This window comes from Clostridioides sp. ZZV15-6597, from assembly GCF_020657815.1.
GTDB lineage: Bacteria > Bacillota > Clostridia > Peptostreptococcales > Peptostreptococcaceae > Clostridioides.
This window is the reverse complement of the sequence record NZ_JAGWCT010000006.1, coordinates 1-57,671: the sequence shown is the minus strand read 5'-3', so window position 1 is coordinate 57,671 and position 57,671 is coordinate 1. Positions and strand designations below refer to the sequence as shown.

Below are 57,671 nucleotides of genomic sequence, written 5' to 3'. Positions count from 1 at the left end.
AGAAAACTTTGTAAGAGGGGCTGAAGAAACTCTAAAAATAGCAAAATTATATGTATGTAGCGAAGCAATACTAAAAGAGGGTAGCCCCTCTTGTGGATGTAATCTAGTGTATGATGGTAGTTTTTCAGGTAAAAAAATACCAGGGAAAGGTATTACAGCAAAGTTACTAGAAGAAGAAGGAATAAAAGTTAAGAGTGAAAAAGACTTATAGAAAGTCAATAATGGTATGGATAAAAACTGTAATTATAGTATTTTTAATATATACAGAAAACATAATTATTAAAGTGTTTTGCCCTGTAATGAAATACTTGAAAAAACACGGAATTTGATTTAACATAAAGAGATAAGCACAATATAAACCAGGAACAATGTAGAGAGGAGCAACAAGATGCAAGATTTCAAGGTAGCAATATCAAATTGCCTTAAAGAGAAAATAGAAGAATTGTCGATAGAAGAGATAGAGGCACTTATAGAAGTTCCACCAAATAAGGACATGGGTGACTATGCTTTTCCATGCTTTAAACTAGCTAAAGTATTTAGAAAAGCTCCAAACATGATAGCAAGTGAATTAGCAGAAAGTATAGAAGCTAGTGGAGAGATAACAAAAGTAATACAACTAGGCGGATATGTGAATTTTTTTGTAAACAAATCTCAATTAGCAGAAACTGTAATCAAAAAAGTATTAGATGAAAAAGAAAATTATGGTTGTAGCGATTTTGGAAAAGATAAAACTGTAATAGTTGAATACTCTTCTCCAAATATAGCAAAACCTTTCCATATAGGGCATATAAGAACTACAGTAATAGGTAATGCTCTATATAAGATATATGAATCACAAGGATACAAAACTATAAGAATAAATCATTTAGGTGACTATGGAACTCAATTTGGTAAGTTAATAGTGGCCTTTAAAAAGTGGGGAGAAAAGGAAGTAGTAGAATCTAATCCAATCCCAGAATTATTGAAATTATATGTAAGATTCCACGAGGAAGCTGAACAACATCCAGAAATGGAAGATGAAGCAAGAGCATGGTTTACTAAATTAGAAAATGGTGATGAAGAAGCAAAAGAATTATGGCAGTGGTTTAGAGATGAAAGTCTAAAAGAATTTAGTAGAGTATATAAACTTTTAGATATAGAATTTGATTCTTTAGCAGGTGAAAGTTTCTATTCTGATAAGATGGATAGAGTGATAGAATTATTAGAAGAAAAAAATCTTTTACAAGAGTCTAAAGGTGCAAGAATCGTTGATTTAGAAGAATATAAGATGCCACCAGCACTTATTACTAAGAATGATGGTTCAACATTATATATGACAAGAGATTTAGCTGCTGCAATATATAGAAAAGAAACTTATGATTTTGATAAGTGTATATATGTAGTTGGTTCTCAACAAAACCTACACTTCCAACAATGGTTTAAAGTAATTGAGCTTATGGGATATGAATGGGCAAAAGACTTGGTGCATGTTGGATTTGGTATGGTAGCTCTTGAAGAAGGGACTATGTCAACTAGAAAAGGAAGAGTTGTATTTTTAGAAGATGCATTAAATCAAGCTATAGATAAAACTAAGGATATTATACTAGCTAAAAATCCAGATGCTAAAAATGTAGATGAAATATCTAAACAAGTAGGTGTTGGGGCTGTAGTATTCCAAGAACTATCTAATAGTAGAATAAAAGACTATACTTTCTCATGGGAAAGAACATTGAGCTTTGATGGAGAGACTGGACCATATGTTCAATATACACATGCTAGATGCTGTGCAGTTTTAAGAAAAGCAGAAGAAAAAATCACTTCTGATATAGATTATAGTCTATTGGCTGACGAAGATAGTGCAGAAGTTCTTAGAGTTATAGAATCATTTAATAAAAATATTTTACTTGCTCTAAAGAAGAATGAGCCACACATAGTTACAAGATTTATGCTAGATTTAGCTCAAGCGTTCAATAAATTTTATCATGACAATCCAATTTTAGTGGAAAATTTAGAGATTAGAAAATCGAGACTTGCCTTGGTGCTAGCTACAAAGCAAACTTTAGAAAATTCTCTGAAACTGTTGGGAATGCACGCTCCAGAAAGAATGTAACACAATAAAATGTTGAAATAAAAAGAATAAAATTGAACTTAGTACGCAATTTGTATAACTGTAGAATATAGGGATGTCGAAAACTGATGCTTTACATATAAAAAAGTAGTATCGTATAATAATATATAGATAGTAGATTACAATGATTTTTGTACACTACTATCCCCCTATATATGACAGCTTCTTAACGGGCTGTCTCTTTTTTTTTAATAGCAGGATATTTAAATTAAGTTTTTGAGAAAGGATATATTTATGAATGACGTATTAATAAAAAAAGTCTACACATCTTCTTTTAATAATGGAAGTAAGGCTCTTAAAGATTTAATTATAATAAATACAAAATCCTTAATAGATGATAAAACTCAAAGATGTGTATATATAGACGAAAAGAGATTGAAAGATGAACTTATTTACTTTAGATTTTATGGAGAAAAAATAGGTAATGTCAATTTTTTAAATATTTTATTACCATTAATTTTATCAAATACTAATATTCAAAAAAGTGAAGATGAGGTTGTTAAACTAATAAAAAAATATGTGAGTTACTTTAAAAAAGAAGAATCCTTATTTGATTATTTATTAAGTTCTGTAGCGTATAATTCTATCATGCACAATCTTATAAATAACAGTAAAATTGAATATGTCGAATTACTACAAAATATTAAAGACAAGATAATAGGTTTTTCTATAGAATTAGACAAGTCTGATATTGTAAAGTTTCAGATGGCAAGGATAAGCACAATACAATTAATTGATAAATATATTGATTTAAAATATGAAGATTATGATGAAGAAAGTATTCTACCAAGTGTTTTAAATATTTTATATGATATTTATATAGAAGACAGAAATGTAGAAAATGAAGGAATTAAAAGCATAAAAAAATCTATATTATCTATTTTAGGTGAAGAGACTGAATTAAACGAAGATAATATAGATTTTATTTTTTCTATGTCAGAATATGTTGTTAAGTTGAGAAAATATAAAATTGGGGTTAAAATGTATAATAAAAAAATAGACCCAAGAGGTCTTATAAGCCTTGAAGAAGGCGATACTACAATAGACCCCATATTTAATCAAATAACAGTTATGTCGAAAACCTTTAGTGATAATATATTAAGCATAAAGATAAATTCTAAATCAGGTATTTATATATTAAAGTTTAAAAAGGTTTAGGTTACTAGAGATTACTGTTTTTTTCTAAGTAATCCAAAAAATCTTTTTCTTTAGTGTCAGTTAAGAAACATAATTCTTTTACTATATTATTTCTAAGGTCGATAAAATCACTAATTTGGGTATTTTCATTAGTGTATTCAAGAGACTTTATAATAAGCAGTAAATCTCTTTTTGATAAAGAGTTGATAGATACTTTTTCAATTAATTCCATAAAAAACTTCCTTTCCTCATATTACTTGAAATTAATAATCTAATTATATAAATGTTATATAGACTTTACATATACTATTTTAACCTATAAGGGGTACAAAAAGCAGTATAATATTAAAAAGAGGTGAGAAATATTTGAAAATTTTATTAACAACGTTGAATTCTAAGTTTATTCATACAAATTTAGCTATAAGATACCTAAAAGAATTTGTAAGGGATTTAATAGAAGTTGACATGAAAGAATATACGATAAACAATGACTTAGATTATATTTTAAAAGATATATACAAAAATGAATATGATATAATTTTGTTCTCAACATATATCTGGAATATAGGAGATATAGTTAAACTTTGTGATAATCTAAAAAAAATTAGACCAAATACTAAAATAGCTTTGGGCGGTCCAGAAGTGAGTTATGATAGCTATGAGGCAATGAAAAAATACGATTTTGTAGATTATATACTTTATGGAGAAGGAGAATTAATCTTTAGAGATTTAGTGCTTCATCTTAAAGGAAAGAAAGAAATAAAAAATGTAGACGGATTGGTATATAGACAAGGAAGTGAGATAATAGCAAATAAACCTATGGAACTTCTTCAAAATTTGGACGAGATTCCTAGTCCTTATGAAAATTTAAATCCAAAGGAATATGAAAATAGAATAGTATATTATGAGTCGTCAAGAGGTTGCCCGTTTAATTGTCAATACTGCTTATCTTCTACCATTCCTGGTCTGAGATATTTCAGCTTAGATAGAATAAAAAGAGATTTAAAAGCTTTAATAGATGCAAGAGTCTCACAAATTAAATTTATTGATAGAACTTTTAATGCAAATAAAAAAGTGGCTATGGAAATTATGGATTTTCTTATGAAAAATGATAATGGATATACAACCTATCATTTTGAAGTTACAGCATATTTGATAGATGACAAGATGCTTGAGTTTTTGGCTGATTGTAAAGAAGGGCTTTTCCAGTTTGAAATAGGAGTGCAGTCAACAAATGAAAAAACACTTGATGCAGTAGGAAGAAGAGATGATTTTAAAAAGTTATCTCATGTTGTGCAGACAGTAGCATCTTATAGAAATATACATCAGCACTTAGACTTAATTGCAGGACTTCCTTATGAGGATTATGAAAGCTTTGAGAACTCATTTAATGATGTATTTAATCTAGGGATAGAACACTTACAATTAGGCTTCTTAAAGATGATTAAGGGTACAGGTATGAGAAAGGTAGCAGATGAGCATGGATTTAAATATAAGGATTATGCTCCATATGAGTTTTTATACAATAATTATATAAGCTATGAAGAAACATTGAAATTAAAGGATATAGAAGATATACTTGAGAGATACTACAATTCTAAAAACTTTGTGTTGTCTATGAGATATGTTATAGGCAGATTTTACAAACAAAGTCCTTTTAAATTTTTTGAAACTTTTGCTAAGTACTTTGATGAAAATGGGTATTTTGACTTGGCACAGGGGAAAAATCAATTATACAAAATATTACTGGACTTCTATAATGAAAAAATAAATATAGACAATGATGTATTTAATGATATATTAAAATATGACTATATTTCGCTAGGTAAGACATCAAATATACCACAGTTTTTTAATAAGTTAGATGTGGATGACTTTAAGAATAGATGTCATGTATTTTTACAAGATAATGATAACTTATCAACATATCTACCTAATTTTGTTGATAAACCAGCAAAACATATAATAAAATATGTTCATTTTGAATCGTTTAAATTTAATATTGTGGATTTAAAAAATAATATAAATACAGAAATAAGAGAAGAAGAAAACATAGTCTTATTTGAATACGATGATAAAAAAATATTTGAGAAATCTAAAACTCATAAAGTAGAAATTTAAGTATTTAGGAGGAAAAAATGGATTTTAAAATAGAAAAATATTTGCTAAAGAAGGCAGAAGAACTAGCTTTTATAACTATAAAGCATGGTGGAGAATTTAAATTAAAGAGTTATGATGTGCCAAAAGGTGGACTAGATGTACCTATAAAAAATGAGGTACTAGTAAAAGGAATAAAAGAAAAAACTGCTCAAGATAAGTTAAACTCAATGTCTATAGCAGATGCAATGATATATATAATTGGTATAGATAGTAAATTTAAAAACAATGGAGAATATGAAAAGTTTTTAGATGCTTTGGCTAAGGATATTAACTTAGATTTAAAAGCATATATGGGATACATGTCTAGAAAGTACTTTGAGATTGGTGAACATACAGATTCTTTAATATATATAAAAGCATTTATAACTATGTATCCAGATGATTTAGATGCAATGTATAATTATGCAATTGTGTGCCAAGAGATAGCAAAACAATATCAAAAAGACCTAGATGATAAAGCTATGAATGCATTTTTACTTGAAGCGATGGCCAAACTTGAAAAGATAATAGATATTGATAGTGATTTTGCATTAGGTTATTATCATTTAGGTTATCATTATTATAATCAAGGTCAATATTTGAAGACTAAACTGACATGGGAAGATGCATTAAGATTAGGTCTAGATGCTGACTTAGTGGCTGAAATACAAGAAAATTTAGGAAAGATGGATTTTAAAGTACAGTATGAAGAAGGATATACACTTATATTCCATGGTAAGTTCAAAGAAGGATTAGAAAAACTACTGCCATTAGAAGAAGAACATATGGATTGGTGGAATTTACTGTTTATGATAGGACTAGGATATAAGGGTATGGGCGAAATAGAGCAGGCTAAAATGTATTTTGAGAAGATATTAGTAATAAAACCTAAGCAAGTAGATGCTATAGTTGAATTAGGGCTTTGTGAAGCTTCTAAAAATAATTTAGATAAAGCCATAGAGTATTTTGAGCAAGCTGCCAAGATAAAAGAAGACCCAGAAATTCTTTGTAATTTAGGTATGGCTTACTTAAACAATGGTGATATTGATGATGCAACTTACTATATAGAAAGAGCTTATGAATTAAATCCACAGGATGAGATTACGATTGCTTGTTTAAGAGAGCTTGGTATAAACAAGTAAGAATGTTGTTAAACTGTATTAGATTCTATTAGGTTTTATTTTATTAGGTTGGATTTGATGTTAGTGAGTTTTATTTGATGTTATTAAATTTTTATTAATTAAGAGTGGTAGAACATTTATTATGTTGTACCACTTTTTTATTTACTTCGTTTGGGAGCTTTTTACCTTTATTTACTCTTTGTAATATTATATTTCATAAATATCTTGAACTTGTAATAATTAAATATTAAAGCAGATTTTAGTTATACAAATTTTTTAGAACATAAAAAATAAATTGAGAAAAGATATATCAAATATGGTATTATTTAGTTAAATATATATAAGGGAGGGGTTACTTTTGATAAAGAAATTAGATGATATTTTAGAGCAGCTTAAAGGAGGAGAAAAAATAGTACTTTCTGTAGCAGCAGCTCACGACAAAGAAGTTTTAATGGCGATAAAGGATGCTGTAGAAAGAAATATAATTACTCCTATATTAGTTGGAAATGAAGGAAAGATAAGAGAAATATCAAAAGAAATAGAATTTGATTTGGGTGGAATTAAAATTATTGACAAGGATGATATTAAAGACTGTGCTGAAATAGCAGTTAAATTAGTATCAAGTAAAGAAGCTGATTTTGTAATGAAAGGATTATTAGATACATCTGTTATATTAAAAGAAGTGTTAAATAAAGATTATGGTCTTAGAACTGATAGTTTATTAAGCCATGTTATGGTATATGAGTTAGAAAAATACCATAAGCTGTTGATAACTACAGATGGAGGAATGAATATAGCTCCTGACTATGAACAAAAGGCAAAAATATTAAAAAATTCTATAAAAGCAGCAAAATCTTTAGGTATGGAAACTGTAAAAGTTGCATGCTTAGCAGCTAAGGAAAAAGTAAATCCTAAAATGCAAGCTACTGTAGATGCAGATATGTTAGCAAAAGCTTGTCAAGCAGGAGAATTTGGAGATAATGTAATTGTAGAAGGTCCTTTAGCTTTTGACTTAGCAGTTTCAAAAGAAGCTAGTGAGATAAAAGGATTTAAGAGTGAAGTATCTGGAGATGTAGATATTATACTGGTTCCAACAATAGAAGTTGGTAATGGAATAGGAAAAGCCTTTACATATATGGCAGATTCTAAATCAGCAGGTATAATTATGGGTGCAAAAGCTCCTATAGTTTTAGTATCAAGAGCTGATTCACATGAATCTAAATTATACTCTATTGCATATGGAGCTATTGTAGCGAAAAGTATGAAATAAAAACATTAAGTGTGTAAAATAGATGCGTTAAAAGATAAAAAGTAGTCATAATATCTGAATTAATGCAATATTAAAAAAATTTTATATAAAAAATAATTATAGCTTCAAATGAATATATACAAATGTTCAATTTGAAGCTATAATTAATATTAAAGTAGGAAAAATAAAAAAATTCAAAAAATTAGTCCAAAAAATGCTATTCTAAGAAGTTTTTACTAATTATGGTATAGGGAGTAAAAATCTGTAACAAGTCCAAAAAAGTAGTGAGAAATAACAAACACACAAATAAGATGTAATATCAAAAAATTGACTAGAAATAATTCAAAATTGATTTTAAAAAATCAAAACATAATTTAATTAAACTAAAGTATCAAAAAAGTAGGCTTAAGTATTAAAAAATAGCCAAAAATAAGCAGTTAAATTAACTTAAATTAGGCATTAAAAATAAAATTTTTATGTATTATCTAATTTTGTTAAAAAAATATTTAAATCTAAAGCAAAGTGCTGAAAATTAGTATATAATCAACTTAGAAAGCATTTATTTTATTATTTTATGACATGAAGTCAGTCACCTGGGGGATTTTAAAAATCAAAAAAAGGGGATAGGAATATGGATGAAAAAATGTTAACAATTGATTTAAACAGCCAGAAGATGATAGCAAAAGCTAGAGAAGAAGGCGTAGAAACAATGTATGATAGAAAAGCAGGCTTTAAAGCACAATGTGGTTTTGGTCTTCAAGGGGTTTGCTGTAGAATATGTGGAATGGGACCATGTAGAATAAGTCCTAAAACTCCAAGAGGGTTATGTGGAGCAGATGAGCATACTATAGTAGGTAGAAACTTTGCAAGAATGGTTGCTGGTGGGACAGCTGCCCATTCAGACCATGCTAGAGATATAGCACATACATTAGCATTAGCTGATCCAAATGGAAACTATAAAATAAGAGACGAAGCTAAGTTAATTACTTTAGCTAAAGAATGGGATGTAGAAACAGAAGGTAGAGATATCTATGATGTAGCACATGAAGTGGCAGAAATTGCATTAATGGAATTTGGTAAACCTTTTGGGACATTAAGATTTATAAAAAATGCACCAGAACCAAGACAAAAAATATGGAAAGAATATGCTATAGAACCAAGAGCTATAGATAGAGAAATTGCAACAATAATGCACTCTACTCATATAGGATGTACTGGTGATATAGATAGTTTAATACACATGAGTCTAAGAACTTCTATGGCTGATGGTTGGGGTGGTTCTATGATAGGTACTCGTCTAAGCGATATCTTATTTGGAACTCCAGTACCAAGAAGAACAGAAGCTAACTTAGCAGTATTAGAAGAAAATAAAGTTAATATAATATTACATGGACATGAGCCAGCATTATCAGAAATGATAGTTTTAGCTTCAGAAGAACCAGATTTAGTAGCTTTAGCTAAAGAAGTTGGAGCAGATGGAATAAACTTAGCTGGTATGTGTTGTACAGGTAATGAAATCACAATGAGACATGGTGTAAGAATAGCAGGAGACTTCCACCAACAAGAACTTGCAATAGTAACTGGAGCAGTTGAAGCTGTAATAGTTGACGTTCAATGTATATTCCCTGCACTAGCTAGAGTAGCAGATTGTTACCATACTAAATTTGTAACAACTTCTCCAAAAGCTAAAATAACAGGTTCAACTTATATTGAATTCAGAGAAGAACAAGCTCTTGATGATGCTAAATCAATAGTTAAAGAAGCAATCTTAAACTTTAAAAATAGAGATAAATCAAAAGTACTTATACCTGAATTAAAATCAGGGGCAACAGTTGGGTATAGTGTAGAAGCAGTAGTAAATCAATTAGACAGAGTTGTAAACTCTCATATAGACCCAGCAGGAACAGTTAAGCCATTAACAGACTGTTTAAAATCTGGAGTATTAAGAGGAGCAGCTGGTGTAGTTGGATGTAACAACGCTAAAGGAGTTTCAAATGAAGCTCATGTAACAATAATGAAAGAGTTAATTAAAAACGACATAATAGTAGTTACTACAGGATGTGGTGCTTCAGCAGCAGCAAAATTTGGTTTAATGGAAACTGATGCAGCAGAAAAATATGCAGGTAAAGGTCTTGCAACTGTCTGTAAATTAGTAGGAATCCCACCAGTACTACATATGGGTTCTTGCGTTGATATAAGCCGTATATTAGATTTAGTTGGAGCAGCAGCTAAATACTTAGATATGGATATGTGTGACCTTCCAGTTGTAGGTATAGCTCCAGAGTGGATGTCAGAAAAAGCAGTTGCTATAGGATGTTATGTTGTAGCTTCTGGTATAGACACTTATCTAGGAATAATGCCTCCAATAGCTGGTTCTTCAAGAGCAGTAGATATATTAACTAGCGAATTAAAAGATAAAGTTGGTGCAACATTTACTGTAAATACAAATCCAAAAGAGTTAGCAGCTACAATAATAGAAGATATAGAAAAGAAACGTGTTCACTTCGAAGCATTAGTTGAAGAAAAAATGGGCGTTGAAGCAGAAGCTTAGAAAATGGCTAGAGGCTTAGAAAAAACGATTTTATATCTAAATGAAGATTTTATGGTTGAATAAAGTCAAATATTAAAGAAAATAATATCGAAATACAATGAATATACTGAATAAATAAAATATAAACAATATAATGAAGAATACTAAAACTATACATGCTGCTTTGAAAAGCTAGTAGGGTAAATGTAATTGGTTCCTGTAAGGACTAGCTGTAGTTTATTTTTAGTGTTTAAAAAATAGATAACTACACTAAAAAATAAATAAATAAAATAAAAAGCAAATAGTAATAAAGGTGGTAGGGATTATGAAGATAGCAATAACAGGTAAAGGTGGAGTAGGTAAAACGACTTTTTCTTCAATGCTCTCTAGAATGTTTGCTGAAGACGGATACAGAGTTGTTGCTGTTGATGCCGACCCTGATGCTAATTTAGCTTTAGCACTAGGTTTTCCAAAAGAAGTATATGAATCAATAGTACCTATATCAGAAATGAAAAAGTTAGTTTCAGATAGAACAGCAGCTTCTGTAGGTTCATTTGGAAAAATGTTTAAGATGAATCCTAAAGTAGACGATATACCTGAAAATTTCTGTAAAGAATACAATGGAGTGAGATTACTTACATTAGGAACAGTAGATTCTGGTGGTACTGGATGTGTATGCCCAGAGCATGTTCTTTTAAAAAGACTCTGTTCTCATTTAATACTACAAAATAAAGATGTAGTTGTTATGGATATGGAAGCTGGAATTGAACACTTAGGAAGAGGAACAGCTCAAGGTGTAGATGCTTTTATAGTAGTTGTAGAGCCAGGTGAAAGAAGTCTACAAACCTATAGAAAAGTTAAAAAACTTGGTCATGATATAGGCGTAAATAAGGTATTTGTTGTAGGTAACAAAATCAGAAATAAAGAAGATGAAGAATTTATAATACAAAACTTAGAAGATGGCGAATCTTTAGGATTTATCTATTACAATCAAGATGTTATAGATTCTGATAGAGCTAATCAATCTCCATATGATTCTAGTGAAACAACAAAAGCACAAATTAAAGAAATAAAAGAGAAATTAATGTCACTTAAAGATAAATAGAAATTTTGATTTATAATTGGTTTGTTGGTTAAAGGTAATAAATAGGTATTAGATAGGTAATGAATGATTAATTAGATAAATGACTAGCTATTAAGTAAAGATATTTTAATAGCTTAGTAGCTAGTTTTTAAGCAATTTTACATGTATAATTATCTTATAAAATATAATTTTTACATATTAATACAATTTATACAAAAATTATATTTTAAATCTATTTAGGTTGTGGGAGGAGATTCAGTTATGGGATTTAAATCTGACATTGAAATAGCTCAAGAAGCTAAGCCTCAAGATATTAGAGAGGTTGCAAAAAAATTAGGACTAGGTGAAGAAGATGTAGAACTATATGGTAAATACAAAGCTAAAGTTGACTACAATCTTCTAAAAAGAGAAACTGGGAAAAAAGCTAAGTTAATATTAACTACAGCTATAAACCCAACTCCAGCAGGTGAAGGAAAAACTACTACTACTATCGGTGTTGCTGATGCATTTGCAAAATTAGATAAAAATGTATTAGTTGCTTTAAGAGAACCATCTCTAGGACCAGTATTTGGTGTTAAAGGAGGGGCAGCTGGTGGAGGATATGCACAAGTTGTTCCTATGGAAGATATAAACTTACACTTCACTGGAGATTTTCATGCTATAGGAGCTGCTAATAACCTTTTAGCTGCTATGCTTGACAATCATATTCACCAAGGAAATGAACTTAGAATAGACCCTAAGAAAATAACTTGGAGAAGATGTGTAGACATGAACGATAGACAACTTAGAAATATCGTTGATGGTATGGGTAAAAAAGGTGATGGAGCAGTTAGACAAGATGGATTTGATATAACTGTTGCTTCTGAAATAATGGCAGCTTTCTGTTTGGCAAGTGATATAGCTGACTTAAAAGAAAGATTAGGAAACATAATCGTTGGATATAGCTACGAAGGTGCACCTGTAACAGCGAGACAATTAAAAGCTAACGGTGCTATGGCTGCATTATTAAAAGATGCTTTAAAACCAAACCTAGTTCAAACTCTTGAAGGAACACCATCATTTGTACATGGTGGACCATTTGCAAATATAGCTCATGGATGTAACTCTGTTATAGCTACAAGAATGGCTATGCACTTTGCAGATTATGTAATAACTGAGGCTGGTTTCGGTGCTGACCTTGGAGCAGAAAAATTCTTAGATATAAAATGTAGAATGGCAAACTTAAAACCAGATGCTGTTATAATAGTTGCTACTGTAAGAGCATTAAAATACAATGGCGGAGTTGCTAAAACAGATTTAAATGAAGAAAATCTAGAAGCTCTTGAAAAAGGACTTCCAAACTTATTAAAACATGTTGAAAACATAACTCAAGTATATGGATTACCAGCAGTTGTTGCAATAAACAGATTCCCACTTGATACTGAAGCTGAACTTAAACTTGTTGAAGACAAGTGTAAAGAATTAGGCGTTAATGTTGCTCTTTCTGAAGTATGGGCAAAAGGTGGAGAAGGTGGAATTGCAGTAGCTAAAGAAGTTTTAAGATTATTAGATGAAGAAGAAAATAATTTTAGATTCTGCTATGAAGATGATTTATCTATAAAAGATAAGATAAATGCTATAGCTACTAAGATTTATGGAGCAGATGGTGTAGATTATACTCCAGAAGCTGATAAAGAAATAGCTAACTTAGAAAAACTTGGATTTACTAAAGTTCCAGTATGTATGGCTAAAACTCAATATTCTTTAACTGATGACCAAACTAAATTAGGTAGACCAACAGGATTTAGAATAACTGTAAGACAAGCATCAATTTCAGCAGGGGCTGGATTTATAGTTGCACTTACTGGAGAAATAATGAAAATGCCAGGATTACCAAAAGTTCCAGCAGCAGAAAAAATAGATGTTGATGAAAACGGAGTAATAGCTGGATTATTCTAAGTGTATTAATTTATAAATAAAGAGTAGGAAATATCTCTAAGATAATTTGAGATATTTTCCTACATCCTTTTAAGGAGGATTATCATGAAAATAGCAGATAAAACTTGTGTTGATTTTGTAGAAGTACTATCTTCTAAAGAAGCAGTACCAGGTGGCGGGGGAGCTGCCGCACTAGTTGGTGCAATTGGTATGGCTTTAGGGAGTATGGTATGTAATCTTACAATAGGAAAGAAAAAGTATGCTGAGTATGAAGAAAGTGTAAAAGATATATTAAGTAAAGCAGGAAAATTAGAAAAAGATTTATTAAAAATGATAGATGATGATGCAGAATGTTTCTTACCATTATCAAAAGCTTATGGGCTTCCTAAAGAAACAGAAGAAGAAAAAAGAATAAAAGCAGAAACAATGGAAAAAGCACTAAAAGTTGCTTGTGAAGTGCCATTAAATATAGTAAGAGTTTGTTATGAAGCTATTAAGTTACATGAAGATTTAGTTGATAAAGGTTCAAGACTTGCTATAAGCGATGTTGGTGTAGGGGTTCAATGTTTAAGAGCTGCTATACTTGGTGGACAATTAAATGTAGTTATAAATATAAATTCTATACAAGATCAAGAATATGTTAGTAAAGTAAAAACAGAAGTAGATAAATTAGTTGAAGATGGCGTTAAAACTTGTGATGAAGTTTATGCTAAAGTTGAAAAAGCTCTTGGAAAATAATTTTTAAATGACGAAAGTAAATACTATGTTATTAATATGTGGTATATAGAATAAATTAATTTAAGTTTGCTTGTAGGGGAGTTGTGAATATATGGAAGTAATGTCAACTAAAGGACAGATTATAAAAGGAAAACCTGTAGCTGATAAGATTAGTGAAGACTTAATAAAAGAAGTCGAGTTACTAGTTAAAGAAGGTATAAATCCTAAGCTAACAATAGTTAGAGTTGGAGCAAGAAGCGATGATTTATCATATGAAAGAGGAGCACTAAAAAGATGTCAAAACATTGGTATAACAACTGAAGTGTTGGAATTAGCTGAAGATATAACTCAAGAAGAATATATTGATGTTTTAAAGAAAGCTAATGATGATAAGGATGTTAATGGTATATTATGTTTTAGACCACTTCCAAAACACTTAAATGAAGAAGTTATAAAATATGTCATTGCGCCAGAAAAAGATGTAGATTGTTTTAGTCCAATAAACTCTGCTAAAGTCATGGAAGGTGATAAGAGTGGATTCCCACCATGTACTCCTACAGCAGTAGTAGAAATATTAAAACATTATAATGTTGATTTAAAAGGAAGTAAGGTAACAGTTCTTGGAAGATCAATGGTAGTTGGGAAGCCAGTATCAATGCTTTTATTAAGTGAACATGCAACTGTTACAATATGCCATTCAAAGACTAAAAACTTATCAGATGTAGCTGCGGAAGCAGACGTATTGATAGCAGCTATTGGTAGAGCTAAGATGGTAGATGAAAGTTTTGTGAAAGATGGAGCAGTAGTTATAGACGTTGGTATAAATGTTGATGAAGAAGGAAATTTATGTGGAGATGTTGATACAAATGCAGTTTTAAATAAAGTATCGATGATAACTCCAGTTCCAGCGGGGGTTGGTTCAGTTACAACATCTATACTTGCAAAACACGTAGTTAAAGCTTGTAAGTTGCAAAACAATAAATAGATAGATATTGTGGAAGGTTTAGGGGGGAAGTAGATATGATAATTTCTGAAAATAAACCATTGGAAGAAGTGCTAGGGTACTTAAAGAATTTTGACAAGCTAGTTTTAGTTGGTTGTAATCAATGTGCAGCGACTTGTAAGAGTGGTGGAGAAGAAGAAGTTCTAAAAATGAAGGAAACTCTTGAAGGTGAAGGCAAAAAAATCTTAGGATATGTAATGCTTGATCCTGCTTGTAACCTTTTAAAGTCTAAAAAGGACTTAAAGGCTCTAAAAGAAGAAACTAAAGAAGCTGATGCAGTTTTATCTTTAGCATGTGGAGATGGAACACAAACAATAGTTAAAAACCTAAAAAATAAACCAGTTTATCCAGCTAACAACACTTTGTTTATAGGGGAAGTACAAAGGGTTGGAGAATATGAAGAAGCTTGTAAAGCTTGTGGAGACTGTGAACTTGGTTGGACAGGTGGAATATGTCCAGTAACTATGTGTGCTAAAGGTCTTATGAATGGGGCTTGTGGTGGAGCTAAAAATGGTAAATGTGAAGTAAATCCAGAAAATGATTGTGCTTGGATAAAAATATATGAAAGATTGGAATCTATAGGGCAATTAGAGAATTTAGCAGAAATAAGACCACCAAAAGACTATTCTAAGCAAAATAATCCAAGAAGCTTAAGTGCAAAGAAAAAGAAAGAAGCAACAGCGAATTCATAAAAGTTTTTTTTAGAAGGTTAAAAGGGGGATTAGAGATGAGCTTATTAAGAGAAACACTAGAGAGTGGAAAATTTGCAGTTACTACTGAGATGGCTCCTCCAAAAGGGACTGACCTTTCACATTTAATTGAGTGTGCGAAGCCGTTAGTTGGAAGAGTTCACGCAGCAAATGTAACAGACTTTCAATCAGCAGTTATGAGAGCAACTTCTCTTGCTACATGTAAATTACTAAAAGATGCTGGATTAGAGCCAGTGATTCAAATAACGGGGAGAGATAGAAATAGGATAGCTATACAAGGAGAAATGTTGTCAGCAGGTGTATTTGGAATAAACAGTTTGTTGGCATTAACAGGAGACCATACTAGCGTAGGAGACCATCCACAGGCTAAAGGAGTATTTGATTTAGACTCTGTAGGGATACTTCAAACTGCTGAAACTCTAATGGCAGGTACGGATATGGCTGGTAATAAATTAAAAGGTTCTCCAGATTTTTATCTAGGAGCATCAGTAACTCCAGAATATTCTCCAATAGAAGTTCAATTATTAAAAATGCAAAAGAAAATAAAAGCTGGAGCTAAATTTTTCCAAACTCAAGCACTTTATGACATAAATACAATGAGAAAGTTTAGAGAACTAACAAGGGATATGGATTGTAAGGTATTAGCAGGAATAGTACCTTTAAAATCTCCAGGAATGGCTAAATTTATGACTGCAAATGTACCAGGAATATTTGTGCCAGATGAACAAATCGAAAGATTAAGAGCAGCTGGAAAAGAAAACTGGGTAAGTGAGGGAATAAAAATGGCAGGAGAACTTATCAAACAATTAAAAGAAGAAGATTTATGTGATGGTGTTCATATAATGGCAATTGGGGCAGAAGAAAATATACCTGCTATACTAGATGCCGCAGGTTTATAGTATTACAAGATTGTAGATTATAAGGTTTGGGGGAATTAAGGATGAAAATAGTAGTAGTAGGTGGTGGACCAGGAGGATATGTAGCAGCTATAAAAGCTTCTATGCTTGGTGCAGAGGTAACAGTTATTGAAAAAAGAAGAGTTGGAGGAACTTGCTTAAATGCAGGATGTATACCAACTAAAGCACTTCTTGCTTCTTCAGGGGTATTAAATACTGTGAGGGAAGCAAAGGATTTTGGTATAGAGATAGATGGTACAGTTACACCAAATTTCACTGCTATAATGGAAAGAAAAAATAAAGTTGTAAATCAATTAATAAGTGGTATAGAATTCCTATTTGAAAAAAGAGGCGTAAAACTAGTTAATGGTTTTGGAAAATTGATTGATAAAAATACTATAGAAGTAACAAAAGATGATGGAACAGTAGAATCTATAAAAGCGGATAAGATAATACTAGCTAATGGTTCTGTTCCAGTTGTACCAAGAATGTTCCCATATGATGGAAAAATTGTAATAACTAGTGATGAAGTTCTTGGACTTGAAGATATACCTGAGTCTATGTTAATAGTAGGTGGTGGAGTTATAGGATGTGAAATAGGGCAATTCTTTAGAGCCTTAGGAACAGAAGTAACTATAGTTGAAATGGTTGACCAGATACTATTAAATGAAGATAAAGATGTAGCTAAACAACTACTTAGACAATTTAAGAAAGATAAGATTAAAGTTATTACAGGTATTGGAGTACAAACTTGTGAAGTAGTTGATGGTAAAGCTGTTGCAACTCTTTCTAATGGAAAGGTTATAGAAGCACAATATGCATTAGTATGTGTTGGTAGAAGACCTAACCTTGATAATTCTGGAGTAGAAGATATAGGAATTGAAATGGAAAGAGGAAAAGTAGTAGTTAATGAGCATCTTGAAACTAATGTAGAAGGTATATATGCAATAGGTGATATAATAGATACTCCTTTCTTAGCACATGTTGCTTCTAAAGAAGGTATTGTTGCAGTTGAAAATGCTTTAGGAAAAACTAAAGTAGTAGATTATAGAGCAATTCCAAGATGTGTTTATACTGAACCTGAAGTTGCTGGTGTTGGTAAAACTGAAAAACAACTTGAAGCTGAAGGTGTAGAATACAATGTAGGTCAATTTGATTTTAGAGGACTTGGAAAAGCACAGGCTATAGGACATTTCCAAGGATTTGTAAAAATAATAGCTGATAAAGAAACAGATAAAATAATAGGTGCAGCAGTAGTAGGTCCTCATGCTACAGATTTATTAACAGAGTTATCACTTGCTGTTCATCTAGGATTAACTGTAGAACAAGTAGGGGATGCAATACATCCACATCCAAGTTTATCTGAAGGACTAATGGAAGCACTTCATGATGTACATGGAGAATGTGTTCATTCTGTACCTAAATTATAATAAGTAAACAGAGTACATAAGGCTCTGTGGCTAGATTTAAGGGGGAAGTCTTAAAATGGGATACAATATAGCTGTTGCAGGAAAAGGTGGAACTGGTAAAACAAGTCTCACAGGGCTTTTGATTGATTATTTGGTTAAGGACAATAAGGGACCAGTATTGGTTGTAGATGCTGATGCTAATGCTAACATAAATGAAGTATTAGGTATTGAAGTTGAAGCAACAATAGGAGAAATAAGAGAAGAAGTAAATCAAAGAGAAAAGTTAGGCAATGCATTCCCAGGCGGTATGACAAAAGCACAATATCTACAATTTAGATTAAATTCTATAATTGAAGAAGGCGAAGGATATGACTTATTAGTAATGGGGAGATCAGAAGGGGAAGGATGTTACTGTTTTGTAAATGGGATACTTAGAGAACAAGTAAACAAAATATCTGGTCACTACAAATACTTAGTCATGGACAACGAAGCTGGTATGGAACATCTAAGCAGAAAAGTTACTAGACATGTTGATACGCTTTTATTGGTTAGTGATTGCTCAAGACGTAGTATACAAGCTGTTGCTAGAATAAGAGATTTAGCTGAGGAACTAAAATTAAATGTTGGAAGAATACTTCTAATTGTAAATAAGGTTCCAAATGGGGTTATGAATGATGGTGTCAAAGAGGAAATAGAAAAACATAACCTAGAGCTAATCGGTGTTGTACCTATGGATGAATTGATATATGAATATGATTCTACAGGTATTCCTTTAGTTGATTTACCTGAAGATTCAAAATCTAAAGTGGCTATGAAAGAAATTTTTGCTAAATTAGAATTAAAATAGGCTTAAGGGGGAAAAAAATATGGCATTTAAAATGTCTACTCAAAAATATTCTGGAAAAATATCAGAAGTTGAAGTAGGAATAGGGGAAAAAGCAATTAAATTAGGTGGGGAAAATGTATTACCTTTTTATAGTTTTGATGGAGAAGTAGGGAATACTCCAAAAATAGGTATACAAATATCAGACGTTTATCCTGAAAGCTGGACTGATTCATATAAAGAGTTATACAAAGATGTAGCTAATTGTCCAGTAGAATGGGCTAAATATGTTGAAGCTAATACACAAGCAGATTTTATTTGTTTAAAATTTGATGGTTCTGACCCAAATGGATTAGATAAATCAGTTGATGACTGTGCTGAAGTGGCTAAAGCAGTAGTTGAAGCAATAACATTGCCTTTAGTAGTAGCTGGTTCAGGAAATCATGAAAAAGATGGTAAACTGTTTGAAAAATTAGCTCAAACATTGGATGGTCATAACTGTCTATTTATGTCAGCAGTAGAAGATAACTACAAAGGAGTAGGAGCATCAGCTGGAATGGCTTATTCACACAAAGTTGGAGCAGAATCTTCTGTTGATATAAACCTAGCAAAACAATTAAACGTACTGTTAACTCAATTAGGCGTTAAAGGTGAAAATATAGTTATGAATGTTGGATGTTCAGCAGTTGGTTATGGATATGAATATGTTGCATCTACTATGGATAGAATTAGACTTGCAGCATTTGGTCAAAATGATAAGACATTACAAATGCCTATCATAACACCAGTAGCTTTCGAAGTAGGTCATGTTAAAGAAGCTATAGCTCCAGTGGAAGATGAGCCAGATTGGGGTTGTCCAGAAGAAAGAACTATAGCAATGGAAGTTTCAACTGCAGCAAGTGTTTTAGTAGGTGGTTCAAACGCAGTTATACTTCGTCATCCAAAATCAATAGAAACTATAAAAGAATTGGTTAACGCATTAGCTTAATTAAATTGTTAAGGTTAGGGGGAGAAAATAATGGCATTAAAAGCTTTAGATATATTTAAATTAACACCAAAGAAAAACTGTAAGGATTGTGGATTCCCAACTTGTATGGCTTTCTCTATGAAGGTTGCTTCAGGAGCTGTAGAAGTAGGTAAATGCCCACATATGTCTGATGACGCTATAGCGAAACTATCAGAAGCTACTGCACCTTTAATGAAAGCATTAAAAGTTGGTGCTGGAGCATCTGAATATGAACTAGGTGGGGAAACAGTATTATTTAGACATGAAAAAACATTAGTAAGTAGAAATAGATATGCAGTTTCATTCTGTACTTGTATGAGTGATGAAGCAGTAGACGCTAAAATAGCTAACATGAAAAAAGTTGACTATATAAGAATTGGTGAACAAATGAAAGTTGAAATGGTTGTTTTAGAATACTGTGGAGACAAAGATGCATATTTAAAACTAATAGACAAAATAAAAGGTAGTGGATTAGAAGTAGCTTATATTTTAGCTTGTGATGATGCACAAGCAATAAAAGAAGCTGTTGAAGTATTAAAAGATGCTAGACCAATGGTATATGGAGCAACTAAAGATAACTACAAAGATATGATAGAAGTAGTTAAAGGAGCAAACTTACCATTAGGAGTAAAAGCCGCTAGCTTAGAAGAATTATATGAAACAGTTGAATTAGTTCAATCTGCTGGATATAAAGAATTAGTATTAGATGTAACTGGAGAAAATATAAAAGATACTTACACTAATGCTGTGCAAGTTAGAAGAATAGCTTTAAAAGAACAAGATAGAACATTTGGATATCCTTCAATAGTGTTTGCAAATAGATTATCTAACTCAAATCCTATGATGGAAATTGCTTTATCATCAATATTTACTATAAAATATGGTTCTATAATAGTAATAGATGATATTAGTTATGCTAAAGCATTACCATTATTTGCATTAAGACAAAATATATACACTGACCCACAAAGACCAATGAGAGTTGAACCAAAGATTTACCCAATTAATAACCCAGATGAAAATTCTCCAGTACTAGTTACTGTTGACTTTGCATTAACTTATTTCATAGTTGCTGGAGATATAGAAAGATCAAAAGTTCCAGTATGGTTAGTAATACCAGATGCAGGTGGATATTCAGTTCTTACATCTTGGGCTGCTGGTAAATTTGGTGGAAATTCAATATCTGCTTTCATTAAAGAAAGTAAAGTAGAAGAAGTAACTAATTGTAAAGACATTATCATTCCAGGAAAAGTTGCAGTACTTAAAGGTGATATAGAAGATAACTTACCAGGATGGAATGTAGTTATAGGACCAGAAGAATCTATGGAATTACCTAAGTTCTTAAAAGGATACCAAGAAAAAGCATGCCAAACAAACTAATAAAATATTAACTAACTATTAATATTAAATTTAAAGGGGGACATTATAAATGGAAAAATTTATGATTATAGGTGAAAGAATACACTGTATCTCACCTTCAATAAGAAAGGCATTAGCAGAAAGAGATCCAGCTCCAATATTAAAAAGAGCAAAAGAACAATTAGAAGCAGGAGCACACTATATAGATTTCAATATAGGACCTGCTGAAAGAGATGGCGAAGAGATAATGACATGGGGAGTTAAGCTACTTCAATCTGAATTTAACAATGTTCCTATAGCATTAGATACAGCTAATAAAAAGGCTATCGAAGCTGGACTTAAAGTTTATGATAGAACTAATGCAAAACCAATAATAAACTCTGCTGATGCTGGTTCAAGATTTGATTTAATAGATATAGCAGCTGAATATGAATCAATGGTTATAGGTTTATGTGCAAAAGAAGGTATCCCAAGAGATAACGATGAACGTATGGCTTACTGCCAAGAAATACTAGAAAAAGGCTTAATGCTAGGAATGGAGCCAACTGATATATTATTTGACCCATTATGCTTAGTTATAAAGGGTATGCAAGAAAAACAAGTAGAAGTTTTAGAAGCTATAAAAATGATGACTGAAATGGGACTTTTAACTACAGGAGGATTATCTAATGTATCTAATGGATGTCCTAAACATGTTAGACCTGTTTTAGATAGTGCATTCTTAGCAATGGCAATGGCTAATGGATTTAGTTCAGCTATAATGAATCCATGTGACCCAGAATTAATGAAAACTGTAAAATCTTGTGACATAATCAACGGGGCATCTTTATATGCAGACTCTTTCTTAGAGTTAAATGAAGGTGGATTTGCTTTCTAGGGTTTTTAGGGTATAGTTAATAAAAAATAGGTGTAAATATTAAAGGGGGAAATAGAATGAATCTATATAATATAATCTTTACAGGGTCAGAACAAGCTTTGGGTGCAGCTCAAGCTATGCTAGCTGAAGCTATAGAAAAAAACGGAAAAGAACATAAAGTAGCTTTCCCTGATACAGCATATTCATTACCTTGTATATATGCTGCAACAGGACAAAAAATGAACACTTTAGGGGACTTAGAAGGTGCTTTAGAAGTAGTAAAATCTTTAATCAATAGAACGCATTTATTAGAACATGCTTTTAATGCTGGTTTAGCTACTGCTTTAGCGGCAGAAGTAATTGAAGCATTAAAATACTCAACTATAGATGCTCCATATAGTGAGCCATGTGCAGGTCATATAACTGACCCTATAATCAGATCACTTGGTGTACCACTAGTTACAGGAGATATACCTGGTGTTGCAGTTGTTCTTGGTGAATGTCCTGATGCTGAATCAGCAGCAAAAGTTATAAAAGATTACCAATCTAAAGGTTTATTAACTTTCTTAGTTGGTAAGGTTATAGACCAAGCTATAGAAGCTGGAGTAAAAATGGGTCTTGAGCTAAGAGTTATACCTCTAGGATATGATGTAACTTCTGTTATCCACGTTGTATCTGTTGCAGTAAGAGCAGCATTAATATTCGGTGGATTAACTCCTGGTGATTTAAACGGATTATTAGAATACACAGCTAATAGAGTTCCTGCATTTGTAAATGCATTTGGACCATTAAGTGAATTAGTTGTATCTGCAGGTGCTGGAGCAATAGCTTTAGGATTCCCAGTTATAACTGACCAAACTGTTCTTGAAGTTCCAATGAACTTATTAACTCAAAAAGATTATGATAAGATAGTGGCTACTTCATTAGAAGCTAGAGGAATAAAAATAAAAGTTACTGAAATACCTATACCAGTTTCATTTGCAGCAGCATTTGAAGGTGAAAGAATTAGAAAGAGCGACATGTTTGCTGAATTTGGTGGAAATAAAACTGAAGCTTGGGAGCTTGTTGTTAAGAAAGAAGCAACTGAAGTTGAAGACCATAAGATAGAAATAATAGGACCAAACATAGATGAAGTTGAAGCAGATGGTGTATTAAGATTACCACTTGCTGTAATAGTTAAGATAGCTGGTAAAAACATGCAAGAAGATTTCGAACCAGTTCTTGAAAGACGTTTCCACTACTTCTTAAACTATATAGAAGGTGTAATGCACGTTGGACAAAGAGATATGGCTTGGGTAAGAATCTCTAAAGATGCATTTGATAAAGGCTTTAGACTTGAGCATATAGGAGAAGTTTTATATGCTAAGATGTTAGATGAATTTGAATCAGTTGTTGATAAGTGTGAAATAACTATAATTACAGATGCTGAAAAAGTTTCTGAATTAAAAGGTGAGGCAATAGCTAAATACAATGCTAGAGATGAGAGATTAGCTTCATTGGTTGATGAAAGTGTAGAGACTTTCTATTCTTGTAACTTATGTCAATCATTTGCACCAGCTCACGTTTGTGTTGTTACTCCTGAAAGACTTGGTCTTTGTGGAGCAGTTAGCTGGTTAGATGCTAAAGCTACTAAAGAATTAGACCCTACAGGTCCTTGTCAACCAATAGAAAAAGGTGAATGTTTAGACGATAGAACAGGTGTATGGAACTCTGTAAATGAAACTGTAAACCAAATATCTCAAGGTGCAGTTGAAGCTGTTACATTATACTCTATATTAGAAGACCCTATGACTTCTTGTGGATGTTTCGAGTGTATCTGTGGTATAATGCCAGAAGCAAATGGATTTGTTGTAGTTAACAGAGAATTCCCAAGCGTTACTCCAGTTGGTATGACTTTCGGAGAACTTGCTTCTATGACAGGTGGAGGAGTTCAAACTCCAGGATTCATGGGACACGGAAGACACTTCATATCTTCTAAAAAATTCGCTTATGCAGAAGGTGGACCAGAAAGAATAGTTTGGATGCCAAAAGAATTAAAAGATTATGTAGCTGATAAATTAAATGCTACAGTTAAAGAAATGACTGGAATAGAAAACTTCTGTGATATGATTTGTGACGAAACTATAGCTGACGATTCTGAAGGTGTATTAGCTTTCTTAGAAGAAAAAGGTCATCCAGCATTAGCTATGGAAAGTGTAATGTAATTGATGGAAAATTTAAAATAATGTGATATAATATTAATATGATTTAAATAAATTAATCAATAATATAATATTGGGGGTCTATCGAAATGAAATTATTACCAGAATTAAAATACTCTAAAGATCATGAATGGGTAAAAGTAATTGATGGAGATGTTGTATATATAGGTATAACAGATTATGCTCAAGATCAATTAGGAGAAATATTATTTGTTGAAACACCAGAAGTAGAAGATACTGTAACTAAGGGAGTAGATTTTGGAGTAGTTGAATCTTCTAAAGTAGCTTCTGATTTAATATCTCCTGTTAATGGTGAAGTATTAGAAGTTAATGAAAAATTAGAAGATGAGCCAGAATGTATAAATGAAGACCCATACGAAAACTGGATATTAAAAGTAAAACTAGCTGATGTTGCTGAGCTTGATACGTTATTAAGTGATAAAGAATACGAGGCTGGATTAGAATAATTAAAGACTAGGGATATTATTATAATTGGGGAAAGTATAGTAAAATTTGAGTGCACGCAAATTTAGCTATACTTTCCTTTTATAATATATAGAACAAATTGGGAGGGATATCATGATAAAGGTAAATTTTATGCCAAACAATAAAGAAGTTTATTGTAACGAGGGAGATATATTACTAGAAGTAGCAAGAAATGCAGATATATTCATAGATGCTCCTTGTAATGGAAATGTATCTTGTGGTAAATGTAAGGTGAAGTTGTTAAAAGGTAAGGTTGATACAGAAAAAACAAGACATATAACAGATAACGAATGGGAGCAAGGTTATATATTAGCTTGTTGTACAAAAGTAATCTCAGATATAGAAATTGAAGTTCCTTCTAAAGTATCATCTTCTATGCATGGTATGAAGATAGAAGGTAGTAACAAACAAAAAGATAGAGAAATTTTTGAGAGAGCTAAAAAAATAATAGAAAAGCATAACTTACAGTTTAAGACAAATATAAAGAAGAAATACATAGAAATGGAAGAACCAAACTTAGATGATAATATAAGTGATGTAGATAGATTAGAAAGACATGTTAGAAATCATCTGGGGTACAATGAAATAGATTTTAGATTAGATATACTTAGAAAGATGCCAACGATATTTAGAAAGAGCGATTTTAAAGTTACAATAACATATGTTCAAAAACAAAAGAAACTTACAATCATAAATATAGAAGAAGGAAATAAGGAAAATTCTCTGTATGGAGTTGCAATAGATATTGGTACAACTTCAGTAGTTGTATGTTTAGTAGACTTATATTCAAAAGAAGTAGTAGATAAAGCATCATCTGGAAATGCTCAGATAAAATATGGAGCAGATGTTATAAATAGAATTATATATTCGACTAAGAAAAACGGATTAGAAACTTTACACAAAGCTATAGTTGATGAAACTATAAATCCTCTATTAAAAACATTATATGAAAGAAATGGCATAAATAAGGAGGATGTAGTCACTTTAGTAGCTGCTGGAAACACAACTATGACAAGTTTATTCTTAGGGGTGTATACAGACTTTTTAAGACAAGAACCTTATATACCTCCATTTTTAAAATCTCCAAAACTTATGGGTGAAAATGTAGGCCTTTTTGTAAATGACAGTGCATATGTGTACTTAGCTCCATCTGTAGCAAGTTATGTAGGAGGAGACATAACAGCAGGGGTATTATCAGCAGGGATATGGTCAAGTGAAGAAAATGTTTTATTTATAGATTTAGGTACCAATGGAGAGATAGTATTTGGAAATCAAGACTATATGATGAGCTGTGCATGTTCAGCAGGTCCTGCATTTGAAGGTGGAGGCATAAGCTGTGGGATGAGAGCATCAGCAGGAGCAATAGAAAAGGTGGCTATTGATAAAGAAACTTTAGAGCCTACATTAAAAATAATAGATGAATGTGCGCCAGTTGGTATATGTGGTTCTGGTATAATTGATTTAATTTGCCAAATGATTACTAAGGGTGTAATAGATAGAAGAGGTAAGATATACAGAGATTTAAACAATAAGAGAGTTAGATTTAATGAACATGAAATAGGAGAGTATGTATTAGCATTTAAAGAAGAATTCGATTTGGAAAATGATATAGTAGTAAATGAAGTGGACATAGATAATTTCATTAGAGCTAAAGGAGCTATATATTCAGGAGCATATACTCTTGTAGATAGCTTGGGTATGGATTTTAGTATATTAGATAGAGTTTATATAGCAGGTGGTATAGGAAATAACTTAGATATAGAAAATTCAATAATTATAGGATTACTTCCTGATATCGATAGAGAGAAATTTACTTATATAGGAAATAGTTCACTTGTTGGTTCTTACTTGGCTCTTATAAGTAAAGATGCCAAAAATAAACTTGAAGAAATAGGTAGACAAATAACTTATGTTGAACTTAGTGTTTATCCAAGTTACATGGACGAATTTATTTCTGCATGCTTCTTACCACATACAAATATAGAGCAGTTCCCAACTGCAAAACAACTACTAGAAGAGTAAAATATCAAAATATAAATGCATAGATAGAGAAGTAAAACATAAAAACATAACTGTAGAGGATTAAATTATGTATAAGGATTTGTCTGAAAAAATGAGAACTGCGTTTGACATTAAATTAAGTAATTTCGAAAATGAGATAGAGTTTGCTTATCCTAATCAGACACTAGCTCTTAGTACGACAAGTAATAAGTGTAGTCTTAAATGTGCTCATTGTAATGGTCACTATTTAGAAAATATGATACCAATTGAGGATTATGAAGAAAAAGTTAAATCAAGAAATATAACTAGTTTTTTATTAAGTGGTGGTTGTAGTTATGAAGGTGATGTCCCAATAAATACCCATATACAGACCATTAAAGAATTAAAGGAACAAGGCTACAGATTAAATGCTCATTTAGGGCTTATGGATAAAGAGAGTATTATAGAATTATGTAAGTATTTAGATATAGTTTCTTTCGACTTGGTATTTGATAAAGAAACTATAAAAGAAGTTTATAAAATGGATAAAAGCAAAGAAGATTATATTAAAACTTACAATACAATAAGAGAAAATACAGAAGTAGCACCACATATATGTATTGGTTTAAAAGGAGGAAAAGTAAAAGGTGAGTATGAGATTATAGAATACTTACAAAAAAATCCTCCTAATAAACTGACATTTATAGTTCTTATTCCCACGAAAGGTACTGAATATGAAAATGTAGAACCTCCTAAGTTGGAAGAAGTAGCAGATGTTTTATGTGAAGCGAGAATTAGTTTACCAAATACAGAGATTAACTTAGGTTGTATGAGACCTAGAGGCGTATATAGAAAAGAGTTAGACCAATTAGCTATAATGTGTGGAGTTAATAAAATAGTTCTGCCATCAAAATCTGCTAAGAACAAGGCTATAGATATGAATATGACAATAACTGAATGTAAGGAGTGTTGCGTTTTATGATTAGATTATCATCAGGGACAGCAATAGAACTTGGAATATTAAATAAAAAAAGCGATATACCTCCTACTACAGCATATATAATGATTGGGGAAAAATGTATAAACAAATGTAGTTTTTGTTCTCAATCAATAGAAAGCAGTACTAGAAAAGATAAATTATCAAGAGTAGTTTGGCCAGAGTATTCTAAAGAGGAAATACTGGATGCTTTGAGAGCATATAAGGGAAAGAATATAAAGAGAATATGTATACAATCAATGGCAAGTGAAGAGGCACATAAATCCGTCTTAGATTTTATAAATTATATAAATGGTAAAATAGATATGCCTATTTCATTGTCTGCAAAGTTAGAAAGTAATGAAGAAATAAATAAGTTTTTTTCTGCTGGAGTAGATAAAATAGGAATAGCGATAGATGTAGCAAATAAGGAATTATATGAAAAAATAAAAGGATATAATTATGATGAAAAATTGAATTTTATAACAAAAATGTCAAAGTTATATCCTAATAAAATCAGCACACATATAATTGTTGGTATGGGAGAAAGTCATGAAGACATATACAACCTATATACTTATTTAAAGAAGAACAATATAACTATTAGTTTATTTGCATTTACTCCAGTTAGAGGAACTAAAATGGAAAAAATAAGTCAACCAAATATAGAAAGTTACAGAAGGGTACAGCTAATGTCCTATATGGTAAATAAAGGTTATTCACAAGAATGCTTTGAATTTAAAAATGGATACTTAGAGAATATAAAACTCGATGATGATATTGTATCAGATATAAACAGGGGTTACCCTTTTGAAATAAGAGGCTGTAAGGATTGTAATAGACCGTATTATAATGAAAGACCAGGAAGTACTATATATAATTATTCAAGACCTTTAAATCAAGATGAGATAGATTTGTCTATAAGAGAACTAAATCTGTAAATGATTTCTTGAATATATTTATACTAAAGATTGGGGCGTAATAATCATGAATCAGTGGAGAGTTATACATAATAAATCATATGATGGTGCAATGAATATGGCAATTGATGAAGCTATATTCACTGCATATAAAAAAGGCTGTGTGAAGCCAACACTTAGATTTTACACTTGGAAGCCAGCTTGCTTGAGTGTAGGATATTTTCAAAAACTTGAAGATGAGGTAGCTTTGGATAAGTGTAAGTGCATGAATATAGACTATGTCAGAAGAATCACAGGAGGAAGAGCTGTATTACATGATAATGAGCTAACTTATAGTATAATTATAGGAGAAGATAATCCTTTAATTGATAAAAGTATAAATCTATCTTATAGATATATAAGTGAAGGTTTAGTTAGAGGATTGAATTTAAGTGGTATAGAAACAGATAACTTAAATAGTGGAGAGAGAATAGGTAGAGAAAATTTATCAGCTGCATGCTTTAATGCACATGCATCATATGAAGTTACTATTAATAATAAAAAGGTTATTGGAAGTGCTCAAAGTAGAAAAGATGGTGTTTTGTTACAGCATGGTTCAATAATAATGGATTTTGATGTAGAAAAATTGTTTAAATTAATAAAGACTAAAACACCAGAACTAAAGGAAAGAGCAATGAAATTTACAGCTAAAAAGGCCAGTGGAATAGAGAATGAAATTGGTAAAAAAATAGACATAGATACTCTACAAGCTAATCTAATAAAAGGACTGGCTAGTCAATTTAATGTTGAGTTTGTAGAAGAAGAATTGACTGATTATGAAAAGCAATTAGCTGAAGAATTATATAAAAAATACAAGGATGAAGAGTATAATAAAAAGCGTTAACTTTAATTGACTTTAGGCAAATTAAAGTGATATACTTAAGGTATAATAATATACGAAAATTGAAATCATGAAGGTTTCTTTGGTGTATTGAAATACCTGAGGAAGTCTTTTTTTGATTTTTAATAAAAATCATATTAGGAGGAGATTTATATGTGTGAATCATCAGCTTTCATTTGTAAAAATAACAATGAATTAGAAAAGGTTATGGAAAATGTGGTTAATATAGACCCTTGTGATGGAAAGATTTATTTAACTGATTTATTAGGAGAACAAAAAATAATAGATGGAATAATCAAAGAAATAAGATTGATGGACCATAAGATAATAATACAAGAAAATTAATTAATAGGGGAATTTCATATGATAATAGCAGTGATAGATGGAATGGGTGGAGGTATAGGAGCCCAGATAGTTTCTTCTTTGAGAGAAGAATTACCTACATATGTAGAAATTTATGCACTAGGAACTAATTCTATAGCAACTAGTTCTATGATGAAGGCTCACGCTAATAAAGGAGCTACAGGGGAAAATGCTATAGTAGTATCAGCTAGAAAAGCCAATATAATAGTTGCACCTATTTCTGTAATAATACCTAATTCTATGATGGGGGAAGTCACTTGTAATATAAGTGAAGCTATTGCAGATAGTGAGGCACTTAAGATACTTTTACCTATTATGCCAGAAAATATAGAGTTAGTTGGATTAGAAGGTAAACCATTAGCACTACTTGTAAAAGATTCTGTTAATGTTATAAAAAAAGAATTTAATATAAAATAACAGGGGGAATAACTAATGATGTTTGATAAAGAGATTGTAAGATACCACCATGGGCACCATGACCATGACGACCATTGCCATGAACATACTCATGGAGATATATGTCACGAACATCCACACGACCATGCTCATGACCACGACCACGAACATAATCATGAAGAATCATCAGAGTCTAAAGATGAGAAAACTTTAAAAATACTTTTAGTACATTGGATAAATCACAATGAGACTCATGAAGAAGGATTTAGAGAGTGGGTAGAAAAGGCAAGAGCTATTGGAAAAGAAGAAACTGCAAAGAGTATTGAAAAAGCTATAGAGTGTATGGAAGAAGCAAATAAAATGTTATTAGAGGCTAAAAAACATATGTAAATATGATTGTTAAAATCGCTTATATATTTTGATATAGGCGATTTTTTATGTTTTATTGATATTTAATTATTGAAATTTCTAATGAGTATGTACTATACTTTAATGAGGAAATTTATTATAGACTAAGTTATTTAATATATCTTCGCCTTTAAAAGTTACTGAAGGCAGTTAAGGAGGAGTAGTTCAATTTAATAAAAGGAGAGCATTAGTTATGAAAGATGGTCATATACATTCACCTTATTGTCCTCATGGAAGTAAGGATGATTTTGAAAAATATATACAAAGGGCAATTGATGTTGGTCTAACAGAAATGACATTTACAGAGCATTTTCCATATCCAGAGGGATTTAAAGACCCTGCACCCGAAAATGATAGTTGCATGAATCTTGAAAATTTATCAAATTACCTTAATGATGTTAAAAATTTTAAGCAAAAATATGAGGGGAAAATTAAGATAAATGTAGGAGCGGAAGTAGATTTTCTTGAAGGTTATGAAGAAGGCATAAAAAACAATTTAGATAAATATGGTGATGAATTAGAGGATTCTCTATTATCAGTACATATAATTAAAATTGATGGTGATTATTGTTGTGTAGACTATAGTGTAGAAGCGTTTCAAAATCTGATTGATAAGCTTGGAAGCATTGAAGCTGTTTATAATAAATATTATGAAGCATTAATAAAAGCTGTAAATGCAGACTTAGGTACATATAAACCAAAGAGAATAGGTCATTTAAATTTAGTTAGAAAGTTTAATCAAGTATTTCCATATGATTATGAAGGAAATAAAGTTCTTGAAGAATTAATAAAGTTAGTTAAAGAAAAAGGATATGAACTTGACTACAATGTTTCTGGAAACAGAAAAAAATACTGTAAAGAGCCTTATGTAGATGGATACTTATTAGAATTAGCAAAAAAATATGATATTCCATTGGTTTTGGGCTCAGATTCTCACTGTGCAGAAGAAATAAATAATTATGATATAGGCTAAAGATGTATATATTATAATCTTAAAGTTATGATAATTTATATTTTCAAAGTATTTATTTAAAAGACTGTAAGTAGATTTATGTAAAATAAATCTACTTACAGTCTTTTTGTTAAATTAGAAAATATCTATAGATTTGTTCAGTATTAGAGTTTCACAATTAATATTTTTTCGTTGATATTAGCCTACTTTTACTTATCTTAACAATCATAAAGATAATTTTAATGTTTAGAAATATTACTGCATAAGTTTATCATTTTCCATTATTATTGGGTCTAGTAATTCTACATCTCCTTCTGACATCTTTAATCTATTGAACATATAATTTTTCACATCTTTTTTACTTTTGAACTTAGTAACTTGGTAAGGGGATGTAGAACCATATTTTTCCATAAATAAAATATCTTTATCAGTCTTGATACATATACCTGTATGACCTATAAATACATTTTTAGTTTCTGGATAACGAAGAAATCCACTTATAATAGACATATTTTTATTATCTTTAAAAGATATTTTTCTTTTTTTCCATTCTTTTTTTATTTGTTCTGCATTTTTATTTATATCATCTGTGTCTTGAGTTGGTATTGCAGAAAAAAAGTTAATAAATTTTTCTACATCCTTTGAGCTAAATTTTGCATCTCTATTATTCATTATAGTATCTAAATCAATACTTAAATCGATAGAATCTCCAGTAAACTTCTCTTTTGAGTTTATGAAATCTTTAAAAAGTCTAAAAGCTGTTATTCTGCAATTTACATCCATATAGTTAGGAAACTTTTCCATCCAGTTATCTTGTAATTTATCTAAATTATATGGAACCTGCTTTGTGTTAATTGAACTATATCCAGATTTAGATATATTTACATTGTCTTGAAGTATTTTAATTTGAAGTTTGTTGTAGCTCCTAACTGATTTAATAAAAATATCAATATCTTTCTTATCTACTCTATTTTCTTCTAATACATTTTTTACTTGATTTTGTGTCTTTTTATCTATCATGTTTGAGTATACTAATCTGTTATTATCTTTAATAGTTGAATATGCAAAGATTGTAAGCATGCTTGATAACACTAAAACAATTGACAATATTGCTATTAGTAAATTTTTTCTCACCTGTTTTTCTCCTTTATAAATTTATTTTGTCGACATATTTATAGTATATAGTACATTTAATTTTAGCTTCAACATGTTTTTAATTACAAAACTGTTGTAAAAAATATAACTTTATTTAAAACTTTTTTTTAATATATAAAAATATACACTAAATAGGGGTATGTATTTTTTGAATTTTCAACTAATTTATTTGGATATTGATTATATGATTTTATAAGTCAAAAATAAGTAAACTATCAATGAAATACATAGTGAGATTAGTTTTTTGAATGTAGTATTTTTAGTAAATAAGTAGGTTTGAGATATATGATAAATTTTATTTTATTAAAAACAAAGTTTATTAAGTTCAATAAATACAATATTAGAGTAATTAAAAATTTTATTTTTTTAATTCAACTATTCCCTAAAAAGGCAGGTTTTAAGGAAGAGTTAAATTAAAAAGTTTGGTTACATAATAGTAATTTTAGTTACAAGAATGAAACTGTAAAAATTAGATTTTTATTTATATAATTTCACTAAGAACATTTAATTTAGGAGGTAAAATATGAAGTTAAAAAAATTAAAAACTGGTATGGTCATGGCATTGACAATAATAGCTATTGGGACGTCATTGATAAATGTATCAGCTATGGAATTAAACAGGAGTGAAGAATTTGAGATTAAGTACAGTGAAATGAAAAAAGAATTTCAAGAAGAGTATGGAAAGGAAGATGAATTCAAAGTCGTATTAGATGATGAATTTACAAAAGAAGAAGTAAATGGAGCTAAAGGGATTATAAAGACAACTAATAAAATGAATAATGAAGTTGTAGTTTTAAATTATTTTGATGAAATGAAATCAGGAATTGAATTCGAATTAAAACCAAAAGCTGAAAAAAATGTAGTTTTAAGGGCTGAGTTTCAACAGGGATATGGAAAGGAAGATAAATTTAAAGTTGTACTAGATGATGAATTCACAAAAGAAGAGGTAAATGGAGCTAAAGGGATTATAAAGACAACAGATAAAGAAACAGGTGAAGTCATTGTATATAATTACTTTGATGAGCTTGAAAAGTAATATTTAAAGTATTTAATAAAAAAGAACTAAATTTAAAAGTATATAGTGTTATGTATAGATTTTAAACTTATAATAATCTGTGCATTTAAATAGCCGAATTGTATCAAAAATATAAAAGAATCAAGTATAAAAAGAGTTAAATATAAAAAGAATTGTATCAAAATAAATTTTTAATATAGGGGTGAACTTTACATATTAGAGTTCACCCTTATAAAAAAATATAAAACAACATTTGCCTATATTTAATGTTCAAGTATATTTTTGAATATGTTTATATAGAGTGACTATTTATAGATAGCTGTTATTTACAGGCTATAATCTAGTTTAACTTTAGATATTTATATAGTTTTTTTGTTTATGGTCTTTAGATATTTATATAGCCTTTTTAATTTCTAGTTTTGATTTTAAAATATCAAGGAATTTATAACAATCGTCTGGATAAATTTCTCCCATATTTGCAACTTGGAACATATTATCATCTAGAAATTTACCTTTTCCTGGATATACCACATAACCATTTTCTTCTTCTAGTTCTAATATAAATCTATTCATATCGATTTCTTTAGGAAGAAATACAGACGTAACAGTATTAGACATATACTTATCTGGAAGTAAAAATGTTAGACCTAGTTCTTCCATACCATTTCTTAAAATAGCAGAACATTCTTTATATCTTTCTATCTTACTGTCATCTTCTAAAAATTCAGTTAAAGCTTCATTAAGGGCAAATATTAAAGTGACATTAGGTGTATTTGGTGTTTGAGAAGATGATTTTGCAAGCTTATAATGTTTGTAAAGGCTAAGATACACATTTTTACATTGACTTTTTTTAATATTTTGTAAAACGCTTTCTTTAGCACAAAGGTATGCAGAGCCTGGAAATGCTCCAAGGGCTTTACCACCAACACCTGTTATTATATCTATATTAAACTCATCAACATCAATGTATTCACCAGCAGATGCACTTATTGCATCAACAAAAAATATTTTGTTATATTTTTTTGCAAGTTTTCCTAATTCAGGCACAGGATTTATCATTCCTGAACTAGTCTCATGAAATACCATAGCAATTACTTTTATGTCAGGATTTTCAAGTAAGTACTTTTCTAAAATATCTAAGTCTGGATATTCAGCCCATTTAAAGTCTGGCTTGTAGGTTTTAACACTATAAGCAGATAATATTTCTTCTAGCCTTTCTCCAAATACACCATTACTAACTAATAAAGCAGCATCTTCTTTGTCAAATATAGAAGATAATACACATTCATTTACAGATGTTCCAGAGCCAGATACAACTAGAGAATAATAATCATAAGTTGCATTATATAATTTACTGATTTTTTGCTGTGTATCTTTAAATAAATTCATGAATTCATTTCCTCTATGACATATATCATAGTGAAGAAGTGAATTTCTAACCCTATCTGTAACCATTACTGGCCCAGGACTAAATAGATATGTTTTTTTCATTGCAAATCCCCCTTAAAGTTTAATTTAAATTTTAGAATGACTGTTTATGTGCGGATATTAAAAGTTTATGTGTTAATTTAACTAGATTATAGAATATAATTAATAATATTGCAATAATATTTTAATTAAAATACTTTAACAATCAAAAAAAGTAAAAAATACAAAAAATATTGTAATAAATATTGTATAAATCCCCAAAATGATATAGAATATAAATAAGTTAAATAGATTTTATATTCAAAAAATAATAAAAAGTCTATTAATTCTGAAAATAAAGGGGGACGTTTAAAGTGAAATATGTATTAGCAATTGATCAAGGAACAACAGGAACAAGAGCAGTATTAATAAATGAAAAATCAGAGTTTGTTTTTAGTGATTATATGGAACATACTCAAATCTATCCACAATCTGGATACGTCGAACATGACCCTATAGAAATTTGGAATAACACAAAAACTGTAAGTAATAATGTACTACAACAAGCTTTTAAAAGTGGAATAGACGAAAGTGATATAAAGGGAATAGGTATAGATAATCAAGGTGAAACAGTAATGCTATGGGATAAAAATACAGGTATGCCACTATACAATGCAATAGTATGGCAGTGCAGAAGAACCTATGATTATGTTGAAAATTTAAAGAACATACCAGGATTGGAAAATAAGATAATAGATAAAACAGGACTAATCATAGACCCTTATTTTTCAGGGACAAAAATTAAGTGGATAATACATAATGTAAAAGGTGTAAAAGAAAAAATCAAAAATGGAGAAGTTCTCGCAGGAACATTAGATAGCTGGTTAATTTGGAAAATGACAGGAGGAAAGTCTTTTTTAACTGATGTTTCTACAGCAGCAAGAACCATGCTTTTTAATATAAGAGATATGGATTGGGATAGAGAATTACTTGATATTATAGGAGTTCCTAGAAGTATTTTAGCAGATATAATGCCTACAAGCGGTGATTTTGGGACTACAGATAAAGAGGCATTTTGTGGTGTATCAATAAAAATTACTGCTTCAATGGTTGACCAGCCAGCAGCTCTATTTGGAAATGGATGCTTTGAGCCAGGTATGGTTAAAAATACTTATGGAACAGGATGTTTCTTATATATGAATATAGGTGAAGAGCTGAATATAGCGGGGAATGGTATATTAACAACTGTTGCCTGGAAAATAGGAGACAAAATTACATATGCTTATGATGGTGGAGTCTATATAGCAGGTGCTGCAATACAGTGGCTTAGAGATGGAATTGGAGTTATAAAAAATTACTCAGAAACTGATGATATGGCTAACTCAATACCAAGTACTGGTGGTGTATATTTTGTTCCAGCATTTGCAGGGATTGCAGCGCCTTATTGGGACCAATATGCAAGAGGTACAATGGTTGGTATAACAGGAAGTACTAAAAAAGAACATATAGTAAGAGCTACTCTTGAATCTGTTGCACTTCAGGTTAAAGATGTCGTTGACTCTATGAATTTAGCTTCAGGAAAAGATATAAAAATGCTAAGAGTGGATGGCGGAATTACAAAAAATAATTTTACAATGCAGTTTCAATCCGATATATTAGATATACCAATTGAAATTGCAGAAAATCCTGAGACAACAGTGCTTGGAGTAGGATATATGGCAGGTCTTTCCTGTGGTGTTTGGAATAGTATTGATGAAATTAGAAATGAGTTTACAATAAGCAAAAAATACACTCCAAATATGACCAAACAAAAAAGAGAAGAAATTTTGCTTGGATGGAATCAAGCAGTAAAAAGAGCTATGAATTGGGAAAACGATACCAGAAAGATGTGTGCTAATTAAAGTACAACATAGTATTTACATGTATAGGAGGAATTAAATATGCCCTTTGATAAAGTTATATTATATATAATGGCTGTAGGGGTGCTTTTAGGAGCATTAGATAGGATAATTGGAAATAAATTTGGGCTTGGTGAACAATTTGAAGAAGGCTTTAATTCAATGGGCCCACTAGCTTTAGGGATGGTTGGTATAGTATGTCTAGCTCCAGTTATCTCAAATGTATTAGGCCCTGTAATAATACCGATATTCAATTTATGTGGAGCAGACCCATCTATGTTTGCAACTATATTAGCAAATGATATGGGAGGGTATCCATTAGCGATGGAACTTGCACACAATAAAGAAGCAGGGATGCTTGCAGGATTAGTTGTATCGTCAATGCTTGGATGTACACTTGTATTTTCAATCCCAGTAGGACTAGGTCTTATAGAATATGAAGACAGACCATTTTTTGCAAAAGGGTTATTAATAGGATTAATAACAATACCTTTTGGAGGGATTGTAGGAGGAGTGATAGCAGGATTTAATTTATCAATGGTGATTATAAATATGGTGCCAGTAATAATATTAGCAGTACTATTAGCAATAGGTTTGAAAGTAAATTCAACACTTATGATAAAGGGGTCTTTAGTTTTTGGAAAAATTATATCTATATTGATAACGATAGGATTAGGTGCAGCAGCATTTCAAGAAATAACAGGTATAGTACTTATAAAAGGAATGACACCTATAAGAGAAGGTATTCAAGTAATTGGAAGTATTGCAATAGTATTGTTGGGTACTTTTCCTATACTACATTTATTAGTTAAAGTTTTAAATAAGCCACTTACAGCAGTAGGTGGAAAATTAGGTATGGATGCAACAAGTGCAGCAGGATTAGTTTTCACTTTAGCTAATAGTATTCCAGTGTATAAAATGATGAAAGACATGAGCCCAAAAGGAAAAGTAGTAAATACCGCATGGTTAGTCTGTGCAACAGCAGCACTAGGTGATCATCTAGGATTTACAGCAGGAGTAGTTCCAGAGATGATTACACCTGTTGTAATTGGAAAGTTAGTTGGTGGAGTATTGGCGATTGCACTTGCTATGGTAATGACAAAAGATTTAACAGCAGAAGAAGAGCAAAGTAGTAAAATGAAAAAAGACATAGTGACATAGCAAAGGCACAGTATAGTTTAGGTATAAATGGAGCTAAATAAATAATTATTTGGCTCCTTAACTTTAATCAATGATATTTTATAAGGAATTAAAAATCAATAATACAAACTAATTATCAGCGATGACTAAAGGTATTCCTTTTTGAGAAAATTCTATAATTATATCGTGGTCTATACTAGCAGATGTAATAATAGTATCTATATGTTCTATAGGAGCAACTGAAGCAAATGAATTTATTCCAAACTTAGGTGGCTCAACAACTACTATCGACTTTCTAGACCTTTCAATCATTTTTTTTCGAACAAGTGATTCTTCTAAATGATAGTCAGAAATACCATTTTCAAGTGTAATACCTCCAGCACCTAAAATTGCCTTATCAACATTAAATTGTTCAATTGCTGCTAATGTAAGTGGTCCAGAAAAAGAACCTTCAGTTTCTCTAAGATATCCACCAAGTACATATACTTTTATATTAGTATTCATAAGTTCATTTGCAACCAAAATTGAGTTAGTTATTACAGTTAAGTTTTTTTTGTCTTTTAAATTTTTTGCAACTTCAAGGACAGTAGTTCCAGTATCCATGAAAATAGTGTCATTTGTGTTTATAAGTTCACTACATTTAAGAGCAATTTGTTTTTTATCATTTGAATTTATCTTTTTTCTTTTAACATAGTTAAGTTCTACGCTACTTGCTATAACTGGTATAGCACCACCATAAACTCTTTTTAAAAGTCCAATACTTTCCATATGTGCTAAGTCTCTTCGAGCTGTTTCTATTGATATATCAAACATTTGGACTATGTCATTTATTTTAATTATATTATCTGATTCGAGAATACTTAAAATTTTCTCATATCTTTCCTGTGGTAACATGGAAAATCCTCCTTGGATTAATATTATTTTAGTTTTAAGCATAACTTATGATGAATTAAGGATTTATGTCTATATGTTAATGTGTGTAGATTTATTAAATAATATTATAAGCGTTATGCAAGATAATTTTACCATATTTCAAACTTACATTTAAGTAAAAAAGTGAAAATAGATATTTAATGACTTAAAATACCTTAAATTTCATAAATTAATTGACTAAAATATAATTTTATTATATAATTTAATTGCATAGAAATACGGAGAAGTACTCAAGTGGCTCAAGAGGATCCCCTGCTAAGGGATTAGGCTGGGTAACCGGTGCGAGGGTTCGAATCCCTCCTTCTCCGCCAATTATCAAAGGCTATTCTTGTTGAAGATAGTCTTTTTTGTAATGTCTATTAATAAAAACAACCTAGCAGACATGATTAAAGAAAGGAGGGAATATATGACAACTTTAATTTTCTTTATAGTGGGAATAGCATCTTTAGTGGTTGCTTTCGTTATTGATGGGGGACACATTGGAGCATTATTTGTATTCTCATCGGCACTTGTTGTTTTTGGTGGAACTATAGGGGCTGTTGGTGCTTCAACACCATTTCCTGTGTTCAAAAAATCCATAAAGATAATGTTGTTAGCCTTTAAAAATAAAAAGCCTAATAATATAGAAAACATAGTTTATTTTAAAGAAATTGCAATCAAAGCTAGAAAAGAAGGTCTTCTTAGTATTGATAAAGAAATAAGCGAAAATGATGAATTGGACCCATTTATTAGAAAAGGTCTTGAGCTTATGGTAGACGGCGTTGATGCAGCTACAATAAGAAACATATTAGAATCTCAGATACAGATAACATCAAAAAGACATAAAGAAGGAATAGCAATATTCGATTCAGCAGGAGGGTATGCACCTACACTGGGAATCATAGGTACAGTTATGGGATTAGTACATATTTTAGGAAACCTTTCGAGTAATCCAGATGCACTTGGACCTCAGATATCTGTAGCGTTTTTAGCTACTTTATATGGTGTTGGTTCCGCCAATTTAATTTGGTTACCAATAGCATCAAAGCTTAAAGCTATAAATCAACAAGAAACTAATGAAAGACTTTTAGTGATAGAAGCGATACTATCTATACTTGAGGGCGATAATTCTAATTTAATGACAGAAAAATTAAAGATATTTTTAAATTCAAAAGAATTAATTGAACTTGGAGAAGCTGATGGTAGAGTTGAATAATATAAAAGGATGGAATATTTATGTTACATGATGAAGACGAAAAAGAAGAAAATAATGAGCGATGGCTTTTAACTTATTCCGACCTCATAACATTACTTATGATTTTCTTTGTCATAATGTATTCTATGAGTAATGTCGATGCAGAGAAATATAAACAATTATCTCAATCTTTAAGTTCTGCATTTGGTGGTTCTTCTGGAGTTATTGAAGGTGGACAAAGTAAAATAGAACCAGTAGTTGACCCAAACAATAATAATCTAGATAGTTTACAAAATCCTGAGTTTAAAGAAGTTGCTGAAAATATTCAAAATTATTTAAATGAAAGTGGATTGGCAAATTCGGTATCATTAAAAGCTCAAGATAGAGGACTAGTAATAAGCCTTAAAGATACTATCTTATTTGATACTGGAAAAGCTGTTATAATAAATGATTCTAGAGATAAGATTATTCAAATAGGTAAGATGTTAAATGAAATGAATAGTTATATAAGAGTAGAAGGTCACACAGATAACCTATCTATAAAAAATTCTGAATTTAAATCTAATTGGGATTTATCAGTCATGAGAGCAACCAATGTTGTCCAACTTCTTATTGATAGTGCAGGTATTGCACCAGATAAGTTGTCTGCTGTAGGATATGGTGAATTCAGACCAATAGCTGATAATTCATCTCCAGATGGCAAATCAAAAAACAGAAGAGTTGATATAGTCTTGGTTGATAGTAAGTTCGATGATGTAGAAAATGTTGGAGAAAATAAATAGTTAAATATGCTATCTCAATACAGAATTATTTCTAATACAGGGATAGCTTTTTTATGCGAAAATTAAAAATAGATGGTTAGTAAGTTACCTTTTTGTGAGAATATATGGTATCTTAAATATATAATATTTAAATTATGAAAGGACTCAATTTTAAAATTGATATCAAAGGTGAGTAAATAAATGGGTAATAAGAATAAAAACACAAAATATAAAGATAAAACAAGGGCAAGGTATAATAAAAAGGTTGAAACTTTAAATAAAGAGAAGTTAAAAGAATCTAATAAACAACATAAAAAAGAAGATAAGATTACTGCTATTATTAATAAATCTAGTATTGTATTATGTATTCTTTTAGTAATATTTTCTTTACTTTATCTGTTTAAGTTAGTTCAGCTTAATATAATAATGACACTTTTAGTAATTACAGTGGCTATTCAACAAGGTCTGGTATCATTTGGTGCATTTAGAGAGAAGAATTATGCTAAAGGTATATTTTCAATATTTGTAATCATTTGTTTTCTAGTTGCTTTTAAATATACTGTTAGTCCTATTTAAATATATCAGTAAATATTTTATAATTAATATAAGTAATTAAGTTACGGTTTTAATGCTATAATAAATCTTATACATTTGAAGGAGTCGATTTTATGAATAGGAGTGGATTTGTAAAATTAATTATCACATCAATGATTGTTTTATTACTTACAGGGTGTGATTTGAAAAAGGAAGAGAGCTATAAACTAGATCCAGAAAATCCGACATCAATAGAAATTTGGCATTATTATAATGGACAGCAAAAAATGGCGTTTGATAAGCTAGTTAAGGAATTTAATGACACTGTAGGTGCTGAAAAAGGAATTATTGTTGAAGCGTTTAGTCAGGGAAATGTAGTTGATTTATCTGAAAAGGTGTTAGATTCTGCTAATAAAAAGGTTGGTTCTGAAGAGGTTCCAAATATTTTTGCAGCATACTCAGATACTGCATATGAAATGGATAAATTAGAACTATTAGTAGATATTGGCAAGTACATAAGTAAAGATGAATTAAATGAGTATATAGAAGAATATGTAGATGAGGGTAGACTAAATTCTGATAACAAATTTAAGCTTTTTCCGATTGCAAAGTCTACTGAGATTTTGATGTTAAATAAGACAGATTGGGATAAGTTTGCCAAAGCAACAAATTCAAATATAAATGATATACAAACAATTGAAGGATTAGTAGAGACATCAAAGAAATACTATGAATGGACAGATAGTTTAACAAAAGAGCCTAATGATGGTAAAGCATTTTTTGGAAGAGATGCTCTAGCAAATTATATTATTATAGGAAGTAAGCAGTTAGGAGTAGAAATTTTTTCAGTGAAAGATGGAAAAGTTACACTAAATCTTGATGAAAAGGTTATGAAAAAATTATGGGATAATTTTTATGTCCCATATATAAATGGATATTTTGCATCTTATGGTAAATTCCGTTCTGATGATGCAAAAACAGGAGATATACTAGCTCTTGTTGGGTCTAGCTCAGGAGCATCATATTTTCCAGATGAAGTAATGTTAAATGATAATGAGAGTTATAAAATTGAGACGTCTGTATTTCAAGCTCCACGTTTTAAAGATAAAGAAAAATATGCTGTACAACAAGGGGCAGGAATGGCTGTAACAAAATCTACTAAAGAAGAAGAATATGCATCAGTAGAATTTTTAAAATGGTTTACAGATAAAGAGTCTAATATAAAATTCTCTATTGCTTCTGGATACTTACCAGTAAAGAAAAAAACCAATGATTTGAATGTTATAAAGGATGTCATGAATAAAGATGATTTAAAGGTATCAAGTAAAGTTGAAAGTTCAATTGTTTCATCTATTGAACAAATTAATAGTTGTAAGTTGTACACTAATAAAGCATTTGATGGTGGGACAAAAGCCAGACAAATCCTTGAGTATTCAATGATTGATAAGGCCAAAGGAGATTTAAAGAAAATAAATGAATTAATAAAAAATGGAACCTCTAAAGAGAATGCAGTAGCACAATTTAATAATGATGAAAATTTTTCAGAATGGTTTTTGAATTTTAAGACTGAGCTTGAAAATGCTGTAAAAGAGTAGGTGAATTGGCAACGTGTACCAAAATGCACAAAGGTATGGGTGGAATAAATATGGAAAATAATCTAAAAAAGAATAACTCAATAATGAAAAAGATGATATTTCCTCTAATTATTGTTATGCTAATTCAAACAAGTTTATTTTGTGCCACAATTTTATGGGGAGGAACTATTAAAAAACTAAATGACAATTCATTTGACATTTTAAATGAAAGAGTAATTAATCGTAAAAATTATATACAAAATGAGATGTTACAAAGATGGTCAAAGACAAGCGAGACAGAACTAGCTATTAACTCATCTGTAAAAAAGGTTTTAGATGAAAATAATGCCTCAATTAAAGATGTGGGTATCAACGAAGAAATTAATAAAGAAATTATAAAAAATATATCAAAAGATTTAATATATCTTTTGAGAAAAAATTCTGTTACAGGTTCTTTCATAATTTTAAATAACAAAGATATTGAAGATGATTCAATAAATAGTAAAGATGAAATAAGTAGGACAGGATTGTATATAAGAGATTTAGACCCTAAATTTAATCCTAATGATAATTCTGATTTACTAATTGAAAGAGGCTCTTCAGAGATAGCAAGAAATTTTGGAATATCTATGGATAGTTATTGGGCTCCAAAGTTTTTCTTTAAAAGTGAAAATGAACGAAAAGGAGATAATTTCTTTTATAAACCATTTAGAGCTGCAATTGATAATCCAAATACATCAAGTTCTAATTTAGGATATTGGGGAAGTCAGTTTTTATTAACAAATGCAGGAGATAGAGTTATAACATATTCAGTTCCTCTTATTTATGAAGATGGAACTGTATATGGAGTACTTGGAATAGATTTAGGTATAAATTATTTAAGAGAGTTACTTCCATATGGGGAGATAAATGAGAATAAAAAAGGTAATTATATTTTAGGTGTAGATAGAAATGATGATTTGGCATTTGAAAATGTTGTTTCAAATGGGTATACATTTAAAGAAAAATTTTGGGATGGTTTACATTCCAACCTTGAGCAAAAAGAATCTTATAAAAATGTATATAAAGTCAAAAATGAAGATGATGGTAAAATTAAAGAAAGTACTTATGCTAGTGTACAATATTTAGATTTATACAATTCTAATACTCCATTTGAAAATGAGCGTTGGGCTCTTTTGGGAATTATTGAAGAAAAAAGTTTATTGTGTTTTTCAAAAAGAGTGGAAACCTTGGTAATAGTGTCTGTTGCAGTTTCCTTAGTGATAGGGCTTATAGGTATTTATATTGCTTCAAGATTGTTTACAAAACCAATTGTTCTTTTGGTTAATAAAGTTAGAAATAGTAATCCATCAAAACCAGTAAATCTTGATAAAATAAATATATCTGAAATAGATGAATTATCTTCAGCTATAGAGCTACTTAGTGCAAATGTTGCAGATTCCTCATCAAAATTATCACAAATTATTGAAATGGCAGATATGCCAATTGGAGCTTTTGAATTATATAAAAATGGAGATAATGTTTTTTGCACAAAAGGATTTTTTAGTATATTTGCTACAGAAGATGAATTTCAAGAATATGGATATATATCGAAAAGTAAATTTTTAAAAAAAATGAAGGAAATGGATACATATTTACAGAAAAATTATAAGACAGAAAATATATATATATATAAATTTGAGTCTAAAGATAAAACGTCTAAGTGGATAAGATTAAATCTTGTTGAAGATGACTTAAAGATATTAGGTGTTGTTGTTGATGTTACAAAAGAGTTTATTGAGAAAATGAAAATTGAGTATGAAAGAGATTTTGATATTTTAACAAATCTTCTAAACAGGAGAGCTTTTTATTCACAAGTACGAGAAAAATTTGAAAACAAAGAAGAGCTTAAAATAGCTGCATTTATAATGTGGGATTTAGATAATTTAAAATATATTAATGACACCTATGGCCATGATGCTGGTGATGAATATATTAGATGTGCAGCAGATATACTTAAAAAGTTTATATCATGGAATGGTATAGTTTCTAGACTTTCAGGAGATGAGTTTTATGTATTCATATATGGGTATGAAAGTAAAGATAGCATAAGAACTATTATTAACTCTGTTAAGACACAGATGAATAATACCTTATTAAAGCTTCATGATGGAACAGAATTTAAAATAAGAGCATCAGCAGGAATTTCTTGGTATCCTAGCGATTCAACTAACTATGATGAACTAATGAAATATGCAGATTTTGCTATGTATCAAATTAAAAATACAATTAAAGGCGAAGTAAGTGAATTTGATATTAATATATATAATAAAGATTCATTCTTGTTGCATAATAGAGAAGAGTTAAATAAATTAATTGATGGTCAATTGGTTGAATATGCATTTCAGCCTATTGTGGATTGTAAAGGTGAAGTATTTGCATATGAAGCACTTATGAGACCAAAAATGGAAACTTTTAGTTCTCCAATGGATGTTATTAGATTAGCTCGTTCACAGTCTAAATTATATCAAATTGAACGTATCACATGGTTCAAAGCACTTAAATCTTTTAAGAGATATAGGGAAAAATTTGGAGTGTGTAAATTATTCTTAAACTCTATACCAAATAATAATTTATCGAAAGTTGATTTTGAAGAAATAGAAGATTTATATGGTAATTATCTAAATAGGGTAGTGTTAGAAATAACAGAGAATGATAAGATTAGTGAAGATTTTATTGATAAAAAGAAAGTATATATAAATAATTGGAATATAGAAATTGCTCTAGATGATTTTGGAACAGGTTACAATGGTGATGCTGTATTATTGTATATAATGCCAAATTATGTGAAGATTGATATGTCTATTGTAAGAGGTATTGACAAAGATGAAGACAGGAAAAAAATACTAAAAAATCTTATTTCATATTCTAAAGAAAGAAATATTAAAGTTATAGCAGAAGGTGTAGAAACCAAAAGTGAAATGGAGGCATTAGTAGCTATTGGAATAGATTATATTCAAGGATATTACGTTGGTAAACCAGAATTTGTTCCTCAAGATATAAGTGATAAAATTAAACAGGAACTCAAGTTATGTTATGAAAATAGAGATGATATAGTTTAATAGAAGAAAAATTAAATGTATTTTAAGGATACTTTTAGTTTATAATTAAAAAAGAAAATAAGATGATTATAAATTAAGGTGGTGGATGTAATAATCACAACAAATATAGATATAAGACAGTTAAATGAAAATCAACTAGAAGCAGTTGAACATATAGATGGGCCTTGCATGATACTTGCAGGGCCTGGTTCAGGTAAGACTAGGGTAATTACATATAGAATAGCTAATATGGTAGTAAACAAAAATATAGCACCAGCAAGAATATTGGCAATAAGTTTTACCAAAGCATCCTCAGTAGAAATGAAAAATAGAGCATTAAGTTTAAGTGATGATATAAGATTCAATAAAGTAACATATGGTACTTTTCATTCTGTGTTTTTTAAGATTTTGAGGTATTTTGAAAGATACAATTTAGATAGTATATTTGATGAAAAGTCAAAGAGGATAACAATAAAGGCAATATTAAAAAGTCTAAATATAGAAAATGCAGATGATGATGAAAATATAGGACAAGTTATAAATGAAATATCTTATGTAAAAAATGAACTTATGGATAAGAATGAATTTAGTTCAGAAGTGTTGACAAAAGATGAGTTTTTAAAAGTATATAATTTATATGAAGAGCAAAAATCAAAAGTTAATAAGATTGATTTTGATGATATGCTTATAAAGACTTATTATTTGCTTTTGAATAATAAATCAGCCTTAGAAATGGTTAGAAATGTATATAAATACATATTGATAGATGAATTTCAAGATATAAATAAAGTGCAATTTGAGGTTTTAAAGTTAATTTGTAATCCATTAAACAATATATTTGCGGTTGGAGATGAGGACCAAAGTATATATGGTTTTAGAGGAGCTAGACCAGATTTTTTGCTTGAATTTGAAAAATATTTTAATAATACTAAAAAAATAGTGCTGGATGTAAATTATAGGTCTAAAAATGAAATAGTAAATACTGCAAACAGGCTTATAGAAAAAAATAGAAATAGATATGAAAAAGTTATTAAATGTAGTCAAGGCAAGGGAGGCATTGTGAGTTATATTTCTCCATATGATTCAGAGGAAGAAGCTTTACATATTGCCAAGGAAATAATTGACGAAATAAAAAAGGATTATGTAGAGTATTCAGATTTTGCAGTAATTTATAGAACTAATATACAATCAAGAGCCTTAGTAGATGTATTTATGGATATGAGAATTCCATTTGTAGTAAAAGACTCAGTAATTACAATATATGACCACTGGGCAAGTCAGGATATACTAGCATATTTAAGAATAGGTATTAATCCAAAATCAAATAAAGATTGGTTAAGAATTATAAATAAGCCATTTAGATATATATCTAAAGATAGTGTAAATATGGTTAAAGATGAAAAAGATTTTGTAACAGCACTAATAAACAAATGTAACCTTCATCCCAAACAAGTCAAAACAATAACAGATTTGGAGATAGACTTGAGTTATTTGAATACTTTAAATCCTAAAAACGCAATATCTTATATTAGAACTAGTCTTGATTATGATAGATATGTTCTGGATTACTGTAGCAATAGAAAGATAAAGACTAATGGGCTTGTAGAGATATTAAATGAGCTTGAGAGTTCTGCTACAAATTTTAATACAGTGACAGAGTTTTTAGACCATATTGAGAGAGTAAAGACAGAGCTAATGGAAAATAATAAGAATAAACAGACTGATGGTGTTATATTTACAACTATGCATAGTGCAAAAGGATTAGAATTTAGGAATGTCTATATTATAGGTGCAAATGAAGGAACAATACCTCATGAAAAATCATATGATATTTGTAAGGAAGAAAAAAAAGAGGAACAATTAGAAGAAGAAAGAAGACTTATGTATGTAGCTATTACAAGAGCTGAAGAAAAATTATGTATAAGTTCTACTTTAAATAAATATGGTAAAAAAGTTGATAAATCACTGTTTATTGATGATATAAAATCTCCAACTAAAAAAGAAATTGATAGTATTGGTGTTGGTGATAAAGTATACCATAAAAAATTTCACGAAGGCGAAATAATAAAAAAAGATGGAATCATGTTTACGATAAAGTTTAAAGATAGAGAGCGAACTTTAGATTTGAAAACATGTTTATTGAAGAATATAATCCATATTATTTAACTTAGTATATAAAATTTAGTAAGGATAAGATATATCATTTATAAGTATTTAAGCAATGGAAATGAAATAGAAAAATATTATTTATAAGTATTTAAGCAATGGAAATAAACAGAAAGATATTATTTATAAGCATTTAAGTAGTTGAAAAAATAAGAAGTATATTATCTGTAATTTCCTAAAAAACAGAAATAAATAAGAAATACATTATTTATAAATATATGGATAATACAATAAGCATGTAATACAATATCTGAATTTTAGAAAATAAAATTATTAAAAAAATAAAAAACTTATTGACAAAAATATTAGAAGGAAGTACAATTGTATTAACAATTTAAGGAAACAAATCCAGTGATAGAGAAAGTAGCATACATGGATTTACAGCGAGTTAGGGGTTGGTGTAAGCCTAGCAATGAAGTCTATGTGAAGAGAGCTCTGGAGGAAATTATCAGAAGTTTTAGTTAGTATGATAATTGGTTTGCCCGCCTTAAGGGATTGAGAGGATAAGTACTTACTTATCAAAAAGAGTGGTAACGCGGATATAATTCGTCTCTTAGCTGTAAAGCTAAGGGACTTTTTTGATTTTAAAATTAAAATATCCTTTTAGCTATAAAAGCTAAAATTCACAAATTTTGAAGGTTGTATAAGTATTTATCAATAAGAGTGGTAACGCGGTAAAGTCGTCTCTTAGTCATTAAAGACTGAGGGACTTTTTTTGTAACTCGAAACATTAAAGTATTAAAAATTTGAGGGAAAATTATAATTAAAAGAGAGGGGTAGTTAAAATGAAAGTATTTAAAAAATTATTAAGTTTAGGATTAGTATTAGGATTAACATTATCACTAGTAGGATGTAGTGGTGGAGAAGAAAAAACAAAATTAGAGCAAATAAAAGAAAGTGGAAAATTGGTTGTAGGTACTAGTGCAGAATTCCCACCATTTGAATTTCATAAAGTAGTGGATGGTAAAGATTCAATAAAAGGATTCGATGTAATGTTGGCTGAAGAATTTGCAAAGGAACTTGGTGTAAAGGTTGAAATTAAAGATATGTCATTTGATGGATTAATAGGTGCTTTAAATGCAGACCAAGTTGATATCGTTCTTGCAGGTATGTCTCCAACACCAGAAAGAGAAAAGAGTGTTGATTTCTCAGAATTATATTATTTAAGTAGAAATGCAGTTATAGTGAAAGATGCAGATATAGACAAGGTAAAAACTGAAGACGATTTGAAAAAGCTTAGAGTAGGAGTACAGGCAGGAAGTATTCAGGAAGAATATGTAGTTAATACTCTAAAAATGACAACTACAAAATCTTTAAAAGCAATACCTGACTTAATTACAGAATTAAAAAATGGGAATATAGATGCAGTTGTTACTAATGAAGCAGTTTCTTTAATAAATGTTAAGAAATATGATGGAATAAAAATGGCAAACACTGAAGTTGGTAAAGATGTAACAGAAGGTATGGCAGCAGCAATCAAAAAAGCTGATAATAACAAAGACTTTATAGAATTATTAAATAAAAAGATAAAAGAATTACAAGATGGTAAAAAAATAGAAGAATTTTTAAATGAAGCATCTACTGAAGCTGCTTCAAATTAGTAAGAAAGTTATGTGGGAGATGAAATTATGAGTTTAGATTTTAGTTTTTTAAGTAAATTTGGGACTTCTTTTTTGGAAGGAACAGGTGTGACAGTAGGAATTTCTCTTGTGGCATTATGCTTTGGATTTATAATAGGTATAATTATCTGTATGGCAAAAATATCAAAGAATAAAGCATTAAGAGCAATATCATCAATATATATTGAAATTTTAAGAGGGACACCATTATTAGTACAGATATATATAGTATGGTTTGGCTTACCTCAGTTAGGAATAAGATTCCCTATGTTATTTGGTATACCAAGTGAATTTATAGCTAGTGCATTTGCATTGTCAGTAAACTCTGGTGCATATGTGGCAGAGATACTGAGATCAGGTATACAATCAGTTGATAATGGGCAAATGGAAGCAAGTAGATCATTAGGATTAAACTACTGGTCAACTATGAGATATATAATAATACCTCAAGCTATAAAAAATATACTACCTTCATTAGCAAATGAGTTTATTACACTTGTAAAAGAATCTTCAATAATATCTGTAATAGGAGTTGTTGAAATAATGCGTACTGCTGACATAGTAAAAAATGCAGCATTCAGAGCATTAGAGCCATTAATAGTAGCAGCGGCAATTTACTTTGTTATAACATTTACTCTATCAAGATTAGTTGGATTATTAGAAAAGAAACTATCTGTGTCTAACTAGATGAGAGAATATTTGGCATTTAGATAAAACATAGAATAGTATAAAAGGAAAGTGATAATATGATTACAATAAAAAATTTAAGTAAATCTTTTGGAGATTTAAATGTATTAAAAAATATAGACTTAGAAATCGCTAAAGGCGAAATAATGGTTATAGTAGGTCCAAGTGGTTCTGGTAAAAGTACACTTCTTAGATGTATGAATTTATTAGAAATACCTACAGGTGGAGAGATAATATTTGAAGGAAAAAATTTAGTTGATAAAAAAACTAATATTGATGAAGTTAGACAAAATATAGGTATGGTGTTCCAGAACTTTAATTTATTCCCACATAAGACTATTTTAGATAATATAACATTGGCACCAATTAAATTAAAAAAAATGACTAAGGAAGAAGCAGAAAAGAAAGCAGAAGTTTTATTAAGTAGAGTTGGTCTTTTAGATAAAAAAGATTCGTATCCATCACAATTATCTGGAGGGCAAAAGCAAAGGATAGCAATAGCACGAGCTCTTGCTATGGAACCAGATATGATGTTATTTGATGAGCCAACATCTGCTCTTGACCCAGAAATGGTAAATGAAGTTTTGGATGTTATAAAAGAGCTTGCTAAAGAAGGAATGACAATGGCAATTGTAACTCATGAAATGGGATTTGCAAAAGAAGTTGCAGACAGAGTTATTTTTATAGATGGAGGAAGTGTTCTTGAGGATAATACTCCAGAAGAAGTCTTTGGAAATCCAAAACATGAGAGAACAAAATCATTCTTAGCAAAAGTGTTATAATATATAAAAAAAGGATGTATTGATATTAGAAATTCAATACATCCTTTTTTAGTGATAATTAATATAATTTTTAAAATTTAAATTATACTGATATTAACTTTATTTTAACTTGATATTATATTTTTGTAGAAAAAAAAAGAGCTCGGGGTAAGCTCTTTTTTTCCATCGAATTAGTTTCCGATATTAATTCGATTTTTAATAAATATAAAATATATCCTTATGAAAGGGTATTGGGAATAGATATATTAACTAACTAGGGTTACCAGGGGGATAACCTTAATTTATTATAACAAAATGCGACACAAAAATCAATATTTTTTTTGATATAAATTATAAAAGTTATTTTTATAACAAGTAAGCTTATAAAAATAGACTTTATAGCAAAAATAAGCATATGTATAATATAATATATTTATTTTATATAATATATTATTTTATCATATATTGTATGTTATCACGTATTTTTGTAGGGTATAGTATAAACATATTATATTTTAACATAAAATTTTGTAGTTGAGTGAAAAAACTAGATTTTTATGAAAGAAGATTCTATAAACTTAAGATTATCTTTTTAATAAAGATTAACAAAAAAAATACTGTAATTAATGGTATAATAATTAGAGTTGAAGATTTTAAATAAAGGCAGGTGTAATTAAGTTGGAAATATACTTAGATAATAGTGCGACTACAAAACCTTATCCAGAAGTTATAGATAAAATGGTATATGCACTTAGTACGGATTATGGAAATCCTTCTTCTGTTCATAGAAAAGGTGTGGAAGTTGAAAAAGGTATAAAAGAAGTAAGACAGATTGTAGCTAAATCTCTAGGAGCGAAAGATAAAGAGATTTATTTTACATCAGGTGGTACAGAGTGTAATAATACCATAATAAGAGGTATTGCCAATATAAATAAGAAGAGAAGAAATCATATAATATCTACAAATATAGAACATCCTTCTGTTTTAAATACATTAAAAGATTTAGAAGAAGATGGATTCGAAGTAACTTACTTAGAGGTCGGAAAAGATGGAAAGATAAATATAGAAGATTTGAAAAATACTATAAAATCAACTACATGTTTAGTAAGTATGATGCATGTTAACAATGAAATAGGAACTATACAGCCAATAGATGAAGTTGGAAAATATCTGAAGTCTTTAAAAGAGAAGATATATTTTCATGTAGATGCCATTCAATCATATGGTAAAATAAACTTTAGGCCATCTAAATGCAATATAGATTTTATGAGTGTAAGTGCACATAAATTTCATGGTCCAAAGGGAATTGGATTTATGTATATTAAGGAAAACAATCGTTTAAAGCCTATGCTAACAGGAGGAGGACAAGAAATTGGAATTAGGTCTGGAACAGAAAATGTACCTGGAATATATGGGCTTGGAGAAGCTGTAAATATATTAAGTAAAGATTTAGATGCTGTTATTTTGAAGATAAATAACTTAAAAAACATATTTAGAAATAAAATAATTGAGAATATAGAAGATATAAAAATTAATTCTCCAGAAGATGGCGTATGTCATATATTAAATGTATCATTTATAGGTACAAAAGGAGAAGTTTTACTTCATTACCTAGAGCAAAAAGGAATTTATGTGTCCACTGGTTCTGCATGCTCTTCTAAGAAAAAAGGTAGTCATGTTTTAAATGCTATAGGTCTTGCAAATGAAGAAATCAATGGAACAATAAGGTTTAGCCTATCTGATATGAACACAGAAGATGAAATATTTGAAGCTGTGAAAGTATTAAAAGAATCAATTTGTGATTTAAGGTCAATAATGAGAAAGAAATAAAGAATACTGTATAAATAATAAGAAGAAAGTAGTTTAAGAGGTGAAATGGTGTATAATATATTAATAGTAAAGTATGGAGAAATTGGAGTAAAAGGAAAAAATAGATATATATTTGAGAATAGACTTATAAGAAATATAAGAAATATGTTAAAGCCAATTGGCAAATTTAATGTATATAAAGAGTATGGAAGAATATATGTTGATTTAGAAGATTATGATTATGAAGAAGTAATTGAAGAAGTTAGAAAAGTATTTGGTATAGTAGGTGTATGTCCTGGAGTAAGAGCTAAAAAAGATTATGATACATTAAAAGAAATAGCTTTAAAGATGTTAGAAGAAAAAATAGATGCTGGATATAAAACTTTTAAGGTAGAGTCAAGAAGAGGAGATAAGTCTTTTAGATTAACTTCTCAAGAAATGAGTATGGATATAGGTGGATACTTATTATCAAAGGTAGGAGATAGAATTGATGTTGATGTAAGAAATCCAGAAGTTAAAATAAAATGTGAATACAGAGAATTTCATACTATGGTTTATAGTGATACTATACCTGGATATGGTGGTTTGCCACTTGGAACTAATGGTAGAGCGATGTCTCTTTTATCAGGTGGTATAGATAGTCCAGTAGCAACATGGATGGTTGCGAAAAGAGGTATGGAAGTAGAAGCAGTACATTTTCATAGCTATCCATTCACAAGTGAAAGGTCACAAGAAAAAGTTAAAGATTTAGCTAAGATATTAGCTAAATATTGTGGTAGAGTAAGACTTCATAAAGTAAATATACTAGAGATACAAAAAGCAATTGGTGAGAATTGTAATGAAGAAGAAGCTACTATTCTTTCAAGAAGATTTATGATGAGAATAGCACAAAGACTTTCTGAAAAAAGACATTGTGATGCTTTGATTACAGGTGAAAGTATTGGCCAAGTTGCATCTCAAACTATACAAGGGCTTACTTGCACTAATGCTGTTGTAAATTTACCAGTATTTAGACCACTTATAGCTATGGATAAATCAGACATAGTTGATATAGCTAAGAAAATAGGGACTTTTGAAACATCTATAATACCTGAAGAAGATTGCTGTAGCGTGTTTTCTCCTAGAAAACCTGTCACTAAGCCTAGACTAGAGAAAATAGAAAAATCTGAGCTGTCACTTGATATAGAAAAATTAGTACAGGATGCAATTGACGGAATAGAGGTTGAAGACATAGAATTTTAATATGGAAGTGATTTAGTTATTTGGGGTAGGTGTTACATGTGATTCAAGTATTATATGTTGGTATTGGTGGATTTTTGGGAGCTATATTAAGATATTTAATATCTCTAAAGTTTGTAGGAACTAAGTTTCCATTTGGGACTTTAGTGGTCAATATTATGGGTGGAATTTTAATTGGTTTTGTGATGGAAATGAGTATAAGAACAAATTCTATTTCTAATAATTTGAAATTGTTTTTGACAACTGGTTTAATGGGAGGACTAACTACATTTTCTACTTTTAGCTTTGAAACTGTAAAGTTTTTTGATAGCGGGAATTATATATTATTTGGACTAAACATATTTTTTAACTTGACATTAAGTATTTTGGGAGTTTTTGTTGGAAGAGCTTTATGTAGACACTTTGTTGCTATATAGCATGTTAAAGTAAATACTATAATTTTATTTAATGGGAATGATTATTATGAATAAAAAGGGTTTTACACTAATTGAATTATTGGTAGTTATATCTATAATAGGAATTTTGGTTATAGTTGCACTACCAGCACTTTTTAAAAATATAGAAAAAAGTAAAGCAGTAACATGTCTTTCTAATAGGGAAAATATAAAGACTCAAATTGTTATTGCTGTAGCTGAGGAACCTAGTAAAGATAAAAAAGAGGTTATAAAAGATGTATTAAAGAATACAGATGGTAAGTATTTTGAAACAGAGCCAAAGTGTAAGTCAGGTGGAACATATTCAGCAGAGTTTGATGATGGTTATGATGGAATAACTGGAGAAGAAAGTATTGCAAGAGTTTATGTTACTTGTACAGAACATCCAGATGGTGTTGAGATGGCTAGGGATGTACATCAAAGTATGAAAGATTTAATTGCATCTTTTGCAGTAGACCCTTCTGTAATACCAGGGTCTTCAAAAGGGAATGATGCTTTTAGAAATTATTTACTAGATAATAAATATAAAAAAGGCTGGCCTACAATTCCAGATGAATTTAAGAAGAAATATAATTTAAGTAAGGCAACATTATATATACAACCATATGCATATAATCCTACTAAATCTGATGCTACTGTAGTTGTATTTGCAAATGATAAGACTGGAGGTAATTGGTACACATCTTTAGTTTATGATTATGATGAAGGTAGATGGTATAAAGGTAACAATGGTATTTCTGTTGCAGGTAGGTCATGGGATGTTGATACAGATACAGTTACGTCTGTAAAAACAGAGATTCATACCAAAACTGGTTGGGGTCCTTTAAATTAATATAGTATATTTTATCAACTTTACTGGTATTAATCGTTCTGTAGAAAAATGATATTTTCTATAGTTGAGTGATACCAGTTTTTTATTGAAGATTATTTGTAGAGTAGATATATTGATATTTTGATATTATAAAAGCTTCACATGTAAGCTAAAAATAATTATAATAAGAATATAAAGAAACTTAATTATAAAATTAAGTTTCTAAAGATTTGGTATTTAAGATAACAAATACATAAAAGGGGGAATAGATATAATGAATAATTTACAAGACAATCAAACAATAAATTTGATACAAGGGCGTAGAAGTATACGAAAATTTACAACAGAGCAAATTACAGATGAACAATTAGATACATTATTACATTGTGCATTTGCAGCACCTTCAGGGTGTAATAAACAGCCATGGCACATAACTGTTGTACAAGACCAAAAACTTTTAAAAGAGATTAGTGATGATACTTTTTCTAGAATTCATGAAGTTAGTAACGTTGAAATAAATAAAAATTTTAAATTATTTTATGGTGCACCAACTGTTTTATTTATTTCTTATGACGAAGAGAGTTCATGGGCTCCATATGACGCGGGAATACTTACAGGAAACATAACAACAGCTGCACAAGCTTTAGGACTTGGGAGTTGCATAATAGGAATGGTTAGGGGACTATTTACACCTGTTGAGCAAGGTGACATTGTGGGTCTTGTGAGTGTTCTAGATAAAGATGATGTAAAAGAATCAGAATCGACAACGATGAAGTTTGATACAAATAAAAAATACAGAGAATTATTAAATATACCAGAAGGATATTGTGTACCATTTGGTATTGCTGTTGGTGTTCCAGATGGGAAATTACCACAAGCTAGAAATGTAGTTTATAAAGTTTCTAGGGTTTAGAATATTTGAGTAGGGAGTAGTTCTAATGTCTATATCTATTAATACAAGGAGTGCACATGTAAATCAGAGTAATTATAGCAATAAAAGTAATGACAAGTTAGAAAAATTTGATGAGCGAATACAAAAGCTAGAAAGTTTAATCACAGATTTGAAAACTGATAAAAATATGGATTCTAGGATAAAAGATATGAAAATTGAAGTATTACAACAACAAATTGATGATTTAAAAAATCAAAAACAGGAATATGCAAATCAATTAATTAAAGAAGGAACACTTAAAAAAGAATCTAAACAATCTGATATTAATCAAGAAAATTCTCAAGATAAATACGATTATTCGAAAGGATTAACTTACTATACCACAGAGACTTTAGTGTCGTCTGACCGTGATATAAAAAATATTTCTAAAACTAATAGTATGAGAATTAGTTTATCTGATGATATTCGTACTAAGAATATGGAGATGAGTAGTCAAACTCGTCATTCATCTACCAAATTCGATTTATTTGAGAGTGGTAAATTAAGTAGCGGATTAAGCAGGATTAATATGTCTTTTGGAGAACAGCTATCTGCTAGTAAAGATAAAATTGAGGCGAATAATAAAAAGATAAAAGAAATTAAAGAAAATGAAAGGAGTAAAGAAGAAGAAATTTATGAAGATAAACAAGAGTCTATAGATGTTATTACTGAAGAACATATAGTTATATCAAATGATTCAGTTGATAAGCATAAAAATTCTGCTTTAAATAGCACTGAAAATATTAAAGAGGAAAATGTTAAAAAAGAAAACAAAAGATATACAAAAACAGATAAAGTAGAATACATAATGGAAATTGCTAAGCTAGAAAAAGAACTTCATAGAAGAATTGATACTACTATTTAGATAGATATATTTTTATATTTATAGAATAATAAAATGAGTTTAATTAATTTAAG

General features: G+C 29.8%; 50 protein-coding genes, 1 tRNA gene and 1 other annotated feature (1 of these 52 running past the window's edge). Of the genes, 47 read left to right on the top strand and 4 right to left on the bottom strand.

Annotation, left to right across the window (positions count from 1 at the left end; all coding sequences use genetic code 11):
• The 3 genes from KGF52_RS02740 to KGF52_RS02730 all read left to right on the top strand — a co-directional run.
• A protein-coding gene (locus tag KGF52_RS02740) for a DUF523 domain-containing protein (RefSeq protein ID WP_227839062.1) crosses the window boundary here: on the top strand, window positions 1-211 show its 3' portion. The gene continues 206 nt to the left of window position 1, outside the view; only the last 211 of its 417 coding nucleotides appear in the window; its start codon lies off the left edge, out of view; its stop codon occupies window positions 209-211.
• 177 nt (window positions 212-388) lie between these two features.
• A complete protein-coding gene (gene argS / locus KGF52_RS02735) occupies window positions 389-2,089 on the top strand; it encodes an arginine--tRNA ligase (RefSeq protein ID WP_227829461.1) in 1,701 nt (566 codons plus the stop codon).
• Between the two features lie 252 nt (window positions 2,090-2,341).
• Window positions 2,342-3,265 carry a hypothetical protein gene (locus KGF52_RS02730; RefSeq protein WP_227839061.1) on the top strand — a complete coding sequence of 308 codons (924 nt, stop codon included), beginning with the start codon at window positions 2,342-2,344 and terminating at the stop codon, window positions 3,263-3,265.
• A gap of 4 nt (window positions 3,266-3,269) precedes the next feature.
• On the opposite strand, the gene KGF52_RS02725 is transcribed toward KGF52_RS02730, so the two are convergent.
• Window positions 3,270-3,476: a hypothetical protein gene (locus tag KGF52_RS02725; RefSeq protein WP_227433457.1), complete on the bottom strand. Its 207-nt coding sequence runs from the start codon at window positions 3,474-3,476 to the stop codon at window positions 3,270-3,272.
• A gap of 134 nt (window positions 3,477-3,610) precedes the next feature.
• Between KGF52_RS02725 and KGF52_RS02720 the strand changes: the two genes are divergently transcribed.
• From KGF52_RS02720 to hisJ, 25 genes are all read left to right on the top strand, one after another.
• Window positions 3,611-5,365, top strand: coding sequence for a B12-binding domain-containing radical SAM protein (locus KGF52_RS02720; protein WP_227839060.1), 1,755 nt, complete (start codon window positions 3,611-3,613; stop codon window positions 5,363-5,365).
• A gap of 17 nt (window positions 5,366-5,382) precedes the next feature.
• Window positions 5,383-6,525 carry a tetratricopeptide repeat protein gene (locus KGF52_RS02715; RefSeq protein ID WP_227839059.1) on the top strand — a complete coding sequence of 381 codons (1,143 nt, stop codon included), beginning with the start codon at window positions 5,383-5,385 and terminating at the stop codon, window positions 6,523-6,525.
• Between the two features lie 337 nt (window positions 6,526-6,862).
• The gene (locus tag KGF52_RS02710) at window positions 6,863-7,774 is read left to right on the top strand and encodes a bifunctional enoyl-CoA hydratase/phosphate acetyltransferase (protein WP_227829465.1); all 912 of its coding nucleotides are present in this window, start codon (window positions 6,863-6,865) and stop codon (window positions 7,772-7,774) included.
• Between the two features lie 610 nt (window positions 7,775-8,384).
• Entirely contained in the window at window positions 8,385-10,304 is a 1,920-nt protein-coding gene (gene cooS / locus KGF52_RS02705; protein WP_227839058.1) for an anaerobic carbon-monoxide dehydrogenase catalytic subunit, read from the top strand.
• 304 nt (window positions 10,305-10,608) lie between these two features.
• On the top strand, window positions 10,609-11,388 hold the full coding sequence (locus KGF52_RS02700; RefSeq protein WP_227433452.1) for an AAA family ATPase: 780 nt from the start codon (window positions 10,609-10,611) through the stop codon (window positions 11,386-11,388).
• Between the two features lie 240 nt (window positions 11,389-11,628).
• The gene (locus KGF52_RS02695; RefSeq protein ID WP_227829467.1) at window positions 11,629-13,305 is read left to right on the top strand and encodes a formate--tetrahydrofolate ligase; all 1,677 of its coding nucleotides are present in this window, start codon (window positions 11,629-11,631) and stop codon (window positions 13,303-13,305) included.
• A gap of 84 nt (window positions 13,306-13,389) precedes the next feature.
• The gene (locus tag KGF52_RS02690; RefSeq protein ID WP_227829468.1) at window positions 13,390-14,022 is read left to right on the top strand and encodes a cyclodeaminase/cyclohydrolase family protein; all 633 of its coding nucleotides are present in this window, start codon (window positions 13,390-13,392) and stop codon (window positions 14,020-14,022) included.
• A gap of 91 nt (window positions 14,023-14,113) precedes the next feature.
• A complete protein-coding gene (locus KGF52_RS02685) occupies window positions 14,114-14,986 on the top strand; it encodes a tetrahydrofolate dehydrogenase/cyclohydrolase catalytic domain-containing protein (protein WP_227829469.1) in 873 nt (290 codons plus the stop codon).
• 35 nt (window positions 14,987-15,021) lie between these two features.
• The gene (locus KGF52_RS02680) at window positions 15,022-15,696 is read left to right on the top strand and encodes a methylenetetrahydrofolate reductase C-terminal domain-containing protein (RefSeq protein ID WP_227829470.1); all 675 of its coding nucleotides are present in this window, start codon (window positions 15,022-15,024) and stop codon (window positions 15,694-15,696) included.
• 35 nt (window positions 15,697-15,731) lie between these two features.
• The gene (locus tag KGF52_RS02675; RefSeq protein ID WP_227829471.1) at window positions 15,732-16,613 is read left to right on the top strand and encodes a methylenetetrahydrofolate reductase; all 882 of its coding nucleotides are present in this window, start codon (window positions 15,732-15,734) and stop codon (window positions 16,611-16,613) included.
• 41 nt (window positions 16,614-16,654) lie between these two features.
• Complete coding sequence (lpdA, locus tag KGF52_RS02670; RefSeq protein WP_227829472.1) at window positions 16,655-18,040, top strand: dihydrolipoyl dehydrogenase; 1,386 nt, start codon at window positions 16,655-16,657, stop codon at window positions 18,038-18,040.
• A 55-nt stretch (window positions 18,041-18,095) separates the two neighbouring features.
• Window positions 18,096-18,866, top strand: coding sequence for a carbon monoxide dehydrogenase accessory protein CooC (locus KGF52_RS02665; RefSeq protein ID WP_227829473.1), 771 nt, complete (start codon window positions 18,096-18,098; stop codon window positions 18,864-18,866).
• A 19-nt stretch (window positions 18,867-18,885) separates the two neighbouring features.
• Window positions 18,886-19,830, top strand: coding sequence for an acetyl-CoA decarbonylase/synthase complex subunit delta (acsD, locus tag KGF52_RS02660; RefSeq protein ID WP_227829474.1), 945 nt, complete (start codon window positions 18,886-18,888; stop codon window positions 19,828-19,830).
• Between the two features lie 30 nt (window positions 19,831-19,860).
• A complete protein-coding gene (gene acsC / locus KGF52_RS02655) occupies window positions 19,861-21,228 on the top strand; it encodes an acetyl-CoA decarbonylase/synthase complex subunit gamma (protein WP_227839057.1) in 1,368 nt (455 codons plus the stop codon).
• A gap of 49 nt (window positions 21,229-21,277) precedes the next feature.
• Complete coding sequence (gene acsE / locus KGF52_RS02650; RefSeq protein ID WP_227433444.1) at window positions 21,278-22,084, top strand: carbon monoxide dehydrogenase/acetyl-CoA synthase methytransferase subunit; 807 nt, start codon at window positions 21,278-21,280, stop codon at window positions 22,082-22,084.
• A 56-nt stretch (window positions 22,085-22,140) separates the two neighbouring features.
• Window positions 22,141-24,267: an acetyl-CoA decarbonylase/synthase complex subunit alpha/beta gene (gene acsB / locus KGF52_RS02645; protein ID WP_227839056.1), complete on the top strand. Its 2,127-nt coding sequence runs from the start codon at window positions 22,141-22,143 to the stop codon at window positions 24,265-24,267.
• A gap of 86 nt (window positions 24,268-24,353) precedes the next feature.
• Window positions 24,354-24,731 carry a glycine cleavage system protein GcvH gene (gene gcvH, locus KGF52_RS02640; protein WP_003418363.1) on the top strand — a complete coding sequence of 126 codons (378 nt, stop codon included), beginning with the start codon at window positions 24,354-24,356 and terminating at the stop codon, window positions 24,729-24,731.
• A gap of 112 nt (window positions 24,732-24,843) precedes the next feature.
• The gene (acsV, locus tag KGF52_RS02635; RefSeq protein ID WP_227839055.1) at window positions 24,844-26,772 is read left to right on the top strand and encodes a corrinoid activation/regeneration protein AcsV; all 1,929 of its coding nucleotides are present in this window, start codon (window positions 24,844-24,846) and stop codon (window positions 26,770-26,772) included.
• A 67-nt stretch (window positions 26,773-26,839) separates the two neighbouring features.
• On the top strand, window positions 26,840-27,712 hold the full coding sequence (locus tag KGF52_RS02630; protein WP_227839054.1) for a radical SAM protein: 873 nt from the start codon (window positions 26,840-26,842) through the stop codon (window positions 27,710-27,712).
• Window positions 27,709-28,647: a radical SAM protein gene (locus KGF52_RS02625; RefSeq protein ID WP_227839053.1), complete on the top strand. Its 939-nt coding sequence runs from the start codon at window positions 27,709-27,711 to the stop codon at window positions 28,645-28,647. The genes KGF52_RS02630 and KGF52_RS02625 overlap by 4 nt, the downstream gene beginning before the upstream one ends.
• 46 nt (window positions 28,648-28,693) lie before the next feature.
• Window positions 28,694-29,509 (top strand): lipoate--protein ligase family protein, encoded by an 816-nt coding sequence (locus tag KGF52_RS02620; RefSeq protein WP_227839052.1) that lies wholly within the window; start codon window positions 28,694-28,696, stop codon window positions 29,507-29,509.
• Window positions 29,510-29,659: 150 nt separating this feature from the next.
• The gene (locus tag KGF52_RS02615; protein ID WP_227433438.1) at window positions 29,660-29,851 is read left to right on the top strand and encodes a CooT family nickel-binding protein; all 192 of its coding nucleotides are present in this window, start codon (window positions 29,660-29,662) and stop codon (window positions 29,849-29,851) included.
• 18 nt (window positions 29,852-29,869) lie between these two features.
• Complete coding sequence (locus KGF52_RS02610; RefSeq protein WP_227433437.1) at window positions 29,870-30,286, top strand: DUF3842 family protein; 417 nt, start codon at window positions 29,870-29,872, stop codon at window positions 30,284-30,286.
• 15 nt (window positions 30,287-30,301) lie between these two features.
• Window positions 30,302-30,655 carry a zinc transporter gene (locus KGF52_RS02605; RefSeq protein ID WP_227839051.1) on the top strand — a complete coding sequence of 118 codons (354 nt, stop codon included), beginning with the start codon at window positions 30,302-30,304 and terminating at the stop codon, window positions 30,653-30,655.
• Window positions 30,656-30,866: 211 nt separating this feature from the next.
• Complete coding sequence (hisJ, locus tag KGF52_RS02600; RefSeq protein WP_227839050.1) at window positions 30,867-31,646, top strand: histidinol-phosphatase HisJ; 780 nt, start codon at window positions 30,867-30,869, stop codon at window positions 31,644-31,646.
• A 234-nt stretch (window positions 31,647-31,880) separates the two neighbouring features.
• Here the strand turns inward: hisJ and KGF52_RS02595 are convergent, their stop codons facing one another.
• Window positions 31,881-32,759, bottom strand: a complete 879-nt coding sequence (locus tag KGF52_RS02595; RefSeq protein WP_227839049.1) for a DUF4300 family protein — start codon at window positions 32,757-32,759, stop codon at window positions 31,881-31,883.
• A gap of 544 nt (window positions 32,760-33,303) precedes the next feature.
• Between KGF52_RS02595 and KGF52_RS02590 the strand changes: the two genes are divergently transcribed.
• Window positions 33,304-33,816 (top strand): hypothetical protein, encoded by a 513-nt coding sequence (locus tag KGF52_RS02590; RefSeq protein WP_227839048.1) that lies wholly within the window; start codon window positions 33,304-33,306, stop codon window positions 33,814-33,816.
• A gap of 372 nt (window positions 33,817-34,188) precedes the next feature.
• Here KGF52_RS02590 and KGF52_RS02585 read toward each other — a convergent pair whose 3' ends face one another.
• On the bottom strand, window positions 34,189-35,286 hold the full coding sequence (locus KGF52_RS02585; RefSeq protein WP_227839047.1) for an aminotransferase class V-fold PLP-dependent enzyme: 1,098 nt from the start codon (window positions 35,284-35,286) through the stop codon (window positions 34,189-34,191).
• A 290-nt stretch (window positions 35,287-35,576) separates the two neighbouring features.
• Between KGF52_RS02585 and glpK the strand changes: the two genes are divergently transcribed.
• Window positions 35,577-37,103 carry a glycerol kinase GlpK gene (gene glpK, locus KGF52_RS02580; RefSeq protein WP_227839046.1) on the top strand — a complete coding sequence of 509 codons (1,527 nt, stop codon included), beginning with the start codon at window positions 35,577-35,579 and terminating at the stop codon, window positions 37,101-37,103.
• Between the two features lie 39 nt (window positions 37,104-37,142).
• Window positions 37,143-38,261, top strand: coding sequence for an ethanolamine utilization protein EutH (locus KGF52_RS02575; RefSeq protein ID WP_227829487.1), 1,119 nt, complete (start codon window positions 37,143-37,145; stop codon window positions 38,259-38,261).
• A gap of 108 nt (window positions 38,262-38,369) precedes the next feature.
• Here KGF52_RS02575 and KGF52_RS02570 read toward each other — a convergent pair whose 3' ends face one another.
• Complete coding sequence (locus KGF52_RS02570; protein ID WP_227829488.1) at window positions 38,370-39,134, bottom strand: DeoR/GlpR family DNA-binding transcription regulator; 765 nt, start codon at window positions 39,132-39,134, stop codon at window positions 38,370-38,372.
• A gap of 259 nt (window positions 39,135-39,393) precedes the next feature.
• Between KGF52_RS02570 and KGF52_RS02565 the strand changes: the two genes are divergently transcribed.
• From KGF52_RS02565 to KGF52_RS02485, 16 genes are all read left to right on the top strand, one after another.
• Window positions 39,394-39,484 (top strand) — tRNA-Ser (locus KGF52_RS02565).
• A gap of 95 nt (window positions 39,485-39,579) precedes the next feature.
• Window positions 39,580-40,368 (top strand): flagellar motor protein, encoded by a 789-nt coding sequence (locus KGF52_RS02560; protein ID WP_227829489.1) that lies wholly within the window; start codon window positions 39,580-39,582, stop codon window positions 40,366-40,368.
• Window positions 40,369-40,388: 20 nt separating this feature from the next.
• A complete protein-coding gene (locus KGF52_RS02555; RefSeq protein ID WP_227839045.1) occupies window positions 40,389-41,129 on the top strand; it encodes a flagellar motor protein MotB in 741 nt (246 codons plus the stop codon).
• A gap of 180 nt (window positions 41,130-41,309) precedes the next feature.
• On the top strand, window positions 41,310-41,684 hold the full coding sequence (locus tag KGF52_RS02550; protein ID WP_227839044.1) for a hypothetical protein: 375 nt from the start codon (window positions 41,310-41,312) through the stop codon (window positions 41,682-41,684).
• Between the two features lie 92 nt (window positions 41,685-41,776).
• Window positions 41,777-43,237: an extracellular solute-binding protein gene (locus KGF52_RS02545; protein ID WP_227839043.1), complete on the top strand. Its 1,461-nt coding sequence runs from the start codon at window positions 41,777-41,779 to the stop codon at window positions 43,235-43,237.
• A 50-nt stretch (window positions 43,238-43,287) separates the two neighbouring features.
• Complete coding sequence (locus KGF52_RS02540) at window positions 43,288-46,317, top strand: EAL domain-containing protein (RefSeq protein ID WP_227839042.1); 3,030 nt, start codon at window positions 43,288-43,290, stop codon at window positions 46,315-46,317.
• Between the two features lie 78 nt (window positions 46,318-46,395).
• Complete coding sequence (locus KGF52_RS02535) at window positions 46,396-48,462, top strand: ATP-dependent helicase (protein ID WP_227839041.1); 2,067 nt, start codon at window positions 46,396-46,398, stop codon at window positions 48,460-48,462.
• Between the two features lie 342 nt (window positions 48,463-48,804).
• Window positions 48,805-49,019, top strand: a binding site (T-box leader).
• A gap of 228 nt (window positions 49,020-49,247) precedes the next feature.
• Window positions 49,248-50,063, top strand: a complete 816-nt coding sequence (locus KGF52_RS02530) for a transporter substrate-binding domain-containing protein (RefSeq protein WP_227839040.1) — start codon at window positions 49,248-49,250, stop codon at window positions 50,061-50,063.
• 27 nt (window positions 50,064-50,090) lie between these two features.
• Window positions 50,091-50,768, top strand: coding sequence for an amino acid ABC transporter permease (locus KGF52_RS02525; protein WP_227839039.1), 678 nt, complete (start codon window positions 50,091-50,093; stop codon window positions 50,766-50,768).
• A gap of 59 nt (window positions 50,769-50,827) precedes the next feature.
• Window positions 50,828-51,550 carry an amino acid ABC transporter ATP-binding protein gene (locus KGF52_RS02520; RefSeq protein WP_227839038.1) on the top strand — a complete coding sequence of 241 codons (723 nt, stop codon included), beginning with the start codon at window positions 50,828-50,830 and terminating at the stop codon, window positions 51,548-51,550.
• 657 nt (window positions 51,551-52,207) lie between these two features.
• Entirely contained in the window at window positions 52,208-53,359 is a 1,152-nt protein-coding gene (locus KGF52_RS02515; RefSeq protein ID WP_227839037.1) for a cysteine desulfurase family protein, read from the top strand.
• A 45-nt stretch (window positions 53,360-53,404) separates the two neighbouring features.
• Window positions 53,405-54,580: a tRNA uracil 4-sulfurtransferase ThiI gene (gene thiI / locus KGF52_RS02510; protein WP_227829499.1), complete on the top strand. Its 1,176-nt coding sequence runs from the start codon at window positions 53,405-53,407 to the stop codon at window positions 54,578-54,580.
• Between the two features lie 38 nt (window positions 54,581-54,618).
• Window positions 54,619-54,993, top strand: coding sequence for a fluoride efflux transporter CrcB (gene crcB, locus KGF52_RS02505; RefSeq protein ID WP_227839036.1), 375 nt, complete (start codon window positions 54,619-54,621; stop codon window positions 54,991-54,993).
• Between the two features lie 46 nt (window positions 54,994-55,039).
• A complete protein-coding gene (locus KGF52_RS21540) occupies window positions 55,040-55,843 on the top strand; it encodes a prepilin-type N-terminal cleavage/methylation domain-containing protein (RefSeq protein ID WP_285891666.1) in 804 nt (267 codons plus the stop codon).
• A gap of 253 nt (window positions 55,844-56,096) precedes the next feature.
• Window positions 56,097-56,735, top strand: a complete 639-nt coding sequence (locus KGF52_RS02490) for a nitroreductase (RefSeq protein ID WP_227839035.1) — start codon at window positions 56,097-56,099, stop codon at window positions 56,733-56,735.
• A gap of 25 nt (window positions 56,736-56,760) precedes the next feature.
• A complete protein-coding gene (locus KGF52_RS02485) occupies window positions 56,761-57,618 on the top strand; it encodes a hypothetical protein (RefSeq protein WP_227839034.1) in 858 nt (285 codons plus the stop codon).
• The last annotated feature ends 53 nt before the right edge of the window (window positions 57,619-57,671 follow it).

What these genes read in the sequence shown, in the direction of transcription:
- argS (WP_227829461.1), top strand. Translation starts at nt 389, where the DNA reads ATGCAAGATTTCAAGGTAGCAATATCAAATTGCCTTAAAGAGAAAATA.
- KGF52_RS02730 (WP_227839061.1), top strand. Translation starts at nt 2,342, where the DNA reads ATGAATGACGTATTAATAAAAAAAGTCTACACATCTTCTTTTAATAAT.
- KGF52_RS02725 (WP_227433457.1), bottom strand. Translation starts at nt 3,476, where the DNA reads ATGGAATTAATTGAAAAAGTATCTATCAACTCTTTATCAAAAAGAGAT.
- KGF52_RS02715 (WP_227839059.1), top strand. Translation starts at nt 5,383, where the DNA reads ATGGATTTTAAAATAGAAAAATATTTGCTAAAGAAGGCAGAAGAACTA.
- cooS (WP_227839058.1), top strand. Translation starts at nt 8,385, where the DNA reads ATGGATGAAAAAATGTTAACAATTGATTTAAACAGCCAGAAGATGATA.
- KGF52_RS02700 (WP_227433452.1), top strand. Translation starts at nt 10,609, where the DNA reads ATGAAGATAGCAATAACAGGTAAAGGTGGAGTAGGTAAAACGACTTTT.
- KGF52_RS02695 (WP_227829467.1), top strand. Translation starts at nt 11,629, where the DNA reads ATGGGATTTAAATCTGACATTGAAATAGCTCAAGAAGCTAAGCCTCAA.
- KGF52_RS02690 (WP_227829468.1), top strand. Translation starts at nt 13,390, where the DNA reads ATGAAAATAGCAGATAAAACTTGTGTTGATTTTGTAGAAGTACTATCT.
- KGF52_RS02685 (WP_227829469.1), top strand. Translation starts at nt 14,114, where the DNA reads ATGGAAGTAATGTCAACTAAAGGACAGATTATAAAAGGAAAACCTGTA.
- KGF52_RS02680 (WP_227829470.1), top strand. Translation starts at nt 15,022, where the DNA reads ATGATAATTTCTGAAAATAAACCATTGGAAGAAGTGCTAGGGTACTTA.
- KGF52_RS02675 (WP_227829471.1), top strand. Translation starts at nt 15,732, where the DNA reads ATGAGCTTATTAAGAGAAACACTAGAGAGTGGAAAATTTGCAGTTACT.
- lpdA (WP_227829472.1), top strand. Translation starts at nt 16,655, where the DNA reads ATGAAAATAGTAGTAGTAGGTGGTGGACCAGGAGGATATGTAGCAGCT.
- KGF52_RS02665 (WP_227829473.1), top strand. Translation starts at nt 18,096, where the DNA reads ATGGGATACAATATAGCTGTTGCAGGAAAAGGTGGAACTGGTAAAACA.
- acsD (WP_227829474.1), top strand. Translation starts at nt 18,886, where the DNA reads ATGGCATTTAAAATGTCTACTCAAAAATATTCTGGAAAAATATCAGAA.
- acsC (WP_227839057.1), top strand. Translation starts at nt 19,861, where the DNA reads ATGGCATTAAAAGCTTTAGATATATTTAAATTAACACCAAAGAAAAAC.
- acsE (WP_227433444.1), top strand. Translation starts at nt 21,278, where the DNA reads ATGGAAAAATTTATGATTATAGGTGAAAGAATACACTGTATCTCACCT.
- acsB (WP_227839056.1), top strand. Translation starts at nt 22,141, where the DNA reads ATGAATCTATATAATATAATCTTTACAGGGTCAGAACAAGCTTTGGGT.
- gcvH (WP_003418363.1), top strand. Translation starts at nt 24,354, where the DNA reads ATGAAATTATTACCAGAATTAAAATACTCTAAAGATCATGAATGGGTA.
- acsV (WP_227839055.1), top strand. Translation starts at nt 24,844, where the DNA reads ATGATAAAGGTAAATTTTATGCCAAACAATAAAGAAGTTTATTGTAAC.
- KGF52_RS02630 (WP_227839054.1), top strand. Translation starts at nt 26,840, where the DNA reads ATGTATAAGGATTTGTCTGAAAAAATGAGAACTGCGTTTGACATTAAA.
- KGF52_RS02625 (WP_227839053.1), top strand. Translation starts at nt 27,709, where the DNA reads ATGATTAGATTATCATCAGGGACAGCAATAGAACTTGGAATATTAAAT.
- KGF52_RS02620 (WP_227839052.1), top strand. Translation starts at nt 28,694, where the DNA reads ATGAATCAGTGGAGAGTTATACATAATAAATCATATGATGGTGCAATG.
- KGF52_RS02615 (WP_227433438.1), top strand. Translation starts at nt 29,660, where the DNA reads ATGTGTGAATCATCAGCTTTCATTTGTAAAAATAACAATGAATTAGAA.
- KGF52_RS02610 (WP_227433437.1), top strand. Translation starts at nt 29,870, where the DNA reads ATGATAATAGCAGTGATAGATGGAATGGGTGGAGGTATAGGAGCCCAG.
- KGF52_RS02605 (WP_227839051.1), top strand. Translation starts at nt 30,302, where the DNA reads ATGATGTTTGATAAAGAGATTGTAAGATACCACCATGGGCACCATGAC.
- hisJ (WP_227839050.1), top strand. Translation starts at nt 30,867, where the DNA reads ATGAAAGATGGTCATATACATTCACCTTATTGTCCTCATGGAAGTAAG.
- KGF52_RS02590 (WP_227839048.1), top strand. Translation starts at nt 33,304, where the DNA reads ATGAAGTTAAAAAAATTAAAAACTGGTATGGTCATGGCATTGACAATA.
- KGF52_RS02585 (WP_227839047.1), bottom strand. Translation starts at nt 35,286, where the DNA reads ATGAAAAAAACATATCTATTTAGTCCTGGGCCAGTAATGGTTACAGAT.
- KGF52_RS02575 (WP_227829487.1), top strand. Translation starts at nt 37,143, where the DNA reads ATGCCCTTTGATAAAGTTATATTATATATAATGGCTGTAGGGGTGCTT.
- KGF52_RS02570 (WP_227829488.1), bottom strand. Translation starts at nt 39,134, where the DNA reads ATGTTACCACAGGAAAGATATGAGAAAATTTTAAGTATTCTCGAATCA.
- KGF52_RS02560 (WP_227829489.1), top strand. Translation starts at nt 39,580, where the DNA reads ATGACAACTTTAATTTTCTTTATAGTGGGAATAGCATCTTTAGTGGTT.
- KGF52_RS02555 (WP_227839045.1), top strand. Translation starts at nt 40,389, where the DNA reads ATGTTACATGATGAAGACGAAAAAGAAGAAAATAATGAGCGATGGCTT.
- KGF52_RS02550 (WP_227839044.1), top strand. Translation starts at nt 41,310, where the DNA reads ATGGGTAATAAGAATAAAAACACAAAATATAAAGATAAAACAAGGGCA.
- KGF52_RS02545 (WP_227839043.1), top strand. Translation starts at nt 41,777, where the DNA reads ATGAATAGGAGTGGATTTGTAAAATTAATTATCACATCAATGATTGTT.
- KGF52_RS02540 (WP_227839042.1), top strand. Translation starts at nt 43,288, where the DNA reads ATGGAAAATAATCTAAAAAAGAATAACTCAATAATGAAAAAGATGATA.
- KGF52_RS02530 (WP_227839040.1), top strand. Translation starts at nt 49,248, where the DNA reads ATGAAAGTATTTAAAAAATTATTAAGTTTAGGATTAGTATTAGGATTA.
- KGF52_RS02525 (WP_227839039.1), top strand. Translation starts at nt 50,091, where the DNA reads ATGAGTTTAGATTTTAGTTTTTTAAGTAAATTTGGGACTTCTTTTTTG.
- KGF52_RS02520 (WP_227839038.1), top strand. Translation starts at nt 50,828, where the DNA reads ATGATTACAATAAAAAATTTAAGTAAATCTTTTGGAGATTTAAATGTA.
- thiI (WP_227829499.1), top strand. Translation starts at nt 53,405, where the DNA reads ATGGTGTATAATATATTAATAGTAAAGTATGGAGAAATTGGAGTAAAA.
- KGF52_RS21540 (WP_285891666.1), top strand. Translation starts at nt 55,040, where the DNA reads ATGAATAAAAAGGGTTTTACACTAATTGAATTATTGGTAGTTATATCT.
- KGF52_RS02490 (WP_227839035.1), top strand. Translation starts at nt 56,097, where the DNA reads ATGAATAATTTACAAGACAATCAAACAATAAATTTGATACAAGGGCGT.
- KGF52_RS02485 (WP_227839034.1), top strand. Translation starts at nt 56,761, where the DNA reads ATGTCTATATCTATTAATACAAGGAGTGCACATGTAAATCAGAGTAAT.